Annotated in this window: 58 protein-coding genes, 6 tRNA genes and 7 pseudogenes (2 of these 71 running past the window's edge); 51 read left to right on the top strand and 20 right to left on the bottom strand. The window is 61.2% G+C overall.

Annotation, left to right across the window (positions count from 1 at the left end; translation table 11 throughout):
• A protein-coding gene (locus ACTJKE_RS15005) for a helix-turn-helix domain-containing protein (protein ID WP_058328154.1) crosses the window boundary here: on the bottom strand, positions 1-452 show its 5' portion. 55 nt of this gene lie to the left of the window's left edge; 452 of the gene's 507 nt are visible here — the first part of the coding sequence; the start codon lies at positions 450-452; its stop codon lies off the left edge, out of view.
• On the bottom strand, positions 442-1,095 hold the full coding sequence (locus tag ACTJKE_RS15000; protein ID WP_440639779.1) for a hypothetical protein: 654 nt from the start codon (positions 1,093-1,095) through the stop codon (positions 442-444). The genes ACTJKE_RS15005 and ACTJKE_RS15000 overlap by 11 nt, the downstream gene beginning before the upstream one ends.
• 105 nt (positions 1,096-1,200) lie before the next feature.
• Between ACTJKE_RS15000 and ACTJKE_RS14995 the strand changes: the two genes are divergently transcribed.
• The 10 genes from ACTJKE_RS14995 to ACTJKE_RS14950 all read left to right on the top strand — a co-directional run bounded on the left by ACTJKE_RS14995 (position 1,201) and on the right by ACTJKE_RS14950 (position 5,301).
• A complete protein-coding gene (locus tag ACTJKE_RS14995) occupies positions 1,201-1,629 on the top strand; it encodes a hypothetical protein (RefSeq protein WP_440639781.1) in 429 nt (142 codons plus the stop codon).
• Positions 1,630-1,631: 2 nt separating this feature from the next.
• Positions 1,632-2,045: a recombination protein NinB gene (locus ACTJKE_RS14990; protein WP_440639783.1), complete on the top strand. Its 414-nt coding sequence runs from the start codon at positions 1,632-1,634 to the stop codon at positions 2,043-2,045.
• Positions 2,042-2,374: a hypothetical protein gene (locus tag ACTJKE_RS14985; RefSeq protein ID WP_440639785.1), complete on the top strand. Its 333-nt coding sequence runs from the start codon at positions 2,042-2,044 to the stop codon at positions 2,372-2,374. The genes ACTJKE_RS14990 and ACTJKE_RS14985 overlap by 4 nt, the downstream gene beginning before the upstream one ends.
• Positions 2,371-2,565 (top strand): hypothetical protein, encoded by a 195-nt coding sequence (locus ACTJKE_RS14980; protein ID WP_440639787.1) that lies wholly within the window; start codon positions 2,371-2,373, stop codon positions 2,563-2,565. Before ACTJKE_RS14985 ends, ACTJKE_RS14980 begins: the two co-directional genes overlap by 4 nt.
• The gene (locus tag ACTJKE_RS14975) at positions 2,565-2,852 is read left to right on the top strand and encodes a hypothetical protein (RefSeq protein ID WP_440639789.1); all 288 of its coding nucleotides are present in this window, start codon (positions 2,565-2,567) and stop codon (positions 2,850-2,852) included. Before ACTJKE_RS14980 ends, ACTJKE_RS14975 begins: the two co-directional genes overlap by 1 nt.
• On the top strand, positions 2,852-3,217 hold the full coding sequence (locus tag ACTJKE_RS14970; RefSeq protein ID WP_440691930.1) for a hypothetical protein: 366 nt from the start codon (positions 2,852-2,854) through the stop codon (positions 3,215-3,217). Before ACTJKE_RS14975 ends, ACTJKE_RS14970 begins: the two co-directional genes overlap by 1 nt.
• The gene (locus ACTJKE_RS14965; protein ID WP_440691929.1) at positions 3,201-3,584 is read left to right on the top strand and encodes an HNH endonuclease; all 384 of its coding nucleotides are present in this window, start codon (positions 3,201-3,203) and stop codon (positions 3,582-3,584) included. Before ACTJKE_RS14970 ends, ACTJKE_RS14965 begins: the two co-directional genes overlap by 17 nt.
• A complete protein-coding gene (locus tag ACTJKE_RS14960) occupies positions 3,581-3,949 on the top strand; it encodes a hypothetical protein (RefSeq protein WP_440636850.1) in 369 nt (122 codons plus the stop codon). Before ACTJKE_RS14965 ends, ACTJKE_RS14960 begins: the two co-directional genes overlap by 4 nt.
• A gap of 77 nt (positions 3,950-4,026) precedes the next feature.
• Positions 4,027-4,155, top strand: a complete 129-nt coding sequence (locus ACTJKE_RS14955) for a hypothetical protein (RefSeq protein WP_440636852.1) — start codon at positions 4,027-4,029, stop codon at positions 4,153-4,155.
• 201 nt (positions 4,156-4,356) lie between these two features.
• Entirely contained in the window at positions 4,357-5,301 is a 945-nt protein-coding gene (locus ACTJKE_RS14950; RefSeq protein WP_440691928.1) for a tyrosine-type recombinase/integrase, read from the top strand.
• Positions 5,302-5,384: 83 nt separating this feature from the next.
• Here the strand turns inward: ACTJKE_RS14950 and ACTJKE_RS14945 are convergent.
• From ACTJKE_RS14945 to ACTJKE_RS14935, 3 genes are all read right to left on the bottom strand, one after another.
• Positions 5,385-5,461: transfer RNA gene (locus ACTJKE_RS14945), tRNA-Arg, on the bottom strand.
• A 36-nt stretch (positions 5,462-5,497) separates the two neighbouring features.
• Positions 5,498-5,803 carry an ETC complex I subunit gene (locus ACTJKE_RS14940; protein WP_034791376.1) on the bottom strand — a complete coding sequence of 102 codons (306 nt, stop codon included), beginning with the start codon at positions 5,801-5,803 and terminating at the stop codon, positions 5,498-5,500.
• A 251-nt stretch (positions 5,804-6,054) separates the two neighbouring features.
• A tRNA-Pro gene (locus tag ACTJKE_RS14935) sits at positions 6,055-6,131 on the bottom strand.
• Positions 6,132-6,374: 243 nt separating this feature from the next.
• Between ACTJKE_RS14935 and ACTJKE_RS14930 the strand changes: the two genes are divergently transcribed.
• Together ACTJKE_RS14930 and ACTJKE_RS14925 are read left to right on the top strand one after the other, a co-directional pair.
• Positions 6,375-7,559 carry a diguanylate cyclase gene (locus ACTJKE_RS14930; protein ID WP_440636856.1) on the top strand — a complete coding sequence of 395 codons (1,185 nt, stop codon included), beginning with the start codon at positions 6,375-6,377 and terminating at the stop codon, positions 7,557-7,559.
• 472 nt (positions 7,560-8,031) lie between these two features.
• On the top strand, positions 8,032-8,691 hold the full coding sequence (locus ACTJKE_RS14925) for a DUF1062 domain-containing protein (protein ID WP_440691927.1): 660 nt from the start codon (positions 8,032-8,034) through the stop codon (positions 8,689-8,691).
• A gap of 57 nt (positions 8,692-8,748) precedes the next feature.
• Here the strand turns inward: ACTJKE_RS14925 and ACTJKE_RS14920 are convergent, their stop codons facing one another.
• The 3 genes from ACTJKE_RS14920 to ACTJKE_RS14910 form a co-directional block, all read right to left on the bottom strand.
• Positions 8,749-9,396: an outer membrane protein gene (locus tag ACTJKE_RS14920; RefSeq protein WP_058328146.1), complete on the bottom strand. Its 648-nt coding sequence runs from the start codon at positions 9,394-9,396 to the stop codon at positions 8,749-8,751.
• Positions 9,397-9,581: 185 nt separating this feature from the next.
• Positions 9,582-10,061: a DUF192 domain-containing protein gene (locus ACTJKE_RS14915; RefSeq protein WP_058328145.1), complete on the bottom strand. Its 480-nt coding sequence runs from the start codon at positions 10,059-10,061 to the stop codon at positions 9,582-9,584.
• Complete coding sequence (locus ACTJKE_RS14910) at positions 10,061-10,639, bottom strand: cold-shock protein (protein ID WP_043623636.1); 579 nt, start codon at positions 10,637-10,639, stop codon at positions 10,061-10,063. The genes ACTJKE_RS14915 and ACTJKE_RS14910 overlap by 1 nt, the downstream gene beginning before the upstream one ends.
• Before the next feature lie 196 nt (positions 10,640-10,835).
• Between ACTJKE_RS14910 and ACTJKE_RS14905 the strand changes: the two genes are divergently transcribed.
• From ACTJKE_RS14905 to ACTJKE_RS14880, 6 genes are all read left to right on the top strand, one after another.
• On the top strand, positions 10,836-11,276 hold the full coding sequence (locus ACTJKE_RS14905; RefSeq protein ID WP_057255868.1) for a VOC family protein: 441 nt from the start codon (positions 10,836-10,838) through the stop codon (positions 11,274-11,276).
• 394 nt (positions 11,277-11,670) lie between these two features.
• Positions 11,671-13,005, top strand: coding sequence for a YcbK family protein (locus ACTJKE_RS14900; protein ID WP_058328144.1), 1,335 nt, complete (start codon positions 11,671-11,673; stop codon positions 13,003-13,005).
• 136 nt (positions 13,006-13,141) lie between these two features.
• A tRNA-Glu gene (locus tag ACTJKE_RS14895) sits at positions 13,142-13,216 on the top strand.
• Positions 13,217-13,416: 200 nt separating this feature from the next.
• Positions 13,417-13,491: transfer RNA gene (locus ACTJKE_RS14890), tRNA-Glu, on the top strand.
• A 198-nt stretch (positions 13,492-13,689) separates the two neighbouring features.
• Positions 13,690-13,764 (top strand) — tRNA-Glu (locus ACTJKE_RS14885).
• A 207-nt stretch (positions 13,765-13,971) separates the two neighbouring features.
• A tRNA-Glu gene (locus ACTJKE_RS14880) sits at positions 13,972-14,046 on the top strand.
• A gap of 60 nt (positions 14,047-14,106) precedes the next feature.
• Here ACTJKE_RS14880 and recJ read toward each other — a convergent pair.
• The 4 genes from recJ to ACTJKE_RS14860 all read right to left on the bottom strand — a co-directional run bounded on the left by recJ (position 14,107) and on the right by ACTJKE_RS14860 (position 19,210).
• Complete coding sequence (gene recJ, locus ACTJKE_RS14875) at positions 14,107-15,909, bottom strand: single-stranded-DNA-specific exonuclease RecJ (RefSeq protein ID WP_093232439.1); 1,803 nt, start codon at positions 15,907-15,909, stop codon at positions 14,107-14,109.
• Positions 15,910-16,146: 237 nt separating this feature from the next.
• Positions 16,147-17,469: a homoserine dehydrogenase gene (locus ACTJKE_RS14870; protein ID WP_440691926.1), complete on the bottom strand. Its 1,323-nt coding sequence runs from the start codon at positions 17,467-17,469 to the stop codon at positions 16,147-16,149.
• A gap of 89 nt (positions 17,470-17,558) precedes the next feature.
• Positions 17,559-18,776: an LL-diaminopimelate aminotransferase gene (locus tag ACTJKE_RS14865; RefSeq protein WP_089044643.1), complete on the bottom strand. Its 1,218-nt coding sequence runs from the start codon at positions 18,774-18,776 to the stop codon at positions 17,559-17,561.
• A 125-nt stretch (positions 18,777-18,901) separates the two neighbouring features.
• The gene (locus ACTJKE_RS14860; RefSeq protein ID WP_058329923.1) at positions 18,902-19,210 is read right to left on the bottom strand and encodes a hypothetical protein; all 309 of its coding nucleotides are present in this window, start codon (positions 19,208-19,210) and stop codon (positions 18,902-18,904) included.
• 108 nt (positions 19,211-19,318) lie between these two features.
• On the opposite strand from ACTJKE_RS14860, the gene phaC reads away from it, so the two are divergent.
• The 5 genes and pseudogenes from phaC to ACTJKE_RS14835 all read left to right on the top strand — a co-directional run.
• Positions 19,319-21,169, top strand: a complete 1,851-nt coding sequence (gene phaC / locus ACTJKE_RS14855; protein ID WP_058329922.1) for a poly(3-hydroxyalkanoate) polymerase subunit PhaC — start codon at positions 19,319-19,321, stop codon at positions 21,167-21,169.
• A gap of 19 nt (positions 21,170-21,188) precedes the next feature.
• A complete protein-coding gene (gene sfsA / locus ACTJKE_RS14850) occupies positions 21,189-21,908 on the top strand; it encodes a DNA/RNA nuclease SfsA (protein WP_112995865.1) in 720 nt (239 codons plus the stop codon).
• A gap of 31 nt (positions 21,909-21,939) precedes the next feature.
• The gene (gene map / locus ACTJKE_RS14845; RefSeq protein WP_058329920.1) at positions 21,940-22,779 is read left to right on the top strand and encodes a type I methionyl aminopeptidase; all 840 of its coding nucleotides are present in this window, start codon (positions 21,940-21,942) and stop codon (positions 22,777-22,779) included.
• Positions 22,776-23,295, top strand: a pseudogene (locus ACTJKE_RS14840) (JAB domain-containing protein). Before map ends, ACTJKE_RS14840 begins: the two are co-directional and overlap by 4 nt.
• A 135-nt stretch (positions 23,296-23,430) precedes the next feature.
• Positions 23,431-23,821 (top strand): annotated as a pseudogene (locus ACTJKE_RS14835) (site-specific integrase); the annotation flags it as partial.
• Positions 23,822-24,146: 325 nt separating this feature from the next.
• On the opposite strand, the gene ACTJKE_RS14830 reads toward ACTJKE_RS14835, so the two are convergent.
• Complete coding sequence (locus ACTJKE_RS14830; RefSeq protein WP_058329918.1) at positions 24,147-25,037, bottom strand: LysR family transcriptional regulator; 891 nt, start codon at positions 25,035-25,037, stop codon at positions 24,147-24,149.
• Between the two features lie 277 nt (positions 25,038-25,314).
• Here ACTJKE_RS14830 and ACTJKE_RS14825 point away from each other — a divergent pair, with 277 nt between their 5' ends.
• Positions 25,315-25,959: a GntR family transcriptional regulator gene (locus ACTJKE_RS14825; RefSeq protein WP_112995867.1), complete on the top strand. Its 645-nt coding sequence runs from the start codon at positions 25,315-25,317 to the stop codon at positions 25,957-25,959.
• 172 nt (positions 25,960-26,131) lie between these two features.
• Here the strand turns inward: ACTJKE_RS14825 and ACTJKE_RS14820 are convergent, their stop codons facing one another.
• Both ACTJKE_RS14820 and ACTJKE_RS14815 read right to left on the bottom strand, forming a co-directional pair.
• Complete coding sequence (locus tag ACTJKE_RS14820) at positions 26,132-27,067, bottom strand: phosphotransferase family protein (RefSeq protein ID WP_440636863.1); 936 nt, start codon at positions 27,065-27,067, stop codon at positions 26,132-26,134.
• Positions 27,060-28,664 (bottom strand): asparagine synthase-related protein, encoded by a 1,605-nt coding sequence (locus ACTJKE_RS14815; RefSeq protein ID WP_440636865.1) that lies wholly within the window; start codon positions 28,662-28,664, stop codon positions 27,060-27,062. The genes ACTJKE_RS14820 and ACTJKE_RS14815 overlap by 8 nt, the downstream gene beginning before the upstream one ends.
• A 648-nt stretch (positions 28,665-29,312) precedes the next feature.
• Here ACTJKE_RS14815 and ACTJKE_RS14810 point away from each other — a divergent pair.
• From ACTJKE_RS14810 to ACTJKE_RS14800, 3 genes are all read left to right on the top strand, one after another.
• Positions 29,313-29,747 carry a PACE efflux transporter gene (locus ACTJKE_RS14810; protein WP_112995929.1) on the top strand — a complete coding sequence of 145 codons (435 nt, stop codon included), beginning with the start codon at positions 29,313-29,315 and terminating at the stop codon, positions 29,745-29,747.
• A gap of 125 nt (positions 29,748-29,872) precedes the next feature.
• A complete protein-coding gene (locus ACTJKE_RS14805) occupies positions 29,873-30,784 on the top strand; it encodes a LysR family transcriptional regulator (RefSeq protein ID WP_112995870.1) in 912 nt (303 codons plus the stop codon).
• Positions 30,785-30,867: 83 nt separating this feature from the next.
• Positions 30,868-31,557 (top strand): hypothetical protein, encoded by a 690-nt coding sequence (locus ACTJKE_RS14800; RefSeq protein ID WP_440636867.1) that lies wholly within the window; start codon positions 30,868-30,870, stop codon positions 31,555-31,557.
• Between the two features lie 17 nt (positions 31,558-31,574).
• Here the strand turns inward: ACTJKE_RS14800 and ACTJKE_RS14795 are convergent, their stop codons facing one another.
• Positions 31,575-33,272 (bottom strand): ABC transporter ATP-binding protein, encoded by a 1,698-nt coding sequence (locus ACTJKE_RS14795; RefSeq protein ID WP_440636869.1) that lies wholly within the window; start codon positions 33,270-33,272, stop codon positions 31,575-31,577.
• An 838-nt stretch (positions 33,273-34,110) separates the two neighbouring features.
• Here ACTJKE_RS14795 and ACTJKE_RS14790 point away from each other — a divergent pair.
• The 18 genes and pseudogenes from ACTJKE_RS14790 to ACTJKE_RS14705 all read left to right on the top strand — a co-directional run.
• Positions 34,111-35,010 (top strand): zincin-like metallopeptidase domain-containing protein, encoded by a 900-nt coding sequence (locus ACTJKE_RS14790; RefSeq protein ID WP_112995873.1) that lies wholly within the window; start codon positions 34,111-34,113, stop codon positions 35,008-35,010.
• A gap of 275 nt (positions 35,011-35,285) precedes the next feature.
• Positions 35,286-35,528, top strand: a pseudogene (locus tag ACTJKE_RS14785) (hypothetical protein); the annotation flags it as partial.
• Positions 35,524-35,664, top strand: a pseudogene (locus ACTJKE_RS14780) (SOS response-associated peptidase); the annotation flags it as partial. The pseudogenes ACTJKE_RS14785 and ACTJKE_RS14780, both read left to right, overlap by 5 nt.
• On the top strand, positions 35,661-36,167 hold the full coding sequence (locus ACTJKE_RS14775) for a thermonuclease family protein (protein ID WP_112995874.1): 507 nt from the start codon (positions 35,661-35,663) through the stop codon (positions 36,165-36,167). The pseudogene ACTJKE_RS14780 and the gene ACTJKE_RS14775, both read left to right, overlap by 4 nt.
• Positions 36,168-36,315: 148 nt before the next feature.
• A complete protein-coding gene (locus tag ACTJKE_RS14770; protein WP_112995875.1) occupies positions 36,316-36,525 on the top strand; it encodes a hypothetical protein in 210 nt (69 codons plus the stop codon).
• A 508-nt stretch (positions 36,526-37,033) separates the two neighbouring features.
• A complete protein-coding gene (locus ACTJKE_RS14765) occupies positions 37,034-37,357 on the top strand; it encodes a DUF736 domain-containing protein (RefSeq protein ID WP_112995876.1) in 324 nt (107 codons plus the stop codon).
• A 191-nt stretch (positions 37,358-37,548) separates the two neighbouring features.
• Positions 37,549-37,797 carry a hypothetical protein gene (locus tag ACTJKE_RS14760; RefSeq protein ID WP_112995877.1) on the top strand — a complete coding sequence of 83 codons (249 nt, stop codon included), beginning with the start codon at positions 37,549-37,551 and terminating at the stop codon, positions 37,795-37,797.
• A gap of 147 nt (positions 37,798-37,944) precedes the next feature.
• Complete coding sequence (locus tag ACTJKE_RS14755) at positions 37,945-38,208, top strand: DNA -binding domain-containing protein (protein ID WP_440636872.1); 264 nt, start codon at positions 37,945-37,947, stop codon at positions 38,206-38,208.
• A 121-nt stretch (positions 38,209-38,329) separates the two neighbouring features.
• Positions 38,330-38,467: pseudogene (locus tag ACTJKE_RS14750) on the top strand (transcriptional regulator domain-containing protein); the annotation flags it as partial.
• Positions 38,433-39,104, top strand: a complete 672-nt coding sequence (locus tag ACTJKE_RS14745; protein WP_440691932.1) for a DUF2285 domain-containing protein — start codon at positions 38,433-38,435, stop codon at positions 39,102-39,104. The pseudogene ACTJKE_RS14750 and the gene ACTJKE_RS14745, both read left to right, overlap by 35 nt.
• A gap of 135 nt (positions 39,105-39,239) precedes the next feature.
• Positions 39,240-39,521 (top strand): helix-turn-helix domain-containing protein, encoded by a 282-nt coding sequence (locus tag ACTJKE_RS14740; protein ID WP_112995878.1) that lies wholly within the window; start codon positions 39,240-39,242, stop codon positions 39,519-39,521.
• Positions 39,522-39,533: 12 nt separating this feature from the next.
• Positions 39,534-40,649 carry a replication initiator protein A gene (locus ACTJKE_RS14735; RefSeq protein ID WP_112995879.1) on the top strand — a complete coding sequence of 372 codons (1,116 nt, stop codon included), beginning with the start codon at positions 39,534-39,536 and terminating at the stop codon, positions 40,647-40,649.
• The gene (locus ACTJKE_RS14730; protein ID WP_112995880.1) at positions 40,646-41,167 is read left to right on the top strand and encodes a DUF2840 domain-containing protein; all 522 of its coding nucleotides are present in this window, start codon (positions 40,646-40,648) and stop codon (positions 41,165-41,167) included. The genes ACTJKE_RS14735 and ACTJKE_RS14730 overlap by 4 nt, the downstream gene beginning before the upstream one ends.
• The gene (locus tag ACTJKE_RS14725) at positions 41,164-41,688 is read left to right on the top strand and encodes a S26 family signal peptidase (RefSeq protein ID WP_112995881.1); all 525 of its coding nucleotides are present in this window, start codon (positions 41,164-41,166) and stop codon (positions 41,686-41,688) included. The genes ACTJKE_RS14730 and ACTJKE_RS14725 overlap by 4 nt, the downstream gene beginning before the upstream one ends.
• Before the next feature lie 46 nt (positions 41,689-41,734).
• Entirely contained in the window at positions 41,735-42,067 is a 333-nt protein-coding gene (locus ACTJKE_RS14720; RefSeq protein ID WP_112995882.1) for a DUF736 domain-containing protein, read from the top strand.
• Between the two features lie 4 nt (positions 42,068-42,071).
• Positions 42,072-42,865: pseudogene (locus ACTJKE_RS14715) on the top strand (lytic transglycosylase domain-containing protein).
• 243 nt (positions 42,866-43,108) lie between these two features.
• On the top strand, positions 43,109-44,848 hold the full coding sequence (locus ACTJKE_RS14710; protein ID WP_440636876.1) for a relaxase/mobilization nuclease domain-containing protein: 1,740 nt from the start codon (positions 43,109-43,111) through the stop codon (positions 44,846-44,848).
• A gap of 57 nt (positions 44,849-44,905) precedes the next feature.
• A pseudogene (locus tag ACTJKE_RS14705) lies at positions 44,906-45,187 on the top strand (hypothetical protein); the annotation flags it as partial.
• A 23-nt stretch (positions 45,188-45,210) separates the two neighbouring features.
• Here the strand turns inward: ACTJKE_RS14705 and ACTJKE_RS14700 are convergent.
• On the bottom strand, positions 45,211-45,504 hold the full coding sequence (locus ACTJKE_RS14700; RefSeq protein WP_112995885.1) for a DUF982 domain-containing protein: 294 nt from the start codon (positions 45,502-45,504) through the stop codon (positions 45,211-45,213).
• A 351-nt stretch (positions 45,505-45,855) separates the two neighbouring features.
• Here ACTJKE_RS14700 and ACTJKE_RS14695 point away from each other — a divergent pair, with 351 nt between their 5' ends.
• The gene (locus ACTJKE_RS14695; protein WP_440636878.1) at positions 45,856-47,841 is read left to right on the top strand and encodes a conjugal transfer protein TraG; all 1,986 of its coding nucleotides are present in this window, start codon (positions 45,856-45,858) and stop codon (positions 47,839-47,841) included.
• A gap of 10 nt (positions 47,842-47,851) precedes the next feature.
• Positions 47,852-48,286, top strand: coding sequence for a ribbon-helix-helix protein, CopG family (locus ACTJKE_RS14690; protein WP_058326600.1), 435 nt, complete (start codon positions 47,852-47,854; stop codon positions 48,284-48,286).
• 136 nt (positions 48,287-48,422) lie between these two features.
• On the opposite strand, the gene ACTJKE_RS14685 is transcribed toward ACTJKE_RS14690, so the two are convergent.
• The 3 genes from ACTJKE_RS14685 to ACTJKE_RS14675 all read right to left on the bottom strand — a co-directional run bounded on the left by ACTJKE_RS14685 (position 48,423) and on the right by ACTJKE_RS14675 (position 52,296).
• Positions 48,423-50,639, bottom strand: coding sequence for a molybdopterin cofactor-binding domain-containing protein (locus ACTJKE_RS14685; protein WP_440636880.1), 2,217 nt, complete (start codon positions 50,637-50,639; stop codon positions 48,423-48,425).
• A gap of 3 nt (positions 50,640-50,642) precedes the next feature.
• Entirely contained in the window at positions 50,643-51,101 is a 459-nt protein-coding gene (locus tag ACTJKE_RS14680) for a (2Fe-2S)-binding protein (RefSeq protein WP_058325350.1), read from the bottom strand.
• A 232-nt stretch (positions 51,102-51,333) separates the two neighbouring features.
• Positions 51,334-52,296: an AraC family transcriptional regulator N-terminal domain-containing protein gene (locus tag ACTJKE_RS14675; protein WP_440636883.1), complete on the bottom strand. Its 963-nt coding sequence runs from the start codon at positions 52,294-52,296 to the stop codon at positions 51,334-51,336.
• A 331-nt stretch (positions 52,297-52,627) separates the two neighbouring features.
• On the opposite strand from ACTJKE_RS14675, the gene trbB reads away from it, so the two are divergent.
• The 4 genes in view from trbB to trbE are tightly spaced (at most 12 nt apart) and all read left to right on the top strand, a layout consistent with a single transcriptional unit that may run on beyond the window.
• Positions 52,628-53,611 carry a P-type conjugative transfer ATPase TrbB gene (gene trbB / locus ACTJKE_RS14670; protein WP_058326603.1) on the top strand — a complete coding sequence of 328 codons (984 nt, stop codon included), beginning with the start codon at positions 52,628-52,630 and terminating at the stop codon, positions 53,609-53,611.
• On the top strand, positions 53,608-53,940 hold the full coding sequence (locus tag ACTJKE_RS14665; protein WP_058326604.1) for a TrbC/VirB2 family protein: 333 nt from the start codon (positions 53,608-53,610) through the stop codon (positions 53,938-53,940). Before trbB ends, ACTJKE_RS14665 begins: the two co-directional genes overlap by 4 nt.
• Positions 53,940-54,221: a VirB3 family type IV secretion system protein gene (locus tag ACTJKE_RS14660; RefSeq protein ID WP_058326605.1), complete on the top strand. Its 282-nt coding sequence runs from the start codon at positions 53,940-53,942 to the stop codon at positions 54,219-54,221. The genes ACTJKE_RS14665 and ACTJKE_RS14660 overlap by 1 nt, the downstream gene beginning before the upstream one ends.
• A gap of 12 nt (positions 54,222-54,233) precedes the next feature.
• A protein-coding gene (gene trbE / locus ACTJKE_RS14655; RefSeq protein ID WP_058326606.1) for a conjugal transfer protein TrbE crosses the window boundary here: on the top strand, positions 54,234-54,379 show its beginning. The gene runs 2,299 nt beyond the window's last position; the window shows 146 of its 2,445 coding nt (coding positions 1-146); it begins with the start codon at positions 54,234-54,236; the stop codon falls past the right edge of the window.

The raw sequence follows: 54,379 nt of genomic DNA, 5'->3' as shown, positions 1-54,379 counted from the left end.
CTGTTCTTGCGCCGCACCCAGTTCTTTGCTTCGTCGTCGCCTTCCGCTGCCTCGACCCTACGGATGGCGTGCAGTATCGACGTGTGGTCGCGGTGCAGGACTAACCCAATCTGCTGAAGCGACAGGCCGCGCTGGCGAAGCTCCAAAATGATGCGGTTCCGCTGGGTCGTGACCGTGCGTTTCCTGGACGGGCCGAGCATCACATCCGGCGAGATCCTCAATTCGAGGCTGCGCATCCGCACGTAATCGGTCGGTGTGAGGTGCGGGCTCTGCTGGAGCCGGTAGGCCCGGAAGGCCCAGACGTGGTCGTCGGCCGGCGCGCGCGGCTTCGGCTTCGGGACATAGACCTTCCGCGGCTTCGGCTTGCCGATCAGCTTGCGACGACGGAAAAGGACCGCGGCGCGATAGACCGGCTCGCTGATCGCGATGTCTTGCGGGAGCTCAAGCAGCATGGCTTGCCTCGTCGTCGGCGCGCACCTCGGCGACCTCGGCCTCGATCTTGCGCCGGAATGCCATCTGCTCGGCTCCAACTTCCCACCAGTCGGGCAGTTCTTGGATCTTGGCCCAGTATTCGGCCTTCTCTGGCGACATTGGCTCGTGAACGACGATGCCCCGTTCTTTGGCCTTGGCCTCCTCGTGGTCCTGGCGGAACTGGGCCAGCCGGGCGCGAACGCGGGCCATCACCTCCGGCGAGCGGTCGACCTCCGGAGCGACGCCCTTCATCGCCGAGGCGATCTCGCGCTTGCGGGCCAGATCCTCGCGGGCCGCCCTCGCCTCCTGCTTCGCCAGCGCGGCGAGGATCGGCGGCTTCGGGATCATGCCGAGCAAGATATCCGGGTTGCCGGCGTAGTCGCCCTTAATGAGCTTCTGGGTCGCGATCGTCAGACCGCAACTCGGCACGCCGTCGAGGGCGTAACCGTAGATCACGTCAAACTTCTGGGGGTCGATACCCTGGGGCAGGCTCATGCCAGCGCTCTGCATGACGCCGAGGCTGCGAACGATGGCATCAGCGCGAGCCGGTGCCAGTCGCTCGGTGAGCGTGGTAATCTCCCGGTTCAAGGTCGAAAGCTGGGCCGGTGCTGGCAAATTCGTCATGGCCTGGATTCCCGTTCAGTTTCTGCTGGATGGCTTCTCGAAACTCCCGCTGATGGCGGGCATTCTCGGTTTCTCGCGGGGGCTTGGTATCGCTTCCCGCAGCGCATGCTGGCCTGGCGCGCCGCTGGCTACTGCCTCCGCGAACTCTTCGGCGACGTGCTCGGCGGTATCCGCGACGAGTTCGAGGTCCACGAGATCGACGAAGTCGAGACAATGCGGGATATCACGCCAGAGAAGCCGGCTCTACCGCCGAAGCCTCCGGCACCTCCTGCCCCACCAGCCAAGGCGGCCGAACCGGTCGAAGCCGCTCCGGTCACCGAGCCGACCGAGCCAGAATTCAACCTTGGAGACTTCCTCGAGCAGATCGAAACCGGCCTCGCCGGCGCCAAGGACGACACCGACGTCGCCGAGATCTGGAACGACTTCGACGCGCCGGCCGTGCTCGAAACGAACGGCCACGCCGACATGATCGATACGGCCTTCGCTATCCGTGATCGTCGGCTCGCTCAACTCGCACCGTTGAACGGAGGCTGATCATGGGTCGGGCGCTTCTGGTTTTGGCGAACGAAACGTTCCGCCGCAAGGCAATCGACTGGATCATGCGTGCGCCAGTCGACACGCGCGTCGAGTTCAAGGGACCGAAGCGCACGACGCCGCAGAACGATCGCATGTGGGCGATGCTCACCGACCTGTCGTTGCAGCTTGCCTGGCACGGCCAGCAACTCACCCCAGAGGACTGGAAGCTCGTCATGCTCGACGCGCTGCGCCGCGAGAAACACGACCAGCTTCGCCTCGTGCCGAACACCGACGGGACCGGCTTTGTCCCGCTCGGCACTTCTTCATCCGACCTATCCAAGGAAGAGATGACCGATCTGATCGAGATCATCTTCGCGTTTGGAGCCCGTCACCACGTCGTTTGGTCCGAACCGAAATCGAAGGCAGCAGCATGAGCTACGATGATTTCCACTCCGGCCGGACGATCAAGGCCACTCGTAAAGTACATGCTTGCGAGCAGTGCGGCCGCAAGATCGAAACCGGGATGCCGGCATATTACGCCGCCGGCAAGTACGACGGCCATTTCTACACTCAGCACGAGCACATTGAATGTCGAGCAGCCGGCATGGCCTACGCCGAAACAACCGGCCTCTGGGGCGAGGAATTCACGTGGTTCCAGCATGCCGACCACGATATGCGCGCTGACTTCGGGCCCTGGCTCCTCGAACATCACCAGCTCGTCGCCGAGCGCCTGAACATCGAGCCCGACGAGGTGGAAGCATGAAAGCCCTCCTCCGCTCCCTCCGCACCTGGTGGTTCCTAAGAACGATCGACCGCCGGCTCTACCAGGCACACCCGAAGCTTCGCGAGCGCCATGCAGCCATCAAGGCCGCGCGCCGCGCCCACAAGCCGACGAAGCAAATCATCAACGAGCAGCAGCAGGACATGCTGCGCCTTCTCCGGGAGAACATGTGATGGCTTGGAAAAGACGCAGCACGAGCACGTCGGTCGACGTCGATCTCGAAGATTTCGACACCGAGCAACTGCTCCAAGGCCTGATCGACGGCAAGGTGATCAGCGAGGCCGAAGCAGAAATGCTCTCGAAACGCTCGTCAGTCCACGCCGGCCAACTTGAGTTCTCAGGCGCCGTCGCGGACGAACTCACAATCGCTCGCCAGTACCTTCACCGGGGCAACCGCGAAGAGGCGATCATCCATCTTGAGCGGTTCCTTGGCCGTGAGTGGATCGGAGCGCTTCACTGATGCCGATCCGCTCCGACCGAATGAAGCTCTACCCGGGCGGCGGCACGCACTCTAAGGAATGGAAGGCATTTCGCGCCTTCCTGATCGAGCGCGCCGGCAACGCTTGCGAGGGCACGCCTCAGCACCCGGATTGCCGTGCCGCCAACGGCCAGCCTCACCCAGTGACCGGCAGCAAGGTCGTGCTGACGATCGCACACATGGACCACAACGAGAGTCACGCCGACCCGGAGCGCTGCAGAGCGCTTTGCCAGCGCTGTCACCTGAAATGGGACGCGAAGCACCACGCGGCAAACGCCCGCATCACCCGCCGACGCAAGGCTCCCCAGATCGACATGGAGGATTACATCGATGCGCAGCGTGCCTGAATGGGTAGCGAAGCATGACGACCAGAAGGTCCCCAACCGCGTGCGTCAGCGCGTCTTCGACCGCGAGGGCGGCATCTGCCATCTGACTGGCGAGAAGATCGACCCGGTGCGCGACGAGTGGGATCTCGACCACAAGGTCGCTCTGATCCTCGGCGGCGAGCACCGCGAGACCAACCTATTCCCGGCCAAGCGCGAGCCTCACCGCCGAAAGACGGCGGTCGAGATGAAGGTCAAATCCAAAATAGCGCGGACCCGCAAGAAGCACCTGGGCATCGCCAAAGCGAAATCCAGCCTGTCCCACCCGCGTTTCAAGCGCTGCATGGACGGCACGGTCGTTGACCGCAGAACGGGAGAAGTCATTCGATGAGCCTGCCGTACGAAAACTCGACGTCCGGTCGATCGGCAATGGACGATATCCGCAAGACCATCCAGGCGTTCGGCTGCTCGAAATTCGCGCCCATGGAGGACTTTGCCGAGGGCAAGGTCATAATCCAGTTCGAATACCGCGGGCGGACGGTGCAGGTAGAGGCCAGCGCAAAAGGGTATGCCACAGCCTGGCTACGCGTGAACCCATGGACCAACCGGATGCGCCGAACGCAGAAGGAGCACGAGAAACGTGCGCTCGAGCAAGGGCAAATCGCTGTCTGGTCCATCTTGCGCGACTGGATCAAAGGGCAGCTGACCGCAGTGGAAACCGGCATCCTATCATTTGAGGCCGCCTTCCTCGGTTAGATCATGCTGTCGACTGGCGAGACCGTCATCGAGCGCGTCACGTCACAAGGTCTTCTCTCTGCACCGAAGGAGGCACCATGACCGGATTCGGCTTCATCGCATCCCTCCTCCTCCTCTGGGCCTGGCTTGAGCCGGAGAAGGTTGGCCGCTGGCTCGCTCGCGTGAAATCTGGCGCGACCCGCCAAGAACAAGGAGCCGAAGAATGACGGCGAGAGCAGCAATCAAGGCCGCCGACCTGAAGCGCATGGCCGATGTCGCCAAGTCGAAGGGCGTCACTGTTTGGATCGAGGTCAACGGCCAACGCGTCGGGGTTTCACCAGATATCCAAGATACCTCCAAGCCTGCTACGGTTGACCTGAAACCTGATGACTTCACATCATTATTACGCCTGGCGCGGCGGACCGAAGATGGAGGCCGAGCCGAACACCGAAGCGTTCGCTGCAGAGCTACTGAAGCACCGCGCCGAGAGCGCCCCTGCAGAGGTGAAGACGCTTGACGACCTGATAGACACCTTCCAGAAGAGCCCTGCATTCTCCGCGCTGGCAGAGAAGACCCAGGACGCCCACAAGCATTCGTTCAAGGAAATCCGCAAGGAATGGCCGAAGCTGCCGCTCAAGCTCACACAGCAGCGCGGTATGAAGGCGATGATCCGCAAATGGCATCACACCTTTTCCGCCAACCCGCGGAAGGCCGACCAGATGCTGTTTTCCCTCTCGCGCGTCTACACGTTCGGGATCGACGAGGAGACGATCGAGAAGAACCCCTGCACCGGCATCGCCCGCCTCTACACCGGATCACGTAAGGAAAGCGTCTGGACGCCCGAGTTGATCGCGCTGTTCCGGGCCAAGACCAAGGCTCATATGCTCCTTGCCTTTGAAATGGCGATCCACACCGGGCAACGTCAGGGCGATCTTCTATCCCTCACGTGGAAGCAATACGACGGCACCCACCTGTCGTTTCAGCAGGGGAAGACGAAAAAAAGAGTTCGGGTGAAAGTTCACAGCAAGCTCAAGGCGATGATCGACGCCCTGCCGAAGGACAAGATTCGAATCATGAACAACTCGCGCGGCCGGCCATGGACGAAGGACGGCTTCAAAACGTCGTGGGCGAAAGAGTGTGCCAGGCTGAACAAGGAGAGCGATAGTGTCCAGATTGAGGGGGTGACGTTTCACGACCTACGCGGCACGTTCATCACCGAACGGCGGCGGGAAGGATCGACGACAGAACAGATCGCGTCGATCACTGGGCACTCGATTGCAGAGGTGGGAAGAGTGCTTGAGAAGCACTATCTGGCCACGGATCAGCAGACCAGCGATGCCGTCATTCTGCGGATGGAAAAGAACATCACGTGAATGATTTTTGTAAACGGCTATGGGAAAGCTGTAAACGGGGTCTAGTAGAACCTCAAAAACACCCGTTAAGTGCTTGATTTTTTTGGCGACCCCTGCAGGATTCGAACCTGCGACAACCTGCTTAGAAGGCAGGTGCTCTATCCAACTGAGCTAAGGGGCCGTCCCGGGCTTTGCCCGTCGAATGCGACCGGAGGACTTAGTGGGTCCAGGGCTGCATCCGGTTGAAACGGAAGTTGTCCGGATATGACACGCTCTTTCGCGTCGCTTCCTTCGGCGCGATCACGCGGTATTCGATGCCGTTGCGCTCCGCATAAGCGATGGCCTGCTCGGCGTTTTCGAAGGTCAGCCGCAGTTGCTGTTTCATGTCGCCGGAGCTGGTGTAGCCCATGATCGGGTCGATCGTGCGCGGCTTTTCCTGATCAAACTCCAGCACCCACAGATTCGTCTTGGCCTTGCCAGACTGCATGGCGGTCTTTGCTGGACGATAGATCTTTGCGGACATGGTTTCGAACGGCTCCATACTTTCGATGGCAACATTCACGGGCGCCAACATTCCGTCTTCCCATAACGCAGAATGATTTAAAACGGAATGACTTTTGGCCGGATAAATTCGGCTTTTCCGTTAGACGATCGCGCGGGATACAGGTTTCGCTGACACGTCCGTGTAGTCGCCGTTCAACAAGTGCCCAAAAGGCAATATCTGACGAGTGAAAAGACGCAGGGAGATCAGGAACGCCACCTTCGGCGTTACGATGGTCGGAGTGGAGAGATTCGAACTCCCGACCCTCTGGTCCCAAACCAGATGCGCTACCAGACTGCGCTACACTCCGTGCCAACGGCGCCGGAGATACACGCTTCGCCCTTGGCCTGCAACATGTAATTTCGTTGACGTCCACACTGATAAAACCTGCATTCGTCCCGCGCATTGCCCTCGGCTGGCAGAAATGTCCCGAAATGGGACAAACGTGTGTGTTTATCATTCGAGTTTAGTAATCGCTAAATCCATTGCCGCTAGAGCCAAGGGTGCACAACCGCACCGCGCCAGCCTCCCAAGCCCGCCCGAGCATCATCCCATGAACACCCAACTCGATCTCACCACCGTTCTGCTGCTTCACAAATCGTCATTCCTCGTCGGCGCGTTCTGCTTTCTTTATGCCCGCTGGCAACCGCCGCGGGATGAAGGTCTCGGAATTCTCGCGAGCGGCTTCTTCTTCCTGGATCTTGCGTCGACGCTCGCCGGCTACGGCGAACAGCAGCTGCTGCCGGCCTATCTGTGGACGCTTTCGAGCTTCACGCTCGGGATCGGCGGTTATGCGCTGTTCTGGATCGGTGTGCGCCGCTTGAGCGCTGGCCGGCGACGCAAGGCGGACTGGCTGGCACTTTCGATACCGGCCGCGGGCGCAGCAATCGGTCTGGCCACGCATTTCCATGTGGTCAACTACGTCCGCGCCAGTGTCTTCAATGCCACCGCCTTTGCTTTTCTGGCGGCCGCCGCCCTTGCCGTCATCTCCGATCGCAACAGGGAGCCGCTGCCGGTACGCGCGCTGTTTGCGGCGGCCATGGCCATCGGCGCCAGCCTCTGCCTTGCCGTGGTGATCGGTCTTGTGAAGCCGGGCATCATACCGATCACCACCACCTACGCCTTCTTCCTCTCGATCATCTGCCACTTCGCGATCGCCCTTTTCGCGCTAGTCCTCGTCAAGGAGAGGGCCGAAGCCGAGCTCAGGTGTTCGGCCGACACCGATGCCTTGACCGGCGCGCGCAACCGACGCTGGTTTCTCACGCAACTGCCTGGATCAAACTGGCATGGCGACTGCCTCATCGTCATGGATCTGGACTTCTTCAAGCGCATCAACGATCGCTATGGCCACCAAGCCGGCGACCAGGCGCTGATCGCCTTTGCCGATCTGATGAGGAAGAACCTCAGAAAGGGCGATTGCTTCGCCCGCCTTGGCGGGGAAGAGTTCGGCCTCTACCTGCCGCAGACCAGCGAAGCGCAGGCGCTTGTCATCGCCGAGCGCCTGCGTCGCGCCGTCGAAGAACTCGTGGTGATCGGCAACGAGCAACGCATAGCGCTCAGTGTCAGCATGGGCCTCGCAGCCGGCGGCGACGAAGGTTCGTGGGAGGACCTGTTCAACAGGGCAGACGCGGCGCTCTACGAGGCCAAGCGCAGCGGTCGCAACCGCGTCACGTCATTTTCCGCAGCGACTGCACCTGCTTCATTGTCAATGGAGCTGAGTTTCGGCCGCGTCGGCTGAGGAGGAACGGCTACGCCGTCCAAAAAAGAAGCGGCCGTCCTAATGCAGAGGCCGCTCCAGATTGGAGGTGTAATGCCTCATACTACTCCTACTGAGCGAAATTGCCTGTGGCCAAATTTCACCTATTCCGAGCAAAAAGCCACCATGGCGCGTGGGCGTGAACACTCCGCACTTTGCGCGGCACACGTCGAGGTATAGAACAGGCTAGCAGCCACAATCGCGCTGTCTCGCCTGGAGTTTCGCTTTGCCTTTGTAAAATCCGGTCTCGCTAGTTTCACCCCGTACGCCCGATAGCGCCCGACGCTATCGGTGTGATATTTCACGCGTTCGTTGAGGTGACGGTTCGAGACCGGAATGGCATTGCCGATCTCAAGCCCGGTGCAACACCACCAGGCGGAACCATCACCTACAAACGCTGCCAGACCGCGTCCCCGGAACGGGTACTCAAACCGTCGTCTCGATGGACTTCCTATTGGAAGAACCAGACGACATGTCTCACACATTGACGGTCCTGTGGACCATTGAACCACAAGCCGCGCCGCGCCCCTGGCTCGCCTGCAGCCGCTGCCGCGGCGCGCGCCCATTCGAATGCAGCGGCAAGACGCGGCTGAACGCCAACGGCCGGCGGCTGGATGCCTGGCTGATCTATCGCTGCGCCGACTGTGACGACACCTGGAATCGCCCGATCTTCGAGCGGCAGTATGTCCGCGACATCGCGCCCGATACGCTCGACGCGCTTCAGAATAACGACCCGGGCTGGATTCGCCGGGTCTCGTTCGACGTCGAGGATCTTCGCCGAAGCACCGACAGGATCGAAGAATTCGCCGATTGCCATGTGACAAGGCGCGTCGTCGCTCCACCGCGGGACGTCTGTACCCATCTTGAGATCGTCCTTGAGGTGCCGTTGGCAGTCAGTATGCGGGCGGATCGCCTGCTGTCGGCGGAACTCGGCCTGTCGCGCAACAGGCTCGTCCGGCTTGAGGAAGCAGGACGGCTTACGCTGCTGTCCGGCTCACGCAAGGCGTTGCAACGGCCCATCCGCGACGGTCTGCGCGTGGCTCTCGATCTTTCGGACGAAGGCGATCGAGGCGAAATCGCCGATCGCGCGGGGGGAATATTGCAGCCTGCATGAACGAATCAAGGAAGCGCCAGTGACACGCCGGCGCTTCCTTCATCTAGGCCATATAGGTCAGAATTTTACACCGACGCCGATGGTGAACTGCTGCTGATCGAGATCGACGTTGACGCCGCCGATGTCCTTGTCGCCATAGTCGTTGTAGCGATACTCGGCGCGGCCGAAGACGTTGTCGGTGAACGAATAATCCACACCGGCGCCGATCGTCCAACCGTTGAAGGTCTCTTTCTCCTTCGACGCTCCGGGCACGTCGACGAAGCCGCGGGTGACCGCCCAGCCACCTGCCCCGTAAAGCAGCGCTTTGTCATTCAGCACATAGCCGACACGTCCGCGTATCGCGCCGGAGACATCGGTGCCGACTTCGGCGGAGGTTCCGCCAACATCGAAGCTCTTGTCATTCCAGTTGTAGTTGACGTCGCCCTCGATGCCGTAGACCCAATCACCCTGCTGATAGTTGAACCCGGCAAAGGCACCGAGCAAGCCGCCATTGAAATCTTCTGAACCGCTGCCGCCGGGCGCGCTGAAATCGCCATTCAGCCAGCCGCCCCCGCCCTGAAGACCGACATACCCGCCGGTCCATACGAAAACGGGCGGCGTTTCCACAACCGGCGCCGGCTCCAGCGCCGGCGTCAGGTCTGCCGCCATCATGTTTTGCGTGAACGCAGCGGCCGCCACGATCGCAACAAGCACACTCCGGACCATCACAGATGCCTCCTGTCGTCTTCGGCAGAACATTAGCAACTTATTAAGTTGAAGTCTGCCCAAAAGGCTTTGCAGTCATCATCGAAAGGATCGATTCGTCTCGGTACAGGTGATTTAGGCGCTGATCCCCAAACTACAAGGCCAACGGATACCAGCTGTCGATTTGTGAGCATCTCCCCCGGGGATCATCGCCCCGGGATTCGAGCGCCTTCAAGACGATCTCCGGCCCGAACATCGAGCCGCTTGACGGTACCGGCATTGAGCTCGAGAACGAAGGCGACCGGCTCGCCGGAATCAATGATCGCTTCGGAAAATGGGACGGCGTCCTGGCGGATCGTCCGCACGACGCCCTTGTTGTCGATGAACAGCATGTCGAGCGGAAGATAGGTGTTCTTCATCCACATCATCACGCGGCGTGTTTCGCCGAAATCGAACAACATGCCGTGATCGGGCGCCATCGACCGGCGGAACATCAGCCCCTGCTCGCGCTGGTCGGGATCGACCGCAAGTTCGACTGTCAGTTCGTGCACCTTCCTGTCGGCGGTCACAATCCGCATCTTGTCCTTCGTGAACTCCACCTCGGCCAACGCGGCAGCGGTAAAGACGAACAACAAAAAAAGCGCCACCAGGGCGCTTTTTCCGGAAAGATCTCGTGCCGCGAGCATCAGTGCGACCGGCTCGTCGGCGACGGGCCGTCCGGATGGATTTCGGCGGCCATCAGGCCCTTTTCGCCATCGCCGAAGCGCACAAGGACAACCTGTCCGGGACGAAGCTCCGTGAGGCCGAAGCGCCGCAGGGTCTCCATATGGACGAAGATGTCCTCGGTCCCCTCGCCGCGCGTCAGGAAGCCGAAGCCCTTGGTGCGGTTGAACCACTTGACCAGGACCCGTTCGAGGCCGCTGGTCGGCGTCACCTGCACATGGGTGCGCACCGGCGGAAGCTGAGACGGATGCACGGCGGTCGACTGATCCATCGACAGGATGCGGAACGCCTGGTAGCCGCGATCGCGCTTCTGGATGAGAGCCACGACGCGCGCGCCCTCGAGAACCGTCTGGTAACCGTCGCGCCTCAGACAGGTCACGTGGACCAGCACGTCCTGCATGCCGTTGTCAGGCACGATGAACCCGAAGCCCTTGGCGACGTCGAACCATTTGATCACGCCCGTGATTTCGATGAGGTCGAGAGCGTCACTGCCAAAGTCGTCACCATGCATGACGTCTTTTGAAGATGTCCTATCCGCCATTCTCTCCCAGCCCCTCGTTTACGCGCGACTACCGATACGGTTAACTGATTCTTATTGACCAGAATAACATCGTCCCGCCGCGGATACGCAAGACCCTCGGCATATTTTGGCCGAGATCTAATATGCGGACGCAGCCTTGCCTCTGGCTTGCTGGCGGCTCAGTATACGCCATCTTCTGCAAAACAGGGACATTGCAATGCGCTATCTGCACACGATGGTTCGCGTCAAGAATTTGGACGAGGCCTTGAACTTCTACTGCACGCTTTTCGGCCTGACCGAAATCCGCCGTTACGAGAACGAGAAGGGCCGCTTCACGCTCGTTTTCCTCGCCGCTCCAGGCGACATCGATCGCGCACGCGGAGAACTCTCGCCCTGCCTCGAACTCACCTACAACTGGGATACGGAAGATTACACCGGCGGGCGCAATTTCGGTCACCTCGCCTATGAGGTCGACGATATCTACGGCTTCTGCCAGCACCTGATGGACAATGGCGTGACCATCAACCGCCCGCCGCGCGATGGCCATATGGCCTTCGTACGTTCCCCAGATGGCATTTCGATCGAAATCCTGCAGAAGGGCGAGAACCGTCCGGCGCAGGAGCCCTGGGCTTCGATGGCCAATACCGGTGCATGGTAAGCCCCGCGCAATTCTGACTGGCGAGGATGCCCCTATGCGGCCGGTCATACCGGCTGGCATGGCCGAGTCGCCGATCAGCAGCAGCTATGAATGATCCAAGGCCCGGTCGATCCGGGCCTTTGCATGTGTGCAACATGCGGGCTCAAGGTTAGCGCCGGTTTACAAATCGCGTGTCGTTGAGTATTTTTTCGCGCGAAACGTTGATGCCGGGTCCTATCCGCGATGTCTCGTGGCGGCGACCCCCTTTGTACTTGGCCTGATCTTTTCCCGTGGCGTTCTTTCGGACCGCCGCGAGAAACATGAGTTTGTTTGTTCTGAGCGATGTTTCGGAACTGAGACTTAATGCATGACAAGGCGAATTCGCCGATCATGCACGGAGAGCGGGGATAGGACGTTGCAACATCCGGATACGAAGGGCGCAGTGCTCGCTGCCATTGCGCGGGCGGCAGCTTTATCCGTTTCACTCCTGGCCCTCAGCGGTTGCGTGTCGGCCGTTGCCGACAACGACGTCACCGCCGGGTTGGGCCTTGAGGGACAGACGGCGACCCAGGCGGCCGAATCGGCCGAGCAAGGCACGGTCCGGGATGCGCAGGTGGCCGCGCTCGGCAGCGATCCACAGGCGCAACAGACCGCAACGACGCAGGATTCCGGGCAAGCCCAGTCCCTGACGATGCAGAACACAGGCCTGCGTGCCGCTTCTTCCAGCATCTACGGACAGGCAGCGGCGACGCAGGGCATGCCGAATACCCAGCCGCAGGCCAATGGAACTGTGCCGCTGCCGGCGGGCCAGCCCGCCATGAACGCAACTACTAACAGTTTGTTCAGCGGCACCCAGCGACAGCCTCAGCCCATCATGACGCCGCAACAGGGTGCCGCGAACGAGGCCACCGCTCAGCCGGCAGACACGGCGGTCGCAGCCTACGCTCCCGCTCCGGCGGCGGACGCCCTTCCCGCGGCCGTCCCCGTACCGCTCAGCGCCGAAGCGGCCGCCGGCGGCGAAAAATCGGCTGCACCTCAGGCCGTGGCCAATGCAGAGGTTGCGCCAGCCGCGGCTGAAGTGGCGATCGCGGAACCGATGCAGGCGACCGCGGAGGCAAAGGAAAGCGACGGCGACAAGGAAGCGCCGAAAACCTGGACACTCGCAACGCTCTTTGCCGGGAAGCGCAAGGAGAAGCAGCAGGAAGCACTGCGCGCTGTGCAACCGGCGGAAAAAAAGACGATTACCACCAGCAACGCGAGCCAGCCGCAGACGGCCTCCCTCGCCTATACGCTCCCGGGCGTCAAACTGACTTCGCTCTATAATTTCGAGCACGAGGAACATCTCGGCGACGACGACGACGGCGCGCCGGTTCAGGTCGCATCTCTTTCGGGCCTGGCACGGCTGGCCCCGAGCGGACTGATCCTGCAGACCGAGAAGGTTGATGCCGGCTGCTTCAAGCCTGAACTCATGCAGATGCTGAAGAAGGTGGAAACGCATTACGGCAAGCAGGTCATGGTCACCTCCGGCCTCAGGCCGATCAAGGTCAACCGCGCCAAGCAGTCGCTGCATACCCGCTGCGAGGCTGCAGACATCCAAGTCCAGGGCGTCAGCAAGTGGGATCTTGCCGAATTCCTGCGCAGCGTTCCCGGCCGCGGCGGCGTCGGCACCTATTGCCATACGGAGTCGGTCCATATCGACATCGGCGCACAGCGGGATTGGAACTGGCGCTGCCGGCGCGGCAAGGGCTGAAGCCAACCGCTTGTTTCCATGGATTATTCCAAGGAATCTACCCTTCGGCTCGCGACTGTGGAATTTTTACAGAAATATGAAGATTGCCGCTTGCGGTTCTCAAATCCGCTGGCTATAAGGCGCCCACACAGCGAGTGCGCCCTTCGTCTATCGGTTAGGACACCAGATTTTCATTCTGGGAAGAGGGGTTCGACTCCCCTAGGGCGTGCCACTGTGTTGAGCTTCCTCCCCCACATAAATCACTGATTTTCCCGCCTGACACAGCGATCTTTCTCGTCGCCGACGTCTTCCAATCCGGTCGTTTATTCAGCGGAATTTTCTCGTTGTTTTTAACAGGAAAAGCACAAAAATCCTGAGATTGGCGCTTGCGGTATCCAGAGTCGCTGGCTATAAGGCGCCCACACAGCAAGTGCGCCCTTCGTCTATCGGTTAGGACACCAGATTTTCATTCTGGGAAGAGGGGTTCGACTCCCCTAGGGCGTGCCACTGTGATGATCTCCTCCCCATGAAAATCGATATTCTCCTCGTCTGAAACGGCGATTTCCTGCCTCGGACACCTCTCCGATTCCGGCCTTCAGGCGCCGAATTTTTCTCGCCGTTATTTAACAGGAAAAGCACAAAAAACCTGAGATTGACGCTTGCGGTATCCAGAGTCGCTGGCTATAAGGCGCCCACACAGCGAGTGCGCCCTTCGTCTATCGGTTAGGACACCAGATTTTCATTCTGGGAAGAGGGGTTCGACTCCCCTAGGGCGTGCCACTGTGTTGAATTTCTCCCCCACATTTCCAATATAGCTACGCAGTAAACTTGCGCTTGCGGCTCACTTTCGATCAATCTCGCGACCTTGTCGCCGGAGCGATGCAGTTGGATTTATGTCGTCGTTTGCGCTGAAAAAGCATAATATCCGCAGATGAATTTGCTCACGGCCGCAAGACCGCGTTGCAAGTTCATGAGTCAGAAGCATAGGCGCCCATCGTCTAGTGGTTAGGACGCCGCCCTCTCACGGCGGCAACACGGGTTCGAGTCCCGTTGGGCGTGCCAATCCCTGCTCGCAAGATCACCAGCCGGCACTCAAATCAGAGCGATTCCTGTTCGGCGAGGTTACAGGGCCCTCGCGGCATCCGTGACGCGTAGCTGCACGCGGCGCTGGCCTTGCCAAAGGTCCGCCGAGACCGAACCTGCCACATGAATAGACGTGCCGCGGCTCGCGAGCAGAAAATCGCCGAGTGGCGTCTCCGTTGCCCGGAACGCAATCCCGTCGAGCCGGCTGCCGTCCTGGCCCTCCAGCGTCACCTTGATGTGGTTGGCGCCCACCTGTCGGCTATCGCGCAGCCGATGCTGCGGGAAGGCAAAGACCGGTTGCGGGTGCGCCGAGCCATAGGGGCCGGCCTGTTCCAGGAGATCGATAAGCTCCAGCGTCGCGCCGGAGGCGGCGAGCGCGCCATCAACCTTGAGCGTCTGGATGGCGACGAGATCACGCACCGCCGCCTCCGCACGCTCCTCGAAGAATTGCCGGAGTTTGCCGAGCTTCGCACGCTCCACCGTGAGGCCGGCGGCCATCGCGTGACCGCCGCCTTTGACCAGCAGGGCCCCATCGACGGCCGCCCGGACCATCTTGCCCATGTCAAAGCCATTGATCGAACGGCCAGAGCCAGTGCCGCGCCCATTCGGATCGAAGGCGATGGCAAAGGTCGGCCGGCGGAATTTTTCCTTGATGCGGGCGGCGAGCAGCCCGACGATGCCGGGGTGCCAGTTTTCGCGCGCCGTAACGATTACCGAGGCGCCCTCGCCCGTGCCGTACTCCGCAAGAACCTCGGCCTCGGCCTCGGCCAGCATGGCGGCTTCCATGGCCTGGCGTTCGCGGTTGAGTTCATCAAGCTGTGCCGCGATCTTTTCCGCCGCTCCGGCATCGTCCATCGCCAGAAGGCGACTGCCGAGCGCAGCGTCGCCGATGCGGCCACCGGCATTGATTCTTGGCCCCACCAGAAACCCCAGGTGATAGGGCGTGACCGGACCGCCGATCGCCGCCTTCCTCAGCAGCGCCGCGAGCCCGACATTTCCCATGTGCCGCGCGGCAATCAGTCCCTTGACGACATAGGCCCGATTCAGCCCCTTGAGCGGCACGACATCGCAGACGGTCGCCAGTGCCACCAGATCGAGCTGGGCCAGCAGATCGAAGGATGCAACACGGCCATCGCCGGCATTGCGCAGAACGCGCAGCGTGTTGACGAGAACGAGATAGACGACGCCGGCGGCGCAGAGATGTCCTTGTCCGGAAAGATCGTCCTCCCGGTTGGGATTGACGAGCGCATGACAGGCAGGCAGCGCTGAGCCAACCTGGTGGTGGTCGATGACGACCACATCGATGCCGCGTTTCGCCGCCACCGCGAGCGCTTCATGGCTCGTCGAGCCGCAGTCGACGGTCACGATAAGTTCGGCGCCGTTGTCGATCAGTTGTTCGATGGCCGCAGGATTCGGCCCGTAGCCCTCGAATATCCGATCGGGAATATAGATCTCCGCATCGATGCCGAAATGACGGAGGAAGCGCGCCATCAGTGCGGACGAGGCGGCACCGTCGACGTCGTAATCGCCGAAGGCCACGACCTTTTCACGCCGCTTGATGGCCACTGCCAGGCGATCGGCGGCCTTGCGGCAATCAGTGAGCGTATCGGGATCCGGCATCAGCGACCGCAGCGTCGGATCGAGGAAGCTCGCCGCGTCGTCAAGCACGACACCGCGGCCGGCAAGCACGCGACCGAGCAGATCGGAATAGCCGTGGACCTGGCTGATGGCGAGCGCCCGGTTCTGGCCGGCCTGATCAAGCCGCGACACCCAGCGCTGACCGCTGATCGACTGCTCGACGCCGAGAAAGGCCCGCTGTACCGGATCCACCAATTCTTCCATGCTCGTCCACCCGCCTGCGCTTAACGTTTCTTAGCGCATAACCCCGCAAATCGTGACCGTTTTTGGAACGGCATACACAGAGATCCACGTTCCGCGGTCCCTTTTCGGCACCGACCGCCTGAAATACCCAAATAGGAAAGCCTCGCCGGCATGCTTGCACGGCGAGGCTTCCATTCTATCGGTGGCAATCCAGCGCTACGCACCGTCGTGCCTTGCGGCCTGAGGGCTATGCGGTCCTCAGTTCGCCTTCGGGCGTTCGATGCGGATGACCTGCGGTTCGCCGACGAGATAGCCCTCGCCCTTGATCGCCTTGATGGCATCGCGAACGGAATGCTCCGAGGTCGCATGCGTGACCAGGATGATCGTCTGCGGCTCGCCGCCTTCCATGAGTTGCTTGGAATGCTGCATGATCGATTCCAGCGAGATGCCGTTGTCCGCCATGCGGGTGGCGATGCTGGCGAAAACGCCGGTGCGGTCGACGACCTTCAGGCGGATGAAATAGCCGCCCTCGTGGCTCTGGATCTGTGCGCGCTTGTAGGGAAGCAGCGCATTGGTCGGACGGCCGAAGGCCGGAACGTGCTGGGCGCCGGGACGGCTCTTCGCAATGTCGGCGATATCGCCGAGAACCGCCGAGGCGGTTGCATTGCCGCCGGCACCGGGGCCGACCATCAGCAATTCGCCGAGAATGTCGGATTCGATCGCGACCGCATTGGTCACGCCGTCGACCTGCGCGATGACGGAATCATAGGGCACCATCGTCGGGTGGACGCGCTGCTCGATGCCGCTGTCGGTGCGCTGTGCGACGCCCAGAAGCTTGATCCGGTAACCGAGATCGGCTGCCGCATGGATGTCGTCGATCGAGATGTTGGTGATGCCTTCGAGGTAGATGTCGTCGGCCGCAATCGCTGTTCCGAAGGAAAGGCTCGTGAGGATCGACAGCTTGTGCGCCGTGTCGTTGCCCTCGATGTCGAAGGCGGGATCGGCTTCGGCATAGCCGAGGCGCTGCGCTTCCTTGAGGCAGGCTTCGAAGGAAAGCTCTTCCTTCTCCATCTTTGTCAGAATGTAGTTGCAGGTACCGTTCATGATCCCGTAAACGCGCGAGATCGTGTTGCCGGTCATGGACTCGCGCAGAGCCTTGATGACCGGGATACCGCCGGCAACCGCCGCTTCGTAATTGAGCAGCGCGCCCTTCTCCTCGGCGATCTTGGCGAGCTCGATGCCATGGGCAGCAAGCAGCGCCTTGTTGGCGGTCACGACATGAATGCCGCGCTCAAGCGCCGCCTTGACGGCCGAATAGGCCGGATCGCCCGAGCCGCCCATCAGCTCGACGAAGACGTCGATATCGGCGTCCCGCGCCAGCGAAACGGCATCTTCGAACCAGGTGGCCTTCGAAAGATCGACGCCGCGATCCCTGTTGCGGTCGCGCGCGGTTACGGCCGTGGTCTCGATTGCCCGCCCGCACGTTGTCGCAAGCATCTCGTGACGATCCTGGAGGATTCGCACGAGCGAGGCACCGACGGTACCCAAGCCCGCAATGCCGATTTTGAGGGCATCTGCCATAGCCATTTCCTAACATGTAGAGGGCGAGCCGCGAGAACTGCGGTGCCGGTGTGGAAGGAGGCGCACACGTAGCGCGCCTCCCGTCTTAATCACCTGTGCGCGTTGAGCGAGATGACGTTGTGCATCGTCTCGTCGGCAGTCGACAGGAATTTCTTGATGTTGCGCGCCGCCTGGCGAATGCGGTGTTCGTTCTCGACGAGAGCGAGACGCACGTAGTCGTCGCCCTGCTCGCCAAAGCCGATGCCTGGAGCAACTGCCACATCAGCCTTCTCGACCAGGAGCTTCGAGAACTCGAGCGAACCGAGATGACGGAACTTTTCCGGGATCTTCGCCCAGGCAAACATGGTCGCTGCCGGCGGCGGCACTTCGAAACCGGCCTTGCCGAAGCTTTCGACCATCACATCGCGACGGCGCTTGTAGATGTTGCGGACTTCGGCGATGTCGCTGCCGTCACCGTTGAGCGCCTGTGTGGCGGCAACCTGGATCGGCGTGAACGCACCATAGTCGAGGTAGGACTTCACCCGCGTCAGTGCCGCGATCAGCCGCTCGTTGCCGACGGCAAAGCCCATGCGCCAGCCGGGCATCGAAAATGTCTTCGACATCGAGGTGAATTCGACCGTGCAGTCGATCGCACCCGGAACTTCCAGGACCGACGGCGGCGGCGCGTCGTTGAAGTAGATTTCCGAATAGGCGAGATCGGAAAGCACGATAATGTCGTGCTTTTTCGCGAACGCGATTACGTCCTTGTAGAAGTCGAGCGTTGCCACCTGCGCCGTCGGGTTCGACGGATAGTTGAGGATCAGCGCCAGCGGCTTCGGGATCGAGTGCCGCACGGCGCGTTCCAGCGGCCCGAAGAACGTTTCGTCGGGTTCGACCGAGATCGAACGGATAACGCCGCCCGCCATCAGGAAGCCGAAGGCATGGATCGGATAGGTCGGGTTGGGGCACAGGATCACGTCGCCGGGCGCTGTGATCGCCTGCGCCATGTTGGCGAAGCCTTCCTTGGAGCCAAGGGTGGCGACGACCTGCGTATCCGGGTTCAGTTTGACGCCGAAGCGACGGGCGTAATAGGCGGCCTGGGCACGACGCAGCCCGGGAATGCCCTTCGACGACGAATAACGATGCGTGCGCGGGTCCTGAACGGCCTCGCAGAGCTTGTCGACAATCGACTGCGGAGTGGGAAGATCCGGATTGCCCATGCCGAGGTCGATGATGTCAGCACCGGCCGCTCGCGCGCTTGCTTTCAAACGGTTGACCTGTTCGAAAACATAGGGCGGCAAACGCCGGACTTTGTGAAACTCTTCCATCTCCAAACCTCATTTGGCGCACGCTCCCGCCAGCGGCTCAAGCCTTGGGAAACCGTGCGCTGTGGTGAACGGCCGTCCATGCGGCCATTGAACGCTTTGCGTCCAAATCACCGGAAAGGCAAGCGCTAATTCTGGATCTCTTTCAGCGTGTCGGTACCGTGCTGTTCGGCGAGTGCACGCATTTCCTTCAGACGCCGCTGATATTCGGCTTCCGAGATCGCACCGGACTTGCGCGCAGCGCCAAGCGACGTCAGGCGCGCCTGCATGTCGGCCGCCTCCTCATTGGTCATCTGCGTCGTTGCGGCCGGCTTCTGGCCATAGACCGAAGGATAGTTCTCGAAGTTGGTCGTCTGACTGTTGCAGCCTGCAAGCGTGCCTAGCAGAACGATCCCGGCAAGCCAGGTGATGGAACGCTGTTTTCCGACGGCAAGCATACTGAAGACGACCTCTGTTTTGACACGCGACGATGCGCTAGCCCTTGTAATCATTTTCGGGCAGAATGTAAAAATACAAAACAAACAAGATGCTGTGGAGGACGCCGGGTGACAGCAGAGAGGAAAACGGAAGGCACCGCTGGCAAGGACGGTTTCACGGGATTCGACCCCAAATCCGTCGAACCTTATATCGTCAAGGACCCGGAAAGCCTCGCCGTCAACCTCGCCCGCGCCATGGAGCAACTCGGCAAGGCGGCCTCCGCCTGGCTGGCGCCGCGTGAATCGGGACAGAAATCGGACGTCTTCTCCGAACCCGTCACCGACATGGTGAAAACGCTCTCCAAGGTCTCCGAGTACTGGCTTTCCGATCCCCGGCGCACGCTTGAAGCGCAGACGCACCTGATGGGCAGCTTCTTCGAGATCTGGTCGCGGACGCTCCATCGCATGTCCGGCGACGTCGGAATGCCGGAGCCTGCGGCTCTCCAGCGCACTGACAAGCGCTTTACCGACGAGGATTGGGTGAAGAACCCGTTCTTCGATTTCATCCGGCAGGCCTATTTCGTCACGTCGGATTGGGCCGAGCGCATGGTCGAGGACGCCGAAGGGCTCGACGATCACACCAAGCACAAGGCCGCTTTCTACGTCCGCCAGGTTTCGAGCGCCCTCTCGCCCACGAACTTCGTCACCACCAATCCGCAACTCTATCGCGAAACCGTCGCATCGAACGGCGCCAACCTCGTCAAGGGCATGCAGATGTTCGCCGAGGACGTCGCCGCCGGCCGCGGCGACCTCAAACTGAGGCAGACGGATACCAGCAAGTTCGCGATCGGCGAGAATATCGCGATCACGCCAGGCAAGGTCATCGCCCAAAGCGACGTCTGCCAGGTGCTGCAGTATGAAGCAACGACGGAGACGGTGTTGAAGCGGCCGTTGCTGATCTGCCCGCCGTGGATCAACAAGTTCTACGTTCTCGATCTCAACCCGCAGAAATCCTTCATCAAATGGGCCGTCGACCAAGGGCACACGGTGTTCGTCATCTCCTGGGTGAACCCGGATGAACGACACGCAACCAAGGACTGGGAAGCCTATGCGCGCGAAGGCATCGGCTTTGCGCTCGATGTCGTCGAGCAGGCGACCGGCGAGCGCGAAGTCGATGCCATCGGCTATTGCGTCGGCGGCACCTTGCTTGCGGCGACCCTCGCGCTGCATGCCGCCGAAGGCGACGATCGCATTCGCTCCGCGACCCTCTTTACCACGCAAGTCGATTTCACCCATGCGGGCGACCTTAAGGTCTTCGTCGACGAGGAGCAGATTCGCCAGATCGAACAGAACATGAGCGTGACGGGCTATCTCGACGGCTCGAAGATGGCGACCGCCTTCAACATGCTACGCGCCTCCGAGCTGATCTGGCCTTACTTCGTCAACAACTACCTCAAGGGGCAGGATCCCCTGCCCTTCGACCTGCTCTACTGGAATTCCGATTCGACAAGGATGCCGGCCGCCAACCACTCCTTCTATCTGCGCAATTGCTACCTCGAGAACAAACTCTCGAAGGGCGAGATGATGCTTGCGGGCCGGCAGGTGTCGCTCGGCGACGTGAAAATCCCGATCTACAATCTCGCCACCAAGGAAGACCACATCGCCCCGCCGCGGTCGGTTTTCCTGGGCAGCTCTTCCTTTGGCGGCAAGGTCACCTACGTGCTTTCCGGCTCGGGCCACATTGCCGGTGTCGTCAACCCGCCGGACAAGGGCAAGTATCAGTTCTGGACCGGAGGCGCGCCCAAGGGCGAGTTTGATGATTGGTTCAAGGCAGCGAAGGAAACGCCGGGATCCTGGTGGCCGCATTGGCACCAATGGATCGAGAAGCTCGACAAGAGGCGCGTTCCGGCCCGCAAGCCCGGCGGCCCGCTGAATTCGCTCGAGGAAGCGCCGGGCTCGTACGTTCGCGCCCGGGCATGAAACAGTTGCAGGACATGTCTTGATCTTCGACCCGCCGCTCGCACAGGCAACCCTCGTGCAGCGCTACAAGCGCTTTCTCTTCGATGCGATCCAGCCCGACGGTACCGCCATGACCGGCTCCTGCCCGAACACAGGCTCGATGCGTGGCCTGACGACGCCAGGCTCGCGCATCTGGATGTCGGAACACGACAGCCCGACGCGGAAATACCGTCACATGCTCGAAATCGTCGAAGCCGACGGCACGCTGGTCGGGATCAATACCGGCTTGCCGAACCGACTCGCTGAAGAAGCCATTCGACTGGGCCTCGTTTCCGATCTGCATACATATCAAGGCTTCGCGCGGGAACAGAGATACGGCCGCAATTCGCGGATCGATATCCTGCTCAGCGACCCCAATCGAGGCCTCGCCTACGTCGAGGTGAAGAACGTGCATTTCAGTCGCTCGGCCAATCTCGCGGAGTTTCCGGATAGCCCGACGGCGCGCGGCGCCAAACATCTCGACGAACTCGGCGACATGGTCGCAGCCGGTCACCGCGCCGTCATGATCTATCTTGTACAGCGCGGCGACTGCGACCATTTGAGAATCTGCCGCGATTTCGATCCGGCCTATGCGCAAGCCTTCGATCGCGCCATGGCGCGTGGGGTCGAGGCCTATGCGATCAAATGTCAGGTATCGCCAACGCAAATCCGTCCGACCGGATTGATGGCAGTGGACGAAGGCGCCCTCGCTGCTCTATGAAATCCGACTTGGAACAAATGAAAGCTTTGGAATGGTGACTTACATCGAGGCAGGGTCTGCCCCCTACAAAAACACCGGCGTTATCCGGCTCTACGGACCGGAAGGTTTTGAAGGCATGCGCAAGGCCTGCCAGGTGACGGCGCGCTGCCTCGACGAACTCGTTTCGCGCGTTCAGCCGGGCGTCACCACCGACGAGATCGACCGCTTCGTCTTCGAATTCGGCATGGACAATGGCGCCCTGCCCGCGACGCTGAACTACCGCGGCTACACCAAGTCCTCCTGTACCTCGATCAATCACGTCGTCTGTCATGGCATCCCCAACGACAAGCCGCTGCGCGAGGGCGACATCGTCAATATCGACGTCACCTATGTCGTCGATGGCTGGCACGGCGACTCGAGCCGCATGTATCCGGTCGGCGAGATCAAGCGCGCCGCCGAGCGGCTGCTCGATGTCACCCATGAAAGCCTGATGCGCGGCATTGCCGCCGTACGCCCGGGTGCTCGCACCGGTGCCATCGGCGAGGCGATCCAAACCTATGCCGAAGCGGAACGTTGCTCCGTCGTGCGCGATTTCTGCGGCCACGGCGTCGGCAAGCTTTTCCACGACGCGCCGAACATCCTGCACTACGGCCGCGCCAACGAGGGCCCCGAATTACGGGAGGGCATGATCTTCACCATCGAGCCGATGATCAATCTCGGCCGCCCGCATGTGAAGGTGCTCTCGGATGGCTGGACCGCCGTTACCCGTGACCGGTCGCTTTCGGCGCAGTACGAGCACACGGTCGGCGTGACCGCCGTGGGGTGCGAGATCTTCACGCTGTCGCCGGCCGGCCTGTTCAAGCCGGGCCTCAACAACGTCGGCGCTGCATGAAGAAGCGTCCGATCTCCCCTGAAGGCGACGAAACGCCATCGGCGGACGAGAGGACTTTTTTCCGCAATTGCAGTTGGACGGCGGACCGGCGGCCAAGAAGGCACCGGCGCCCGAAGCGCATTATCACGGCCATCGCGATCGGCTGCGCGAGCGTTACCGCGAGCACGGCGACGCGGCGCTGGCGGACTACGAAATCCTGGAAATGCTCTTGTTCCGGCTGATCCCGCGCAAGGATACCAAGCCGATCGCCAAGGCGCTCATCAGCCGTTTCGGGACGCTTGCTGGCGTCTTCGGCGCACCGATTGCGCTATTGCAGGAGGTGAACGGCATCGGCACAAGCGCAAAACGTTGATCGCCGACGAGGTGCAGCAGACCGGCACGATCGACCACACGCCTGTCTATCCGCGCGAGGTGGTCAAACGCGCACTCGAACTCTCCGCCACCGCGATCATTCTCGTGCACAATCATCCCACTTCGCCTATTTCGATCACGTTCGATCACGCTGTAGCACACTGAATAATAACGGTTTTCTGGCTTGTCGAAGAGTCGGATACCATGGCATATTGGGGTCGGCTTTTGAGGGATCGAAGCCCTTTTTTGGCCCCAGTCCCAGACCCCAGCAACCCGTCTGGTGACCCCACTAGAAAGCCCATGGGAGAGCCCAGTGGCTTTCGCCGAGCTCTCAAACAAGTGGAGCAGACAAGAAAGCAGCTAAGCCTCATTGATGGCGAGGGTCATGGAACGGGACGTCTCGTCCTAGTCATGAAACCAAATGCCGACCCGCGTCACTGCGGATTGGATGGCCCAGCAGTGGCGGGACCAAAAGCGCCTCAAGAAGAAGCTCGGCTCTTATCCCTCGATGAGCCTCAGTCATGCGCGCGAAGTGTTCAAACGCGACTATGCCGACATGATCCAAAAGGGGCGCAGCATAAAGATCGCCGGCGACACCCGCCCCGGGACCGTCGCGGACCTCTTCGAAGCGTATGTCGCGTCGCTCAAGGCCGCCGTCAAGCCATCCTGGAAGGAAGCTGAGAAGGGACTCCTGTGTCATCGCAAAGTGCTCAAATTTTAGCAGGGTGTTCGCATGGCGACTCCGGTCCACTCGACGACCGCTACCACGCCCAGACTTGATGAAGGGTCACCGCTAGACAAGCCAGCGAAGAGTTCGTCATGAAACCCACGTTCTGACTAACCGCTACTCGCGCAGTTCGCCATGCTACGCCATTGGCGGTGAGTGAAGATGGGCGATAGTCAAAGTTGTGAGGCGGCCCGCGAGACGGCATCGCAATGCCGCAAAAAGATAAATGAACAACTAACCATCTGAATTAACTGTCGGATTTCGCCGCAGTTCACGATGATCACTCCCTTCACGTATTGGCATCGATCTTCGTGGCGGCGAAGCGTTCGCGAAGCCACTTCGCGGCTGGCCCGCAAGCTCGTTGTTTGTGCCAGATCATTTCCAGTGCGACGGGAAACTGGCCGTCGCCGAACTGGAGCTCCGGAGTGACGAGATAAGGTGCATGCGGTGAATTTGCGATGACGTGGTCAGGAACCAGCGCCCAACCGATGCCTTGCCTGACCAACTGCAATATGACCCACTGACTTTCGACCCACCAGACTTCCGCGGCCGTCCGCAACCGCTGTCTTTCCGGCCCCTCGCTCCGTACGGCAACCATGATCTGCCGATGACGCTTCAGTTCCTCCCAGTCCACATGAGCGTTCGCCAGCGGGTGATCCTTAGAGCACACCATTTTCAGCGGAATCCAGCCAAGAGTCTGGAACCCAAGTTCTGGAGGCAGTTTCTCCTGGCGCCACAAGATGCCAATGTCGGCTTTTCCGTCCAATACGAGGCGGCTCACGTCCTCCATCATCGGAAATAGGAGCTCGAGTTCAACATGCGGGAAACAAGCTGCAAACTCCGCGAAAAGCGCCCCCAATTCCCGGTCGGGGTAGAGCTCATCGATGGCGGCGACCAGGCGCGTCTCGATATGGGCCTCGAAGCTGCTAGCGACGCCGATCAGGTGTTCCCGACGATCCAGGATCACCTTGGCTTCAAGAAGGAGCCGTTCCCCCGCCGTTGTAAGTGAAGGATTCCGTCCCGACCGGTCGAACAGGTCGAGACCAAGATCCTCCTCAAGATTTGCGACTTGGGTGCTCACGGCCGACTGCGCTTTTCGTAAAGCCCGGCCCGCGGCAGAGAATGAACCGTGCTCTCCGGCCGCAACGAATGCTTGCAATTGTTCCAGGGAAACGGGCATCTATCTACAATCCAGATATAACCTAACTTGATCCACTGCATGATGCAGATAGAAATGGCGCGGTCAACGCCGCACAGGGAAGGCTTCGACGTTCCTAGTGTACGTCACGCTGGGCGGGCTTTTCGAGCCGCTTGAGTCGTGGTCGCGGAGTGCGCGAACGGGCACCGATGAGGAAGCATACAGGTCCACGCCGTGCCGGGGCTGTCGCTCGCCGGATCAGACGAATCAAGGATCGTTTGTTCTTATCTTGGTCCTGCCAATCAGTGGGAGATGGAACATGGAAGCGAAGTCCGTAGTCGCAAGAGCGTATATCAGACAACTGGTGTTAACCGGCGGACTTGCTGCCGGGTCGGGAATTGACGTAACGGAGATTGCCCGGGCCCTAAATATCAGTGCGGTCCCCGTGAGGGAGGCGCTAATCCGGTTGGCGGAGCGACGATTCATTCGCGGCGGCGCGAGGCAAACCTATCACGTTCATAAGCCCTTGCAGCGCGAACAACTCGATGCCCTCATGTGGGCTCGGTCTCTCTTTCAGAAGGCGGTAGAGAAATTCCTGCTGCGCGAGGACCGAGAATTCCTCATCGCGAGTATTCAGATGGCTGCGGCGGGAAAGGACGAACTGCATCCTTCCATATTTTGCTTCCGTATCGCAGACGCCATCGGGAAGTTCAGCCTTTCGGACATCGAGTATCTTCTGTTCTCGATCGCACTGGATAATCTTTTGCTCACCCCGCCCAACGAGTGTGACGCGGAATACACAGATTTGAAGGCGACCGTCCGCAGGATAATTGAGCTTATCGTCAGTGCTGGCGATATTGAGGAGATCTCCAATCAGGTCCATCGGATGTCTTCCACGGTAGAACGGATAATATCGCTTGCCCACACTCAGAGCGCGGCCGAACGCCTGTTCAAGGAGAGCTGAGAAGGCACAGCTTTGCACCCCCCCCATTCGCCCCTCTCCTCCCTCAACCGGAGCCACGGCGCTGTGACGACGGGCGCCGGCGTGAACGCCTGAACGTAACCGCTGAGCTCGATCGATCTCCATAGGCGTGTTTCCATGACTGTGCAGACTTCGCAAAAAATCGATCCGCGGTTTACCAGCCATCCTTCAGAAATCCGCTTTCGGGGACAGCACGGTTTCGCCACACGCCAACGAGATGTTGCGTCCCGGCGATGACGCTTTTCTCCACTTCCAGCGAGAGCTTGATAAAGTCCCGCAGAAATAATAGCGATCGGAGTTCGACCGAGAGAACATGGTATGGAAGACTGGACATATCCGCCCTCTCCCCATCCTGTGTCTCTTCATAGCCTTCCAGGAAGGCGTTCCACAATTGGGATTTGATCTCAGCTGGCTGTTGAAGACCGGTCAGCCACCAAGCGACGTTGGCGACATCTGCTACCGGATCTCCAATGGATGTGTGCTCGAAATCGAAAAGGGTTACCCTGGATTCGCCAAAGCGTCCGTTCCCCGGCCAGGCATCGCCGTGCCGGATGGAAGTCTTGCCTGAGCTGGTCGGCTCGCCGCGATTTGACCATTGGAAGATCGCACCTTGGACCAGGGAGATCGCTTCGACCAATTTTCCCGATGCGGCCAGATGGGGTGCGCTGTCCACCCGCTCGACCTTTCCGGTTATGGGAATGGCGTGCAGTTTCCCAAGCGCCCGCCCGAACGGTCTCAACTGACCGACTGAATTATCGTACGGATCTCCGGGCGCGACGGTGGTGGCAATTCCAAAATAGGGCGCGCCATCCCACACGAAGGCGGTTCCCGCATGTTGCGGATCCATGAATGGCTTTGCTGCGATTTGTTCGTGGTCCGTGATGCAGGTTAGGATCTTCGCCTCGCGCTTTAACTCGACGGACGAGTGGAGACGTTCCGGGGACAGTCGAAGATAGAAATCGCCTTGCTCGCAGCGCCCGGCGAAAGTCTTATTCACCCCGTTGAGCACAAGCTCCAGATGAAGGTTGCCCTGATCCAGAACCCTGGACAGGGTGCGCTCGGCATTCTTGAGGTCCTCAACGTCACGCATATGCACTCTCCCGAAAAAAGGCCTCCAGATGCAAGATCGAGCAAATGTGGTGCAGTAGCTCAAACGATTTCGAATCGTAGAACCGCTCGACATCCGCTCGAAATTGTCGTGGCAGTACGAGGTCGAAGTCATACACCGCCATGTCGCGCACCAACGATCTGATTTTGTTTTCTTCCTTCAACAATCCGGAAATGTCACCATCAAGGAAATTTTCCTTCTGGTAGTTGCGGAAGATCGATGTGCTTGGGATCGAATGCTCGATGTAGGATAAGAGAAGCGCCTTTTCAAAGCGAAGCTCGAACGGCAACGCATGACAGAAGCGCACCAACGCGACGTTGCACAGCGGATAGAGCGGCCACACGCCTTCTTGCATGACCAGCGGCGTGTGACGTGCCATCGCTGAGAGCGCGGATGTCCTGCTCGGCGCCACCGCAACCGCGCCCCAGAGCGGTGCCTCAGCCAGTTCCCTTGCTGATTTCGTCAGGCAATTCAGGAACTGACATTCGACGAAGCTCGGATCCGGCCCGACCGCATCCCGCAGACGATCGGTTTCAAACTTTTCGCCCTGAAATGTCGGGAACAGTTCGTCGCCGCCGTGGCCGCTGATGACAGTGTCTGCGCCTGCCCGCCGGGCGCCAGCCCACAGCTCTTGGAATGCCGCGTAGTAGGATTCGCTCTGGTAATAGAGGCCCTGAAATCGCGCCAGGTTCGCGTAGCTGGGTAGGTAATCCCGCATCGATAGAGTCCGGGAATTCGCGCGGCAGTCGGAAACGACGGTCGAGATGCGCTTCTCCTGGCTTGCAGAAAGGTTCGCATTGGGCACCAGGATCGACAGATGACGCGCACCGTGCCCGACGCCCTTTGCAAACGACAACGCAACGGCCGCCGAGTCGTAGCCCCCGCTCAGTTCAATCGCGGTCGCGGCTGGAACAAGCGCTCGTGTCTTCCAGACGTCATCCAATAACGAGCTGAAGTCGGATAAGGCACGCGCCTTGTGGACATCGATTGGCCCATCGACGTCGAGGTCTGGTTCCGGCCCTGTCAGGCTCGGCGTGCCGCCGTCCCAGTTGATGACTGACCAGGGCGGCATCATGGCCACGCCGTGGTATGGGGTACGGGTCGAATATACTGCCCGATAAGCGGCGTGAATAAGAAACTGTTGGTCGAAGCACTTTCTCGACCGACCACGAGCAAGCGTCAGGACGTCCCAGCTGCCCGTTAACTTCGGCCCCTCTCCGGAGACGTAGATCGGACAGGTTCCATTCGATCCCGACAGGAGCCTTATGCAGGTCGCGCCGGCGCCGTAGGCGCATTCGATCGCAAAGAGCTCATTCGGGAAGCTGAAGATTTCGCGAAAAGCCTTCTCGTAGGCCGATTCCGACAGCATCTCTCCTGAAGGATGGAGTGTGATGGGACCTTCCTGCCTACCGCGTTCATAGACGACGATCAGCCAGCGGCCCTCCGCTAAAATAAGCTCCATCGAGATCGCTGGATGCGGGAAGGCATCAACAAATGATCGATCGCCCAAACGACAGGTCTTGCCCTTCAGAAGCGGCGCGCGGGGGCACTCATTCAGCTCCAGCTCGAATGTGATCATAGCGACCTCCGCGCGCCCGATTGTCAGTAGCGGAAACGGTTGCTGTCGCCCTGCATCACAAATTTGGTGGCACGGGCCATCCGCTTGCTACGCTTCAGGGGCGCGATCGACTTGAAGGTGTTCATTGTCCTTTCCTTTCGATGACGTTGCTAACGCCAGAATCCTTCGCTACCCACGTGATTATGTCCAAATGTTTCCATTTATAGCTGTAACTATGTCGATATAAGCTATTGTATTTGCAAACACTTCCGACATTCCAGGTGCTGCCAGAGCACTCCATAGCCGCCAAATCTTTGCTCGGGTGACCGGTCGGGCGGTCTCGATGATCGAGCTTTACCTTGGCTCCTGGTAGGCGCTGATCCCCAGCCGATGTAAGTGCGGATTGCGTCCTGATCGGTTGTACCGCCCGATACCAAGATCCTGCTCAAGACTTCCGAGCTGAGTGCTGTCTGACGCCGGCGCCTTTCGCAAAGCCCTGACGCCGGCGGAAAACGAGCCGGGCAGCCGGGTGCCAGGTAAGCGTCAAGCTGACCGCTGCAAACCGAAATCTATCTACATTCCAGATAGTACCTAACTTGATACACCTCATCAGGCAGATAGAAACGTCGCGATCGCGCAACAGAGAAGGATGATTTCGTCGTGTCTACCATACGCACTTTCCCTGATCGCATGCGTCATGCCGTCCTGTTTGAAGCGCTCGGATTGGCTATCGTCACGCCGGCCGGGGCTTACTTGTTCGACCAGCCCGCAAGTCACATGGGCGTCGTCGGCATTTTCGCATCGACCCTGGCGACGATCTGGAATTTCGGATTCAATCTCGGCTTTGATCATGCGATGCTGCGCCTCTTTGGGAATACGAGGAAGAGCTATCCGCTGCGGCTCCTGCACGCGGCGCTGTTCGAGATCGGCTTTCTGATCATGCTCATCCCCCCGGTGTCGTGGTATCTCGGCATGTCGCTCTGGGACACATTCGTGATGGATGTGTCGATCGCCGTTTTCTACATGGTCTACGCTTTCGGCTTTAACCTCGCCTACGATCGGACCTTCCCACTGCCCGTCCATCGTTCGGCGGACACTGTGTAACGAAGGCGCGGCTGCGTGTCATTCAGATCGCTCCACTCTGGCAATGGCGCCCCGCTCGTCCCGCGGCCAGCCTCGTCGGTCGGCGCTATGGGGCGAAAGGTGCTCTGCGCCGACGGGAGAGAAACATGCCATTCGATATTCGCCAGCTTCGTCATGCAATCGCAGCTGCGGACTGTCGCAGCTTCCATCGTGCTTCGGAGGCATTCAACATCAAACGATCGACGCTTAGCCGGAGCATCTTCCGCCTGGAGGAGCGTCTAGGCGCGACGTTGTTCATTCGGACGACTTCAGGGGTTTCGACTACCCGGGTTGGCAGGGAGTTCGTTCGCGAGGCGCGCCACATCGTCAGCAAAGTCGATCAGCTCGCTGCGGGCATGCGTGCTGCCGGACAAGGACGCGTTGGGGATCTGTCAATCGGCTATAATGTCCCGGTTTCCGCCGGGAACCTCCACACTACATTGCTCAGCTGGCGCGAAAGCAATCCCAATGTGGAGATCGATGCCGTTGAAGCTCAACGCCTGGATCTAGTGAACGGTCTGAAGGAGCGCACGGTCGATATCGCCATATTGCCCGGCGAGGCAAGCTATTCAGAAATCAAAGGGGCCACCTTCTGGACTGAACGGCTGCTCGTCGCGATGGCGGCGGACCACCCGCTCGCGGCACATCCGTCCGTGCAGTGGTCCGACCTGCGCGACGAGACTTTCTGGCTCACGGCCAATGATCCGGGGCCCGAGATTCACGACATGTTATTGGGTCATCTATCGGCATTCGGGACCCGTCCAAAAATCAAGATGCAACCGGTCAGCCGCGAGTCGATCATGAACATGCTGGGCGCAGGGATCGGCGTAACCATCACCTGCGAAGGTGCCACAGGATTGCAGTACCCAAACATTGTCTTGCGGGAGGTTCGTACCTCCCGCGGCCCTTGCTCGATCGCATATTCTGGGTACTGGCACGAAGACAACTCGAATCCGACGTTGAAGAATTTTCTTGCCTTCGTGCGCAATCGCTTTGCTTTGACGTTTTGCCTCCCGTAGCGGCCATTGGGACCTCGGGTGCATTCGCCTTCCTCAATAGATCAGGAGACAGCACAGCCCTTTGAACAGACAAAGGAGGAATGGTGGGGTTTCTCATCAACCATTTAGTCTACGAGCGGGTGTGCGAGCAAATCTTTGCTCGCCCTCACTTCATTGTTGGCGGCGTTGCTGCCAAACCGCTGGCGCACGATATCGGAACAAGCGTCATGCCGGTTCGCGAGGCCCTTATCCGCCTCGCCCAGCAAGACGCGCTCGACAGCATCCCGTCGAAGGGATTCTTTATTCCGCCTCTCAAGGCACATTACATCGAGGAGGCCTTCAATATTGCCCGCCAACTCGTTGCCAGGCGGCACAGACCCAGTGCGGACGATGGCAGGGCCGAACTGAAGGATGCCATCGGGCAGAACGTGCTGATGTCCTGGCATTCGGAGGTTTTTGAATGGGTTGCCGCGGCGCCTTCAGGCTTCCGTTCTATCGAGAGGTGGCAATACACTGATTTCGACAGGAAATTCCTAGCGGTAGCGTCGAAGTGCATGGCGGAGGTCGATTGGACGATCATGCGCTATATCTGGAGCAAAACGATTCACTATCGATACTACATCTACAGCAACTTTGACCTCTACGCCGCCCCTGTGCCCAATTTAACCAGACAATCCAACCACCGGAATGAGGTGGCGAGCTTTGTCGATGAGGTTTTCAGACGGTACGCACACCTCGCCGGAATCGTCACGGCACAGGCAGACGTCAACCAGCGCCCTTCGCCTTACATGTGATCCAAATCGCCGCGGCTCTATACGCATTCAGTTACGCGCGCCCGATCGCGCAGATCGACGACATTGTCTGTCTGACGGATTGTGCTCTTGCGGTGGGTGATCGCCAAGACGGTGACTTCACCTGCGATCCTCCGAATATGGTCCATGATAGCTGCTTCCGTCGCCTCATCGAGGGCGGAACTCGCTTCGTCCAGGAACAGAAACTTCGGTTCGCCGTAAAGCGCCCTGGCAATTGCAATTCGCTGACGTTCGCCACCGGACAGTTTCAGGCCACGCTCTCCGACGATCGTTGAGAACCCATCGGGAAACTCCTCGATCCTATTGAGGATCGCCGCCTTCGTAGCGGCCTCGCGCAGTCGCTGATGATCGATCGGTCGGCCCAGAGCGATGTTGGCCGCTAGCGTATCGTTGAGCAGCATCACTTCCTGCGGAACGACGCCGACCGATGCATACCAATCCTGCCGGTTGACCTCGCAGAGGTCGACGCCGTCGGCACGAATTTCTCCGTTGGAAGGTTCGATGGTTTTTAACGCCAGCCGGAGAACCGTCGATTTTCCCGAACCGGTCTCGCCGGTGATGAAGGTGATGGCTCCTCGCCGGGCGACAAAGCTTACGTCCGCTATTCCACGCCCGTCTTCATAGGAAAAGTCGACGTTCTTGAATTCGAGCCGTCCCCCGACGGCTTCGAGTTCGCCGCGCGCTGCAGTCCGGTCACTCTCCTCAGGAGATGCCCACATCTGGGCGAAGGGCCTGAATTGCGCATAGGATCTCACCAGGCTCTCGATCGCGAGACCAACCATCTCGAAAGGCTGGTTGAGTTGAAGAAGGAGTGCATTGAACAGCACTATGTCGCCGACAGAGATGGTCCCTTCTCGGTAGCGGGGCAGGAAAATGGTGAAAGCGATCGCGAACTGAAGCGCGAGAGCGAGACCGTAGACGCCAGCGTAGGCGATCCGTTTCAGACAATAGCTCCGCCAGTTGTGAAGGACCTCTTCAGCGCCGCGTCTGTAACGGTCACTCATCCATCCGCAGCTTCCGAAGTAGCGCAGCGTCTCCATCGAGGAAATCGCGTTACCCACCAACTGCGCATTGGCTTGCCCGGCCGTCGCCGCGTTTTCGAGATGCGGTCGCGTCCATTTGTTCGAGAAGTAGGTCAGCGAAATGAACACCGCCCCGTATATAAGGACGACAAGGACCACCCTCGCATCAATGGCGGCACTCAGGACGACCAGGGTCAAAGCTAGCTGCACAAACCCGGGTATGAGGACCATCAAGGCAAGTTGCACTACGACGATGAGGGCTTGTGTTCCCTGCATCTGCGCGGACTGAATCTCGGCGGGATTGTGCTCGACGAAGAACCGAGGCGATTTCTTGACCAAGTGCTCGAAAAAACGAGTGGCGGCGATGAAATTCAAATCCTCGGCGCTCATCGCGGCGAGGTACTTCACCATGTTTTGCAGCGCAAGTGAGAGCCCGATGACAACGGCGTAGATCAAAAGACCCGCAGAAATCGTGTCCAGCCAGCGATCATCAGTCAGGCGATCTACAAGCCGCGAGAAAAGATAGGGCGCGAAGACCGAGGCCAGTGACGAGCCGACCACGACCGCGGCAACGAGCACTATCGTATCCCGCGAGACTTTCCAGAAGCTCGAGATGATCCCGCCAAGCGGAGCCATCACCACGCCCCAATCGCTCAGCTTTCCCGAAGTTGGCATTTCTGATGACTTCCTTCGGATCTAGTGGCGTCGACACAGTCACGTCGCCAACCAGCTGCTGAAGGATCCTGGCGCAGCGACTACGGCTAGACCTTAATAGGGGGCGACCGCTCGGCCGTGATAAGCGCGAAATACCTCGATTATAATTTACGACTGCCATGAAGTGACGACGCCCTAACGGCGAGCAACATGCTTTGTAGATGGGCCGGCTGAGATGGCTTGTTGAAGCTCTGATAATATCACCCGCCTTCATTCAGGCGTCCGGCTTTCTCCCAACGACAAAATCCGGTCTCGCCTCTTTCTTCCCGATCCAAGGAAAGCACGGAACATCGCTCATTTGTCGTCCGCCTGCGTCCATTCCGATTTCGACCGGACGAAATCACCAACGCGGAACTCGGGGTGGCATATCCTGTGGTGTGCGGCCCTCCTGGGCCGCCTTGCGCCGTGCCTCGAAACGGGGAGCCGGCCTCTGCAGGCAATCGCCAGCACGCGCAGAGTATTCAGGTGCTGGCCTTGTTGGTCGCCGGGCGTGATCGACGGTTTGCGGCGAGAAACTGGCCCATTCCGTGGGCACCAGGTCGTTTCCGCTGCGGCGTCAACCTCACAATGTCGTCGGCTGGAGAGGCGCGCACCATCCGCATGCGTCCACTCCCGCGCGCCGATCATGGTCGGCACCTCCTGTGCTCGCCTGTCGAGGCAGGGTCTCGGATGTAGCAGACGCTGCCTCCCCTCAACCCTGTTCCGCACCAGCACCGAGAACAGGGTGTGACGGGCCGGCTGCCCGCGCCTGCCCTTGTCGCCTCGCCCTCGACGAAGAGGCGAACACAAGGAGGCAGCCATGACCACGGATCACACTCTTCACACCCGGAACGACATCTACGAGCGCGTCACCAGCCAGATCATCGCCGCCATCGAGGCCGGCGCCGGCGACTACCGGATGCCCTGGCACCATGACGGATCGGCCATCACCACGCCGGTCAACATCGCCTCGTCCAAGGCCTATCGCGGCGTCAATGTCATAGCACTCTGGGCCGCGGCACACGCGGCCGGATATCCCGCCGGCATCTGGGGCACCTATCGCCAATGGCAGGCACTTGGCGCCCAGGTCCGCAAGGGCGAACGCAGCCACTTGGTCGTGTTCTGGAAGGTCGACGATCGACGCCGTGAGGATTACGACCGGAACGACGACGCGGATCGCGACGAGACCGGCCGGCGCATGTTCGCCCGCGGCTACACGGTCTTCAACTGCGCGCAGGTCGATGGCTACACACCGCCCGCAACGCCGGTGCTGCCGGAGACCGAGCGGATCGAGCGGGCCGAACATTTCTGTGCGGCGCTCGGCATCGATATCCGGCACGGCGGATCGCAGGCCTATTACAGCCCGTCTACCGACCATGTGCAGATGCCGGAGTTCGCCTGTTTCCGCGACGCCGTCGCCTATTATGCCGTGATGCTTCACGAATGCGGGCACGCCTCCGGAGCCAAGCACCGCCTTGATCGCGATCTCTCCGGACGGTTCGGCTCGGCCGCCTACGCTATGGAAGAGTGCTCGGTTGAGCTATTGAGCGCGATGATCTGCGCCGATCTCAACCTCAGCCCCGAACTGCGCCTCGACCACGCCCGCTATATCGCCTCCTGGCTCGAGGTGCTGCGCACCGACAAGCGCGCCATCTTCACCGCCGCCAGCAAGGCGCAGGAGATTGCCGACTGGATGCATGCGCAGCAGAGCGACGCTTAGCGAGACAAGGTGCGGGGTGCGGCATCGGCACCCCGGAGGTCACAGCGGCGCTCTGTTTCACGCTATGGCTCGATCGACAACCCGGGCGCTCAGCGCCACGCCCGCTTCGAAGGACAGGACACAGCAAGGACAGCGGCTACAGGCGATCAGTTTCCCGATCTTGACTCTTCGTGCCTCTCGAGAACATAATAAGAACATTCACCGGCGCTGTGGCGCGCCAATCCAACGGATCGAGGGTTACAACGACTGCTTTGCAGCCGAGGAACACGCTTGGCATGCGAACACTGAAGGACGAAATCGAAGCCGCCGTCGCGATCGATCTTACAGTCTTGGAGCCCCATCGCAGACGGGCCTACGCCGGACTTGACCAATACCGACGAGCGGTCGAGGTGCGCGGCGTCCAGGAACTCGCCGGGAAGATCGCGGGGTCTTTCGGGGTTTTCGCGATTTTCGACGTCGAGACGGTGCTCCGATATCCGGCGATTACGCCTTTCGTGACTCAGACCCTTTACACTGTCGCCGGAGCCTGACCCGTTCGACCTGATGAAGCCGTTCTCGGCCGAATTGATGACTATGTGGCCGATCGATCGAAAAGTCGGTTCACCGAAGAATGACACCGCAGACATACTCGATCCGACCGAGCCCGTACCATGAAGTTTTCCCATCTGCTGCTGATCGCGATCGCGCTCGGTATCGCCCTGCCCGCACGTTCTCAAGGTCCAATCACCGGGCGCGCGGCCGTCATCGACGGCGACACAATCGAAATCAGAGGCGAGCGTGTTCGCCTGCACGGGGTCGACGCGCCCGAGAGCTGGCAAATCTGCGACGATGGCGACGGCAGCACCTACGGCTGCGGCAAGCGGGCAGCGTTCGCGCTCGACAGGTTCCTTGCCGCGTCACGACCAACGCGCTGCGAGGTCGTAGAGCGGGACAGATACCAGCGGTTCGTGGCCGTCTGCTTTCGCGCAGATGGCCAAGAGGTCAACCGCTGGCTGGTCGAGAGTGGCAATGCCGTGGATTGGCAGAGATACAGCAAGGGCGCCTATGCCGGCGCCCAGCGGTCGGCGCGGTCGGGTCGCGCCGGCATCTGGCGCGGACGTTTTGAGCTGCCTTGCGAAGAGCGGGCCCGCCGTGCGAAGCAAGTGCCTTCTTGCTGAACACGAGATGATCAATGCCGACCAACGAGACGAAAAACGATTTGAAGTCGATCGACCGGGAGATTGGCGCGCGGATCCGATCCGCCCGTGAGGTATTGGGTGTAAGTCAGTAGCTGCTTGCCAATGACGTGGGGTCACATTCCAGCAGATCCAGAAATACGAGAAAGGCATCAACCGTCTGTCTGCTTCGATGCTCGTGAGGGTCTGCCAGTCGCTGCAGGTCAGTCCCAGGGAGATCCTCGGCGCCTACTTCTCACATCTGCGTCCGAGCGAGGAGCGCGTCGATTGGCTGCAGGAGAAACTGCTGACGGCAGAGCGAAAACTCGCCGGAGTTCGACGCGCACTTCGGGACGAATAGCGCTTTCGCGGGATAAAGCGTGTCATGATTACGGCGCCCGATCGCAGGCACGTGGTTCAGCATGGCCAATGACGACAGTTCTCCAGGCGACGTCAGATGCCCAGATCGCGTGTGGTATTCCACCATAGTGCCAGGTCGGGGACACGAGACGACGGCCCGGCGTGGAAGCGGTCGTGATGCCCGGGATAGCGCTGGAATCTCGAACCATCGACCGTCGCGTCATCCTCCTTGAGACCAGCTGTCAGTCCCCGCCCCCTGCGGCCCCTTCAATGGCCTGATCTGGCCGAAGGACGGCTGACGCCTCGACCGCCTCTCACGCAACGGCGCGGCAGTGACTTTCTTCCCCTGGGCTACGCCCATTCCTCGCGAAACAACAAAGTCGCCTCTGTGCCATCCTTCGCTGGCGCTGCGGTCGCAAGCGATGCGTCGTCGCTCGCCTCCAGCCGGAAGATCGCCATCGAGGCCGCGACGGGCGCGGGCTCGAAACACCAGCGCAAGGAGAACTACCATGGCGACCATTGGCACCTTCAAGAAGTCCGACAACGAATTCGTCGGCGAAATCGTCACCCTCTCGGTCCGGGCCAAGAACGTCCGCATCGTCCCGGCAGCCGGCGACGCTGGCGAAAATGCCCCCAGCCACCGGGTCTTGGTCGGTCGCGCCGAAATCGGCGCCGCCTGGACCAAGCGCTCCAACGAAGGCCGCGACTATCTCGGCCTCAAGCTCGACGATCTGAGCTTTACCGCTCCGATCTACGCCAATCTCGTCGACGACGAGGACGGTGAAGGCTTCTCTCTCATCTGGTCTCGTCCCAGCCGCCGTAATCGCGACTGAGCCACACCACCCTCGCCTCGCCCGGAACCGACCGGGCGGGGCGAGAACACCGCGGCGACCGAATCAGTTCGCGCCGAATGGGCTCCTTCTTCGGCGAATTACGCCTTAAACGCTTGCGTGAATTGACCGAGGACGACTATTATAGTCGTAGTTCTGGCGCAAGCGCTCGCGTCAATGGGAGGTGATCATTCATGATCACCTCCCGCCAGACGCGGGCCGCACGCGCGTTGCTCGGTTGGAACCAGGAGACGCTCGCTGACAAGGCCCGGGTATCACTGACCGCGCTCAAGCGCCTTGAGTCAGCAAATGACCTCAGGGTGCACGAGTCGACGCGCGATCAGGTGCGTCGCACGCTCGAGGCTGCCGGCATCGTCTTCATCAAGTCCAGCGACGGTGAAGGAGTGATGCTTGTACGTGCGAAACAAACGGGCAGCGGGTGACCTGGGATACGGCGAGTTCTCCCGCTCAGATATGCAACGCTCGTCTTACAGCCGTGAGGACGCAGTCCAGCGAACGCGCCCGATTAAGTTGCCGATCCCGAAGAAAGGCATGATCTCGCGCCGAGTACGGCGATCGGGAGGATTGAATTGACCGAGCCAGCTTTCCTGGACGAGCCACCGCAGGGTTCAATGCTTACGACCTACGATCGCGAGCACATGAAGCTCTATATGCGGCTCCTCGATGCAGCAGCGGACGGCGCCACCTGGCAGGAAGCCGTCGCAGTCCTGTTCGGGATAGATCCCGTCAACGAGCCGGAGCGCGCGCGCCAAGTCCATGAACGGCACCTGGCGCGCGCCCGCTGGATCAGCGAAATCGGCTACCGTCAGCTTGCGACGGACCGCAACCACTGAAGCCATTGTGTTGCCTGGAATGCAACACGCGGGCCCATCGCGGGGGCTTCCGCGAGGCAATTGATCCGGGAATCATCCTCGTAGCGCACGCGGATAGGCTGCATGCGCGTGGAGGAAGTGGATGCGCCCAGATACGTCACAATGGCGATCCCCATCGGCATACGACTATGTCGATGAGCTTTCTGGTCCCGACCTCGCTTGGGAATGGCTGCGTCGCAACACAGATTACCAGCAGGACTTCCTGGCACTTCAACGAGCCACCGCTGACCGCAAATCGTTCTTGCTGGCACTCCGCCAGCGATGGGGGTTGCAATTTCGCAATTGCGCCGACACTCAATGCCACACAAACCACCGTGACTTGGTCGCCGGAGCTGGATACCAGCGCCGTTCTGCTGACATCCACCCCCACAATCGCGCCGACGGATCGGAATCTCTCCCGTCTACTCGACCAAGCCCGGGCGGAGACAGACGAATTCGGCTCCTTCTTCCATCACGTCTTACCTGACGGCGACGCGATACAAGTCCTGCGTCTCGCCAGCGTCGGCGCCGATGAGCCGCTCTCCGCCCTCATTCCCCTCGATCCAGACGCACTCGATCGGCTCGAAGCACTGCTTCGACTGGTCCAGAGTCTATTGGGGCGGCGCGTCGCGGAGGACACGCGTCTCACGCACCAGAAACGTCGACGCGCGCGACACATGCTGCAAGCCGTAGACGGGCGCGTAAACGGCGCCAGTTACCGCGAAATCGGCAGCGTCATCTACGGGCGAGAACGCGTAGCGTCTGAGCCCTGGAAAACCTCGGCCCTGCGTGACGCGACCATCGATCTGGTCAAGGACGGCCTGGCCATGATCGCCGGTGGCTATCGAAATCTTCTGCGCCACCGCCGCCGCCGGTAGTCCCCGCCCCCCGAAGGGGTGGGGTTTTTGGCTCGTCTATCTTCGCACTCCCCCCTTCCGGCACTTCTTCGCCACCCTGCCCTTCGTCCGCCGCTCACGTCCGGCGCGCCCCACCGACAACCACGGAGGCACCACATGGCATCGAATACCGCCGGCTTACCCCCACGCTACCTGCGCACGCCCGAAGCTGCGCGTTTTCTGGGCTTGTCCGGCCGCACACTCGAAAAGCACCGAACCTATGGGACAGGACCAGCCTATCGGAAGCTCGGGGGGCGGGTCGTCTATTCGATCGAGGATCTGCAAGCCTGGGCCGATCGCGGGATGCTGACCTCGACCTCCGACCCAAGAGGCAGCGTCCTTCCGGCAAAGCGCCATAGCGCCATCGGGCAAGCACACACCGGCCGTCAGCAGCGTTGAGGTCGCCCTGTCATGAAGCGACCGCGTATCATTGCCCTCAGCGAACGAGCAAAGCTCGACCCCTTCATCGTCGCCACAGGCGCCGCCAGTCCGCGCGATCAGCGCGACCTCATGGAGCGCCCCTTCTTTTCGTTGGCCAAGGCCAAGCGGGTTGCACCAATCCTCTACAAATCCGGTGACGTGCAAGTGGAAGTCTTTGCCGTAGCCGAGCACGGCATGGCCACGATCTGGGACGCCGACGTTCTCATCTGGGCCGCGAGCCAGATCGTCGAGGCCGAAAATCTCGGCCTGAAGACGTCCCGTTTTCTTCGCTTTACGCCGTATCAACTCCTGACTGCCATCGGCCGCAATACCGGAACTCGGGAATACAAGCTCCTGAAGGGCGCTTTGACGCGGCTTCAATCCACCGCGATCCGGACAACCATACGTCAGGGCGAGCATTGGCGCCGACACCAGTTCTCCTGGATCAATGAATGGGAGGAATGCACGACATGTGACGGTCGGACGGAGGGCATGGAATTCGTCCTGCCCGACTGGTTCTACCGGGGCGTCATCGACCGCTCACTCGTGCTCGCAATCGACCCGGCCTATTTTCGCCTGACCGGCGGCATTGAGCGCTGGCTCTACCGCGTCGCCCGCAAGCACGCCGGCCGACAGGCCCGTGGCTGGATCTTCGAGATCGCCCACCTCCATGCGAAGTCCGGCAGCCTCGCTCGTATGTCCGATTTCGCCTTCGATCTCCGGCGCATAGTCCGGCGACAGTCGCTTCCGGGCTACCGGCTTCGGATCGAGCGGCGTGGCAGGCGCGAGTTGCTGCGCATCCTCCCCGCCACCCTGCCCACGGGCACTGTGGACGACGCTGTGGAAACACTCGGGACTTCGGGCGCAACGACTGTCGGGACTTCAGGCGCATCAGCATCGGGATTTCGGGCGCATGGATCGCAACTAACCCTTTGGCCTGAAACGATTTTTCCCGGGCTTAACCTAGAATCTAACAGAGAATCTAACTTTCTTTCTGGCAGCGGCGATGTGGAAAAAACGTCCCGCGAGCCGCACCCGGGCCGCCGTGGAGACCCACGCGACGTTCAGACCCATGAATTCCCAGCATCTATCGGAGACGACTCATGACCGGCACCGCGAACCATCGTGGGCGTGGCAGTTCGACGCCATCCGCTCGCACATCCGACAATCTGACCCGTGTTGAACTGACCTGGATCGAGAAGAAGATCGAGAGCTGGATCCGCTTCGGCGCGCCCGCACACGAAGCGATCCTGAGCCGTAGCCGGCGCGTCCTGTCCTTCGGCCCGGAGACGATCTTCGCCTTCGTCCGCTGGGCGTCGAACGACTTCGGGACGATCATCTCTCGGATTGACATCGTGCGCGCCGTCTCGCCAGGCGAGGCCTACCAGACGCTACCCTTCGTGCGGCCCGGTGGCGAGATTCTCCTCAAGGTCGAGGGCTGGCCGAAAGTCGAACAGGTGCTGCGCACGATCGATGCCATAGAGGCGCTCGACATCGCCGGGCCCGATGTCTCTCCGGATCATTGGCGTCACATCCATAACCGGCTCGCAGCCGGCCATGCGCCTCGCGCTTACACGCACGAGCAGCATCAAGCTTATCTCCTGCGCCGGAAAACGACGTCATGACCCGCTGCGGCTATGTCATCACGGTGCTTCTCGCTTCGGCCGCGATTTTCATCACGGCAGCTGTGCCAGTCCCGGTGAAGCTTGTCTGGAACGCGTCGGCCAGCGCGCCGATCGGCCTCTATACGATCGAGGCTCCAGGGCGGCTCGAAGTGACCGACCTGGTCGTTGTCTCGGCACCCGAACCGCTTGCGACCCTGCTCTCCGACCGTGGATATCTGCCGCGCGGCGTGCCGCTGATCAAGCACGTCGCCGCCCTGCCGAAGCAACAGGTCTGCCGCTCCGGTCGCCAAATCGTCGTCGATGGCGTGCCCATCGGCGCCGCGCTCGATCGCGACCGCCTCGGCCGCGATCTGCCCGCTTGGCAGGGGTGCCGGGTCGTCGCCGACGACGAGTTGTTTCTCATGAACTGGCAGGTCCCGGACAGCCTGGATGGCCGCTATTTCGGACCAATCCCCGCGAGCCTCGTCCTCGGCCGGGCGGTCCCGCTTTGGACCAGCGAAAGCAGCACCCTCGACCTTTGATCGCGCCCCGAACCTTCCCTTCACCACGCACGCAAGGAGACTTTCGATGCCTCAGATCGGTCAGTTCTCACGGACGAAATCAGGATATGCCGGAACGCTGCGAACCCTCTCGCTCAACGTCGAACTCGTGCTCGAGCACGCCGAGCCAAGCGATGCCGAGAACGCTCCAGACTTCCGCATCCATCTCGGCGAAGACGGGCCGGAGATTGGCGCCGGCTGGAAGCGGACCGGAGAAAAGGCGGGCGGCTATGTAGCGATCCTGATCGACGATCCCGCCCTCGCCGCACCGATCCGCGCCAATCTTTTTTCGTCCGGCGAGGACAGAAGCGTCTGGGGTCTCTTCTGGAACCGACCGCAAAAGCACGCCGGCCGGGACTAGGCCGATGCGTATCGCCCCACCGGCTCGCATCTCCCCAGCCAGGCGAGGTCTGCCACGTGTAGTCCGCCTTTCTGCGCTCCTTCTCCTTTCCGGCATCATCCTTGCTTCCCCTCCGAATCTCAGCCTGTTCGCGCAAGGCAAGCCGGCGGCGCGCCTGGCGACCGGCGGCCCATACGCTGCCCACATCGACGAGGCAGCCCGGCGGTTTGTCATTCCGACGTCGTGGATACGCGCGGTGATGCGCGTTGAAAGTGCCGGCGAAGTCCGCGCGTTCTCGCGCGCCGGTGCCATGGGCCTGATGCAGATCATGCCTGACACTTGGGAGGAACTCCGCGTCCGTTATCGTCTTGGCGACGATCCTTACGATCCGCGCGACAACATCGTGGCAGGCGCCGCGTATTTAAGAGAAATGCACGACCGCTATGGCGCCCCAGGCTTTCTCGCAGCCTACAATGCGGGGCCGGCACGCTACGACGAATACCTCCGATCGGGACGGCCTTTGCCGGCCGAAACCCGCGCCTATGTCGCCGCGATCGCTCCTCTTCTTGGCATCGCTCCTCTTCTTGGCGTTGGCGACCTCCCGAGCGCCGCCACGCCGCGGGCGTCAGTGAAACGACCTGGTGGCAGGCTCCACTCTTCATAACACCCGCCAGCCTCACGGAAGTTGGCACGCCACGTTCGCAGCCATCGCGCGCCGGCGGCGCAGAAATCGAGCCATCATCACGCGATTTCCCTGCACTGAAAACGCACTCGATCGGCCTGTTCGTTGGACGAAGTGATCCACGTGGTGAGCAATGAGCACCACTTCAGGCAAGCGTATCCCGGCGGGCTTCCGCGCATCCTGGAGGATAGTGGGGCGGGCAGCCGGAGACACGACCGGAGGATGGCAGGATAAAGGGCCGCGATGTGCGGCCGAGGACGGTTGTTTCATTTCAATGACTTGCAGCGTGATTTCGCGAGGTGCGCCAAGGGACCGCACCTCGCACAAGCGAGCATTATTACGCAGTTTCAATATGATATGATGATGTGCTGAACTAATCTATGAGTGACGAGAGTGACTTCCGTATCCGCCCTGGCCGCGTCCGCTCATCAAGAGCGCAACGCGCCCGCCCCTTCATCGCCCAGGCGCTTGCCGCAGCTGAGCGCGCCGGCGGATCCGTGTCACAGCGTGGTACGATCAGCGCCGGCAATCGCTCTCGCTTCGGGCATGGCCAGCGCGCCTCCGTTCAGGCCAATCGCCTGATCACGTCCCGCTCGCGTGGCGCCGTCGTCAAGGCGCGGGTGGTAAGGCTCAGCGGCCGCGGTGCACCGCTTGCCACTCATCTCACTTATCTGCGGCGCGAGGGCGTGACCCGCGACGGGGAGAAAGCTCGTATGTTCGGCCCTGGTGGCGATGCGGCGGACCCGAAGGCCTTCACTGAACGATGCGAGGGCGACCGGCATCATTTCCGGTTCATCGTCTCGCCGGACGATGTGCTTCAGATGGCCGACCTCAAGGGCTTCACGCGTGATCTCATCAGCCAGATGGAGAAGGATCTCGACACCCGCCTCGACTGGGTGGCGGTCGATCACTGGAACACCGCGCACCCCCACGTCCATCTGCTGGTGCGCGGCGTGCGGGACGACGGTGAAAATCTCGTCATCTCGCGCGATTACATCAAGGAAGGAATGCGCGATCGCGCGCGCGACCTCATCACTCGGGAGCTCGGACCGCGGACCGATCAGGACATCCGCCAGACACTCGAGCGTCAGATCGAAAGCGAGCGCTGGACCAGCGTCGACCGACAGCTCGCACGCGATAGCTATCGCACTGGCGTCATCGATCTCGCGCCACATCCCGATCGGCAGCCAGACGAGCTCCACGCGGTCAAGATCGGCCGCCTGCGCAAGCTCGAATCCCTCGGCCTCGCCGATCAGGTCCGCCCCGGCCAGTGGTTGATGGCCGAAAATGCCGAAGCAGTCCTTCGCGAGCTTGGCGAACGTAATGACATCATCAAGCGCATTCATCGCAGTCTGTCCGAACGCGGCATCGAACGCAGCACCGCCAGCTATGTGCTCGCGGGTGAAAGCCTCAACCTGCCGGTCATCGGGCGCCTGGTCGATCGGGGTCTGGATGACGAGATCAAGGGCACGGCTTATGCGGTAATCGACGCCGTCGACGGACGTACTCACCACATCAAGGTTCCCGATCTCGACGCGGCGGGCGATGGGGCGATCGGATCCATCGTCGAACTGAGAAAGTTCGATGACGCGCAGGCTCGGCGTCGTGTTGCCCTCGCCGTCCGATCGGACTTGAGCATTGAGCAGCAGATCACGGCGAGCGGCGCCACCTGGCTCGACCGTCAGGCGATCGCGCGCGAACCGCTGGCACTCGGCAGCGGCGGTTTTGGTGCCGAGGTTCGCGAGACCATGGACCGACGGGCAGAAGAGCTCATCGAACGCCGTCTCGCAGAGCGGCAGGGGCGCGGCGTGGTGTTCGCGCGCAACCTGATCGAAACCCTGCGCAGGCAGGAGCTCGAGGCGCTTGGGCAGAGGCTCGCCGCCGAAACGGGGACGCCATTCAACAAGTCCGCCTCAGGCGAGTATGTCGCTGGCACCTATCGCCAAAGGTTCGCACTCGCCTCCGGCCGCTTCGCGATGATCGACGACGGTCTGGGGTTCCAGCTGGTGCCGTGGTCCCCTTCGCTGGAAAAGCATCTCGGACGCCAAGTCTCCGGGGTGGATCGCGGCGATGGCGGGATTGACTGGGGCCTCGGCAAGAAGCGTGGGCTCGGGCTCTGACGCAAGACCTTGGCGGCACGCAATATCGGCGCGATCCCAAATTACGCGGATCGTCGCCTCGTGAACCAGCCAGTGTTGCTGGCCGCCTCAATCGCCATCGTCGTGCTCGCGGTATCGGCAGGGGTGATGTGGTGGAAGCGCCGGCCGGCCGGGTCGCTCGGCGTACCGCGAATGCCCGCGGACAGACGCGTCTTCCGCGGCTTGTTGGCGATCCTCGTCATCGGAGGATTACTGTTCCCGCTCGTCGGTCTGTCGCCCGTTGTCATGCCGCCGCGGGTTTGCGGCGGCACTCAACCTCGACCGCTCGCAATAGCGGGCCGCGTTCACGCCGCGCCCTGACGGTATTTTGACCGCGGCCGGACCTATCGATGCCGGCTCGCTCCTTTGTAGCTGAACCGAAAGCCAAATTTCACAGCGTCGCTGCATTCTAACGACGCCTCGATGCATGCTGCTACGAAGGAGTTTTTCGCGGAATTCGTATACTCTGAATGGCGCAATGCAGCGCGACAAGCCTCAATTGCCCGAGCCTGCTGGACTCCATGGCTCGGCCATTCGTTTTCCAAGAAATCCAATGCATCGTAGGGGCCGCAGAACCGGCGCGGCATACCATTTTGCAGCATCACCCACAGTGGAATGCGCCACGGTGCTTCTTTCATTTTCGGACCTCCTCAAAGGTCGTACTGAGAATCGCCAGACCGCCAGCTTCGTTCCGCAAGCTACAATGATTCTTTTGGCTGGGTTACGCTCGCGCCGCGCGAATTCTTGGTCACCAGGAGTTAGCCATTCAGATGAGATGCAGTGCGACTCTCGCGGCAGATAACGGGGACCATCACCTTGGTGCGCAGAGCGAGCGCAAGCATCGCGGTTCGTGGAGGTAGAAGGATCGCGCCGACGGCCTGTAATTCCGCGCACTGCCCGCCGTTTGCTCGCTCCCCGCCTGGGGCAGCTTGAACACGCATGCCGCTATCCGTGATCTTGACACCATTTGCTGCAACGAAGGTCGGAGCATGTCCGCGACCAAGATCCTCTGGGGCCAGATCCTCGCCGTTCTCCTGATCGTGCTCTTGACGACATGGACCGCGACACAATGGACGGCGTGGCAGCTCGGATTCCAGGCTCAGCTTGGCCAGCCCTGGTTCGAGTTTGCCGGCTTGCACGTCTACTATCCGCCCTCGATTTTCTTGTGGTGGTACTTCTACGACGCCTACGCGCCCGATGTCTTCTGGAAGGGCGGGATGATTGCAGCATCCGGCGGCTTCATCGCCATAGCGGTTGCGATCGGCATGTCGGTCTGGCGTGCGCGGGAAGCAAAGAACGTCGAGACTTATGGGTCCGCGCGCTGGGCGAGCCCTGAAGAAGTGAAGTCGGCCGACCTCCTCGGGCCCGACGGTGTGGTTCTTGGCAAGCTGGGTTCCGAGTATCTTCGACACGACGGTCCCGAACATGTGCTGTGCTTCGCGCCGACACGGTCCGGCAAGGGCGTAGGTCTCGTCGTTCCCTCGCTCCTGACCTGGCCGGGTTCGGCCATCGTCCACGACATCAAGGGCGAGAACTGGCAGCTCACTGCCGGCTTTCGGGCTCGATACGGCCGTGTGCTGCTGTTCGATCCAACCAATTCAAAATCCGCCGCCTACAACCCGCTGCTCGAGGTGCGCCGCGGTGAATGGGAGGTGCGCGATGTCCAGAACATCGCCGATATCCTCGTCGACCCGGAGGGTTCACTCGAAAGGCGAAACCACTGGGAAAAAACCAGCCATGCGCTGCTGGTGGGGGTGATCCTTCACGTTCTCTATGCCGAGCCGGACAAGACGCTTGCCGGCGTCGCGGCATTTCTCTCCGATCCTAAACGACCGATCGAGTCCACCCTCGCCACCATGATGAAAGCCACGCATCTCGGCGAGGCAGGTCCCCATCCCGTCATCGCCAGCGCCGCGCGCGAGTTGCTCAACAAGTCCGACAACGAGCGCTCCGGCGTCCTTTCGACCGCCATGTCCTTTCTCGGGCTTTATCGCGATCCGGTCGTCGCCGAAGTCACGCGACGCTGCGACTGGCGGATCACTGATGTTGTCGGAGGCGATCGGCCGACGACGCTCTACCTCGTCGTCCCACCATCAGACATCAATCGGACAAAACCGCTGATCCGGTTGATCCTCAATCAGATCGGCCGGCGGCTCACCGAAGACCTGCAAGGAAAGGCCGCCCGCCACCGACTTCTTCTCATGCTCGACGAGTTCCCCGCGCTCGGCCGCCTCGACTTCTTCGAAAGCGCCCTCGCCTTCATGGCAGGTTATGGGCTCAAGAGCTTCCTGATCGCGCAGTCGCTGAACCAGATCGAGAAGGCCTACGGGCCTAACAATTCGATCCTCGACAACTGCCATGTGCGCGTCTCCTTCGCGACGAATGACGAGCGCACGGCCAAGCGCGTCTCCGACGCCCTGGGAACGGCCACCGAGATGCGGGCGATGAAGAACTATGCAGGGCACCGGCTTTCGCCCTGGCTCGGCCACCTGATGGTTTCGCGCTCGGAAACCGCGCGCCCCCTGCTGACCCCCGGTGAAGTGATGCAGCTTCCACCCGCCGATGAGATCGTGATGGTCGCCGGCACGCCACCGATTCGCGCAAAAAAAGCCCGTTACTATGAAGATCCCGTTTTTAAGGAGCGCATCTTTCCGCCGCCCGAACTGAAGATCAGGACCCGCGGGAGCGTCGACGACTGGAGCACCTTGTCCGCTCCGCAGCAGGCCGTTTCTGACCCAGCCCAATTGGAAGCGAATTCCGACGACGAGGATCCGACCGGCTCGGAACGGCGTCAGCAGCCTGAGTTGAAGGTGACCGATGTCATCGAGAAGAAAGAGCCAATCGACAACGAGTTCGACTACGAGCCTCCGGAGGAGGCTGAAGAAGACGCCCTTCGCAACCGCCGTATGACCCGGCTCATGCAGGGTGTTGCCCGGCAAGTCTCCCTCGACCCAAATGACGGAATGGAGCTTTGAAACACACCCGATGACAAAAGCAGCGAAGAAACAACGCCTCTCCGTCTATCTCGACCCGCCTGTCATGAAGGCCCTCAGCGAGTATGCGGCGCGCCGCGATCAATCGCGTTCGCTCGTTGCTGAGGCATCCATCGCCTCTTTCCTTTCGCCCGATGCGGCGGAGCGCCAGGAGGCGGCGACCACAAAGCGGCTTGATCAGCTCGACCGACGTATGACCCGCCTGGAACGCGATCTCGGCATAGCGGTCGAGACACTCGCCGTCTTCGTGCGCTTCTGGCTGACGACCAATCCGCCGCTGCCCGAACCTGCTCAGGCTGCCGCTCGAGCCAGGGCCGGCGAGCGCTACGACGCTTTCGTCGCTGCCCTCGGCCGTCGTCTCGTCAAGGGGCCGAAGCTGCGGCAGGAGATTTCGGAGGATGTCGCGGAGCTGCCGACCGATGATTAGGGGTCGTTGGCGAAACTGGCTCACCGAGCACACGCCCTTTAACCATGCCGGCCGCGGGGCAGCCTATCAGTTGCGCCAGCCGCCAAAGGTCTCGCCCCATGCCCAACCGGCCACGCGGCCGGCCGGGCATGCGAGATCACGTGTTGAGCGATCTCGCGAATGGCATGACGCGGATCCGCTTGCCGAGCGCCCTGTAGGCGGCATTGGCGACTGCCGGGCCGATGGGCGGAACGCCGGGCTCGCCTATGCCGGAGGGCGGATTGGCGGAGGCGACAATGTGAACTTCGACCTTTGGCATCGCATCAATTCTGAGGGGCGTGTAAAGGTCGAAATTGCTCTGATCGACCTTGCCGTCCGTCAGCGTGATCTCCTCGCCGAGTATCGCACCCAGCCCAAAGCCGATTCCGCCCTCCACCTGGGCGCGGACCTGGTCCGGATTGATCGCCAGACCGCAATCGACAGCGACTACGACGCGCTCGACCTGGATCTGGCCATTTCCGTCAGTCGAAACCTCGGCGATCTCGGCCACAACGGAGCCGAAGCTCTCGGCGATGGCAACGCCTCGGAAGCGCCCCTCCGGCAAGGGCTTCTGCCAATCCGCCTTTTCCGCCGCCAGCTTGAGGACGGTCGCGTGACGCGACTGCGGCTCAAGCATCGAAAGACGGAATTCGATCGGATCTCGTCCCGCCGTCTCGGCGACCTCGTCCAGGAAGGTTTCAGCTGCGAAGGCCGTATGGGTCGAGCCGACGGAGCGCCACCACAGAACCGGAACGCCGGCCTCAGTGGTGGTCAAGCCCACCGTCTGGTTTGGAATGGCATAGGGCAGATTGTTGGCCCCTTCGACCGAGGTCGGGTCGACCCCATTCTTGACCATTCCATCGAACGCAGTCTTCGCCATGATGGACTGGCCGACGATGTGGTTGCTCCATGCAACGAGCTTTCCGTTCTCGTCGATACCGGCCTTGAGGCTATGCACATACGCGGGTCGATAGCGACCCGCGCGCATGTCGTCCTCCCGAGTCCACTGCACCTTTACCGGCGCGCGGAAACCGAGGGCCTTGGCCACATGCACCGCCTCGACGACGACGTCACCGTCGAACACGGCCCGCCGGCCAAAACTGCCGCCGGTCTTCATCACAATGAGGCGTACCTTTTCGGGGGCAATCCCGGCCACCTGGCCGGCAAGCATCTGGTATACGTCCGGGAACTGATGCCCACCCCAGACCTCGAGCGTACCGTCCTCGTTCATGCGCGCCACGGCATTCAGCGGCTCCATCGCGGCATGCGCGAGATAGGGAAACTCGAAATTTGCCTCGATTACTTTTGTTGCGCCGGCGAAGGCTGTTTCTGCGTCACCATCGTTGCGCGCAAGCGCGGCCGGCATCTTCTTCGCAAGCTCCCGATAGGCGGACATGAGCTCGGCCGTGCCGCGCTTTTCCGCCGCCGTTTCGTCCCAACTGACGGTGACCGCCTCGCGGCCCTTGATCGCCGCCCACATGTTTTCGCCGACGACGGCAACGCCCCGAGGCGTTTCGACGACGTCCACCACCCCCTTGACGGTGCGCGCGGACGAGGCGTCGAAGGACTTTACCTTCGCTCCAAACAGCGGCGGATGGATCATCACGGCGGTCAGCATGCCGGGAAGCTTGATGTCGATCGTGTACTGCTCCGTCCCGTTTGCCTTACGGGCGCTGTCGAAGCGCTTCAGTCTGGCATTGCCGATCAGCTTCCAGTCGCTCGGTTGCTTAAGTACCACGTCCGTGGGCACCGGCATTGTCGCCGCCTTTGCGGCGAAGACACCGAAACCGGCGCTCTTGCCTGACGGATGGGCAAGAATGCCGTTCTCGACGGTGATCTCTGCCGCGGCAACACCCCATTCGGAGGCAGCGGCGGCGACCAGCATGGAGCGGGCCGCGGCACCCGCCTTGCGATAGCGCTCCCAGGAGGACGCCATCGACGTGGACCCGCCGGTGCCCTGAAAGGCACCTCCAAAGGCGATGTTGCCATAGGCCTTCACATCGCCGGCGGCCCCCTTCACTTCGATCGTCGACCAATCGGCCTCGAGTTCTTCCGCCACCAGTGTGGCAATACCGTTATAGGAGCCCTGGCCCATCTCGAACTGCGACGAAAGTACGGTCACTTTTCCATCGCCGTCGATTGTCACGTAGGGGGAAAAGGCATGTGAAGCGCTGGTCGTCGCTGTCTCGCCCGCTACCGCCGGGGACGCGGACAGGAGGCGAAAGCCGACGGCCATACCAGTACCTGCAGCAAGGGCACCAATGAGGAACTGTCGCCGCGATGCCTGCGCTTCCGCGGCCGGAAGGAAAACCGATTGCATGAGTTTGGGCAGCATGGCTCAAGCCTCCAGACGCTTAGCGGCTTCGTGAATGCCGGCTCGGATTCGGTGATAGGTGGCGCAACGACAGAGATTGCCCGACATGGCCGTGTCGATGTCCTCATCGCTCGGCTTCGGATTGTTCGCCAGGAGGTCTGTCGCCGACATGATCTGCCCCGACTGGCAGTAGCCGCACTGCGGGACGTCGAGATCGGCCCAGACTGCCTGAACCGTTTGCGCGACCTTTCCCTTGAGGCCCTCGATGGTCGTCACTTTTGCCCCCTCGATGTCATCGACCAAGGTCTGACAAGACCGAACCGGCGAACCGTCGACATAGACCGTGCAGGCACCGCACTGCGCCATGCCACAGCCGAACTTCGTCCCTGTTAGTCCAACCAGATCGCGGATCACCCAAAGAAGCGGCATATCCGCCTCGGCCTCGACCGTGTGTTCGACGCCGTTGATCGTTACAATTGCCATGATGCTCTCCTCGCGTTCGGGCGCGTGGTCTCGGGATGCTTATCCGGAAACCCTGCTTCACGCGCCGCGGCCATTCGCCAGACCGCGGCTGCAGCTTAGAAGACCATCCTGCACGCTGGTAGGTTCGATCCTGTCAGATTATTGCCTATTCCTCTCGGCCTGACGAAATTGTGATCATGACAAAAGATGCGCCAGCGCACCAACGGGCGCTCCACTTGTGTTCGGCAGCCCGTCAACCGATGGAGTCGCGTCTTTTCGAGTCGCTGGAGTTGAGGATTGCCTTGATGTCTCTGAGCGGCGGATGACCGAAGGCGCGCCGATATTCCCTGTTGAACTGTGTCTGGCTTTCGTAGCCGACGCGCAGCGCGGCGGTTGCGGCGTCGAGCGATTCTGAAAGCATCAATTCCCGCGCATGATGCAGCCGTAGGTGCTTCTGGAACTGCAGTGGGCTCATGGCTGTCATGGCGCGGAAATGGTGGTGCAACGTGGATATCCCCATGTTCGCAATCTCCGCGAGTTCTTCGACACGAAGCGGCCGGGCATAGTTTTCTTTCAGCCACGCGACGGCCTTTGCCACCCGGTTACTGTTCGTGCCGGCAAGCGCGAAACGCCGCAGCCGCGCGCCTTGCTCGCCGGTGAGCAGCCGATAGAGGATCTCGCCCTGGATTTGACTGGCCAGGAACGGGATGTCTGCCGGCGTGGTCGCGAGCGAAATTAATCGCAATAACGCGTCGAACAGTTCCGGTGTGGCGGCGCCGACCGCGACGCCGAGATCGCGTTCGGGGGCATCCGGCGGCTGTATGTCGTAATCGGCGATAATTCGCCGCAGCTTTTCGAGATCGAGGCGCAGCGTGGCTGCCACATAGGGCTCACTCTCGCTCGCCTCGCAGATCTGGCCGGTCATCGGCAGGCCGATGGCGGTCATGAAGAAGCAGGATTCATCGTAAACGAGCATTTCGTTACCGACATGGATACGCTTGCTTCCCTTGATGATGAGCGCCACGCTGGGTTCGGAGACGCTGGAAAACGGGCCCGCTGGCTCGATGATGCGATAGAGCGAAAGCTCCGGAACAGGGTGGCCGTAGCGAACACCGTCCCACGGCAGTTGCGAGAGCATGTCGAGAATTCGCGCCCGAAGGGGCGCGGTTTCCTCGCGCAGGTCGCGTTGCTGCATAAATGTCTCGCTCGTTGCCATGCCCTGACCCATCCTCCGACCCGCCCGTCAAATTGGCTTCTTATCATATTACGTTGATCTCAACAGGATTAGGCAACCACGCCGGAGCGCGCGGCGAAGCATCCGCGCCAGAAGGGCATTATCCAGCAGATCAGCGATCGTCCCGCCGAAGGACGCCCGCGCCCTTCGGCGCTTTGCCCACGGCGAACCACAACTCAGCCGATTGCCTGTCTTTCCGCGCCACGGCGCTACTACGCCACCAATCTTGTTGCGGCAGCTGAATTACTGGCTCTCTTAATTATCCCCGATCCAGGGCCGCGCGTTGTGCGGCCCGCGAGAGAGCGGGGACGACATGGCGACATCTCATCCGAAATCCGAAGCCGTGACGCGAGGCGTGCGCATGCTGCGCACCGCCCTCGGTCCCTCCATCGCGGGATTTCTGGAAGACCCCTCGATCGTCGAGGTGATGCTCAACCCCGATGGGCGCCTCTGGATCGACCGGCTGTCGGCCGGCCTCGCAGATAGCGGCGAGCGCATCTCCGCCGCCGACGGCGAGCGGATCATTCGCCTTGTTGCGCACCATGTCGGTGCAGAGGTTCACAGCGGGGCACCGCGTCTCTCCGCGGAACTCCCTGGAACCGGCGAGCGCTTCGAAGGTCTCTTGCCGCCGGTCGTCGCCGCGCCGGCATTCGCGATCCGCAAGCCAGCCGTAGCCATCTTCACGCTCGATGACTATGTTGCCGCCGGCATCATGTCGGCAGGACAGGCCGAGGCGCTGCGCGAGGCCGTAGCGTCACGCGCCAACATCCTCGTCATTGGCGGTACGTCCACCGGCAAGACCACGCTCACCAATGCCCTTCTCGCCGAAGTCGCGAAGACGGCCGACCGCGTCGTCATCATCGAGGACACCCGCGAGCTGCAATGCGCAGCGCCAAACCTCGTCGCCATGCGCACCAAGGATGGCGTCGCGTCTCTGTCCGAACTCGTGCGCTCGTCGCTTCGGCTGCGCCCCGACCGCATCCCGATCGGAGAAGTGCGCGGCGCCGAAGCCCTCGATCTCCTGAAAGCCTGGGGTACCGGCCATCCCGGAGGCATCGGCACCATCCATGCTGGCAGCGCCATCGGCGCCTTGCACCGTCTCGAGCAGCTCATTCAGGAAGCCGTCGTCACCGTCCCCAGGGCGCTGATCGCCGAAACTATCGATCTCGTCGCGGTCCTATCCGGACGAGGTTCATCGCGCCGTCTTTCGGAACTCGTCCGCGTCGTGGGGCTCGCTCCTTCAGGCGATTACCTGATCAATCCCGTCACCTCCACCGTACCAGGAGCTCTTGCATGATTCAGCGTTTGCATCACCTTCGCCGTCGCTTTCTGACGACGGTATCCGTCAGCCTACTGACCCTTTCGCTCGCTCCCGCGGCCCACGCATCAGGCTCCTCCATGCCCTGGGAGCAGCCGCTTCAGCAGATCCTGAAGTCCGTCGAAGGTCCGGTCGCCAAGATCGTCGCGGTGATCATCATCATCGTAACCGGCCTCACGCTTGCCTTCGGCGACACCTCAGGCGGCTTCCGGCGCCTCATCCAGGTCGTCTTCGGCCTCTCGATCGCGTTTGCCGCGAGCTCCTTCTTCCTCTCCTTCTTCTCCTTCGGCGGCGGAGCGCTCGTCTGATGGCAGCGACCACCTCTCCCGCCGAGGATGTGCCCGGCTTCGCAGTTCCCCTTCACCGGTCGCTGACCGAACCGATCCTGCTCGGCGGCGCTCCCCGTGCGATCGCCATCCTCAACGGAACGCTCGCAGCTGCACTAGGCCTGGGCCTGCGCCTCTGGCTGGTCGGCCTCGGTCTCTGGCTTGCCGGACATCTCGCCGCCGTATGGGCGGCCAGGCGTGATCCGCAGTTCGTCGACGTCGTTCGCCGGCATCTGCGCATCCCCGGTCACCTGTCGATCTAAGGGAGCGCGCCCATGATGAACCTCGCTGAATATCGCAACAAAAGCACCCGCCTCGCCGACTTTCTGCCCTGGGCAGCTCTCGTCGGCGAAGGCATCGTCCTCAACAAGGACGGCTCGTTCCAGCGCACAGCACGCTTCCGTGGTCCCGATCTTGACTC

The organism is Ensifer sp. 22521, from assembly GCF_052044795.1.
Lineage (GTDB): Bacteria > Pseudomonadota > Alphaproteobacteria > Rhizobiales > Rhizobiaceae > Ensifer.
This window is presented reverse-complemented; position numbering and strand designations above follow the sequence as displayed.

Coding starts and splice junctions, on each gene's coding strand:
- ACTJKE_RS14995 (WP_440639781.1), top strand. CDS start 1,201: ATGCTGGCCTGGCGCGCCGCTGGCTACTGCCTCCGCGAACTCTTCGGC.
- ACTJKE_RS14675 (WP_440636883.1), bottom strand. CDS start 52,296: ATGGCAACGAGCGAGACATTTATGCAGCAACGCGACCTGCGCGAGGAA.
- ACTJKE_RS14765 (WP_112995876.1), top strand. CDS start 37,034: ATGGCGACCATTGGCACCTTCAAGAAGTCCGACAACGAATTCGTCGGC.
- ACTJKE_RS14685 (WP_440636880.1), bottom strand. CDS start 50,639: ATGCTGCCCAAACTCATGCAATCGGTTTTCCTTCCGGCCGCGGAAGCG.
- ACTJKE_RS14760 (WP_112995877.1), top strand. CDS start 37,549: ATGATCACCTCCCGCCAGACGCGGGCCGCACGCGCGTTGCTCGGTTGG.
- ACTJKE_RS14695 (WP_440636878.1), top strand. CDS start 45,856: ATGTCCGCGACCAAGATCCTCTGGGGCCAGATCCTCGCCGTTCTCCTG.
- ACTJKE_RS14920 (WP_058328146.1), bottom strand. CDS start 9,396: ATGGTCCGGAGTGTGCTTGTTGCGATCGTGGCGGCCGCTGCGTTCACG.
- ACTJKE_RS14960 (WP_440636850.1), top strand. CDS start 3,581: ATGAGCCTGCCGTACGAAAACTCGACGTCCGGTCGATCGGCAATGGAC.
- ACTJKE_RS14950 (WP_440691928.1), top strand. CDS start 4,357: ATGGAGGCCGAGCCGAACACCGAAGCGTTCGCTGCAGAGCTACTGAAG.
- ACTJKE_RS14820 (WP_440636863.1), bottom strand. CDS start 27,067: ATGCGTGACGTTGAGGACCTCAAGAATGCCGAGCGCACCCTGTCCAGG.
- ACTJKE_RS14660 (WP_058326605.1), top strand. CDS start 53,940: ATGGCAGCGACCACCTCTCCCGCCGAGGATGTGCCCGGCTTCGCAGTT.
- ACTJKE_RS14915 (WP_058328145.1), bottom strand. CDS start 10,061: ATGCTCGCGGCACGAGATCTTTCCGGAAAAAGCGCCCTGGTGGCGCTT.
- ACTJKE_RS14680 (WP_058325350.1), bottom strand. CDS start 51,101: ATGGCAATTGTAACGATCAACGGCGTCGAACACACGGTCGAGGCCGAG.
- ACTJKE_RS14815 (WP_440636865.1), bottom strand. CDS start 28,664: ATGATCACATTCGAGCTGGAGCTGAATGAGTGCCCCCGCGCGCCGCTT.
- ACTJKE_RS14975 (WP_440639789.1), top strand. CDS start 2,565: ATGGCTTGGAAAAGACGCAGCACGAGCACGTCGGTCGACGTCGATCTC.
- ACTJKE_RS14710 (WP_440636876.1), top strand. CDS start 43,109: ATGAGTGACGAGAGTGACTTCCGTATCCGCCCTGGCCGCGTCCGCTCA.
- ACTJKE_RS14740 (WP_112995878.1), top strand. CDS start 39,240: ATGGCATCGAATACCGCCGGCTTACCCCCACGCTACCTGCGCACGCCC.
- ACTJKE_RS14985 (WP_440639785.1), top strand. CDS start 2,042: ATGAGCTACGATGATTTCCACTCCGGCCGGACGATCAAGGCCACTCGT.
- ACTJKE_RS14830 (WP_058329918.1), bottom strand. CDS start 25,037: ATGCCCGTTTCCCTGGAACAATTGCAAGCATTCGTTGCGGCCGGAGAG.
- ACTJKE_RS14990 (WP_440639783.1), top strand. CDS start 1,632: ATGGGTCGGGCGCTTCTGGTTTTGGCGAACGAAACGTTCCGCCGCAAG.
- ACTJKE_RS14940 (WP_034791376.1), bottom strand. CDS start 5,803: ATGTCCGCAAAGATCTATCGTCCAGCAAAGACCGCCATGCAGTCTGGC.
- ACTJKE_RS15000 (WP_440639779.1), bottom strand. CDS start 1,095: ATGACGAATTTGCCAGCACCGGCCCAGCTTTCGACCTTGAACCGGGAG.
- ACTJKE_RS14905 (WP_057255868.1), top strand. CDS start 10,836: ATGCGCTATCTGCACACGATGGTTCGCGTCAAGAATTTGGACGAGGCC.
- ACTJKE_RS14665 (WP_058326604.1), top strand. CDS start 53,608: ATGATTCAGCGTTTGCATCACCTTCGCCGTCGCTTTCTGACGACGGTA.
- ACTJKE_RS14860 (WP_058329923.1), bottom strand. CDS start 19,210: ATGCTTGCCGTCGGAAAACAGCGTTCCATCACCTGGCTTGCCGGGATC.
- ACTJKE_RS14790 (WP_112995873.1), top strand. CDS start 34,111: ATGACCACGGATCACACTCTTCACACCCGGAACGACATCTACGAGCGC.
- ACTJKE_RS14725 (WP_112995881.1), top strand. CDS start 41,164: ATGACCCGCTGCGGCTATGTCATCACGGTGCTTCTCGCTTCGGCCGCG.
- ACTJKE_RS14690 (WP_058326600.1), top strand. CDS start 47,852: ATGACAAAAGCAGCGAAGAAACAACGCCTCTCCGTCTATCTCGACCCG.
- ACTJKE_RS14795 (WP_440636869.1), bottom strand. CDS start 33,272: ATGCCAACTTCGGGAAAGCTGAGCGATTGGGGCGTGGTGATGGCTCCG.
- ACTJKE_RS14980 (WP_440639787.1), top strand. CDS start 2,371: ATGAAAGCCCTCCTCCGCTCCCTCCGCACCTGGTGGTTCCTAAGAACG.
- ACTJKE_RS14735 (WP_112995879.1), top strand. CDS start 39,534: ATGAAGCGACCGCGTATCATTGCCCTCAGCGAACGAGCAAAGCTCGAC.
- ACTJKE_RS14720 (WP_112995882.1), top strand. CDS start 41,735: ATGCCTCAGATCGGTCAGTTCTCACGGACGAAATCAGGATATGCCGGA.
- ACTJKE_RS14955 (WP_440636852.1), top strand. CDS start 4,027: ATGACCGGATTCGGCTTCATCGCATCCCTCCTCCTCCTCTGGGCCTGG.
- trbB (WP_058326603.1), top strand. CDS start 52,628: ATGGCGACATCTCATCCGAAATCCGAAGCCGTGACGCGAGGCGTGCGC.
- map (WP_058329920.1), top strand. CDS start 21,940: ATGGTGACTTACATCGAGGCAGGGTCTGCCCCCTACAAAAACACCGGC.
- ACTJKE_RS14965 (WP_440691929.1), top strand. CDS start 3,201: ATGCGCAGCGTGCCTGAATGGGTAGCGAAGCATGACGACCAGAAGGTC.
- ACTJKE_RS14700 (WP_112995885.1), bottom strand. CDS start 45,504: ATGAAAGAAGCACCGTGGCGCATTCCACTGTGGGTGATGCTGCAAAAT.
- ACTJKE_RS14730 (WP_112995880.1), top strand. CDS start 40,646: ATGACCGGCACCGCGAACCATCGTGGGCGTGGCAGTTCGACGCCATCC.
- ACTJKE_RS14930 (WP_440636856.1), top strand. CDS start 6,375: ATGAACACCCAACTCGATCTCACCACCGTTCTGCTGCTTCACAAATCG.
- ACTJKE_RS14865 (WP_089044643.1), bottom strand. CDS start 18,776: ATGGAAGAGTTTCACAAAGTCCGGCGTTTGCCGCCCTATGTTTTCGAA.
- ACTJKE_RS14870 (WP_440691926.1), bottom strand. CDS start 17,469: ATGGCAGATGCCCTCAAAATCGGCATTGCGGGCTTGGGTACCGTCGGT.
- ACTJKE_RS14775 (WP_112995874.1), top strand. CDS start 35,661: ATGAAGTTTTCCCATCTGCTGCTGATCGCGATCGCGCTCGGTATCGCC.
- ACTJKE_RS14825 (WP_112995867.1), top strand. CDS start 25,315: ATGGAAGCGAAGTCCGTAGTCGCAAGAGCGTATATCAGACAACTGGTG.
- ACTJKE_RS14805 (WP_112995870.1), top strand. CDS start 29,873: ATGCCATTCGATATTCGCCAGCTTCGTCATGCAATCGCAGCTGCGGAC.
- ACTJKE_RS14910 (WP_043623636.1), bottom strand. CDS start 10,639: ATGGCGGATAGGACATCTTCAAAAGACGTCATGCATGGTGACGACTTT.
- recJ (WP_093232439.1), bottom strand. CDS start 15,909: ATGGAAGAATTGGTGGATCCGGTACAGCGGGCCTTTCTCGGCGTCGAG.
- ACTJKE_RS14970 (WP_440691930.1), top strand. CDS start 2,852: ATGCCGATCCGCTCCGACCGAATGAAGCTCTACCCGGGCGGCGGCACG.